This is a genomic window from Chloroflexota bacterium, from assembly GCA_016887485.1.
Taxonomy (GTDB): Bacteria; Chloroflexota; Anaerolineae; order Anaerolineales; family Anaerolineaceae; genus Brevifilum.
This window is the reverse complement of sequence record CP069394.1, coordinates 2,652,889-2,710,559: the sequence shown is the minus strand read 5'-3', so window position 1 is coordinate 2,710,559 and position 57,671 is coordinate 2,652,889. Positions and strand designations below refer to the sequence as shown.

General features: G+C 51.4%; 51 protein-coding genes and 1 tRNA gene (2 of these 52 only partly in view). 31 read left to right on the top strand and 21 right to left on the bottom strand.

The window, feature by feature from the left end:
- The 3 genes from JR338_12350 to JR338_12340 form a co-directional block, all read left to right on the top strand.
- Nucleotides 1–1,236, top strand: the 3' portion of a protein-coding gene (locus JR338_12350; GenBank protein QRN83173.1) for an immune inhibitor A. It extends 771 nt beyond the left edge of the window; only the last 1,236 of its 2,007 coding nucleotides appear in the window; the start codon falls outside the window, past its left edge; it ends in the stop codon at nt 1,234–1,236.
- Nucleotides 1,237–1,240: 4 nt separating this feature from the next.
- Complete coding sequence (locus JR338_12345; protein ID QRN83172.1) at nt 1,241–3,322, top strand: immune inhibitor A; 2,082 nt, start codon at nt 1,241–1,243, stop codon at nt 3,320–3,322.
- Between the two features lie 117 nt (nt 3,323–3,439).
- A complete protein-coding gene (locus tag JR338_12340; protein QRN83171.1) occupies nt 3,440–5,242 on the top strand; it encodes a beta-galactosidase in 1,803 nt (600 codons plus the stop codon).
- A gap of 71 nt (nt 5,243–5,313) precedes the next feature.
- Here the strand turns inward: JR338_12340 and JR338_12335 are convergent, their stop codons facing one another.
- Entirely contained in the window at nt 5,314–5,649 is a 336-nt protein-coding gene (locus JR338_12335) for an STAS domain-containing protein (GenBank protein ID QRN83170.1), read from the bottom strand.
- Nucleotides 5,650–5,825: 176 nt separating this feature from the next.
- Here JR338_12335 and miaB point away from each other — a divergent pair, with 176 nt between their 5' ends.
- A complete protein-coding gene (gene miaB, locus JR338_12330; protein ID QRN83169.1) occupies nt 5,826–7,148 on the top strand; it encodes a tRNA (N6-isopentenyl adenosine(37)-C2)-methylthiotransferase MiaB in 1,323 nt (440 codons plus the stop codon).
- A 186-nt stretch (nt 7,149–7,334) separates the two neighbouring features.
- Here miaB and JR338_12325 read toward each other — a convergent pair whose 3' ends face one another.
- From JR338_12325 to JR338_12295, 7 genes are all read right to left on the bottom strand, one after another.
- Nucleotides 7,335–8,615 (bottom strand): glycosyltransferase family 4 protein, encoded by a 1,281-nt coding sequence (locus tag JR338_12325; protein ID QRN84438.1) that lies wholly within the window; start codon nt 8,613–8,615, stop codon nt 7,335–7,337.
- 80 nt (nt 8,616–8,695) lie between these two features.
- Entirely contained in the window at nt 8,696–9,826 is a 1,131-nt protein-coding gene (locus JR338_12320; GenBank protein ID QRN83168.1) for a glycosyltransferase family 4 protein, read from the bottom strand.
- Between the two features lie 12 nt (nt 9,827–9,838).
- The gene (locus JR338_12315) at nt 9,839–11,551 is read right to left on the bottom strand and encodes a glycosyltransferase (protein QRN83167.1); all 1,713 of its coding nucleotides are present in this window, start codon (nt 11,549–11,551) and stop codon (nt 9,839–9,841) included.
- Nucleotides 11,552–11,983: 432 nt separating this feature from the next.
- Nucleotides 11,984–12,676 carry an endonuclease III gene (locus JR338_12310; protein ID QRN83166.1) on the bottom strand — a complete coding sequence of 231 codons (693 nt, stop codon included), beginning with the start codon at nt 12,674–12,676 and terminating at the stop codon, nt 11,984–11,986.
- Between the two features lie 5 nt (nt 12,677–12,681).
- Complete coding sequence (locus JR338_12305) at nt 12,682–13,737, bottom strand: asparaginase (protein QRN83165.1); 1,056 nt, start codon at nt 13,735–13,737, stop codon at nt 12,682–12,684.
- On the bottom strand, nt 13,737–14,600 hold the full coding sequence (locus JR338_12300) for a hypothetical protein (protein QRN83164.1): 864 nt from the start codon (nt 14,598–14,600) through the stop codon (nt 13,737–13,739). Before JR338_12300 ends, JR338_12305 begins: the two co-directional genes overlap by 1 nt.
- A gap of 76 nt (nt 14,601–14,676) precedes the next feature.
- Nucleotides 14,677–15,408, bottom strand: a complete 732-nt coding sequence (locus tag JR338_12295; GenBank protein QRN83163.1) for a M23 family metallopeptidase — start codon at nt 15,406–15,408, stop codon at nt 14,677–14,679.
- A 144-nt stretch (nt 15,409–15,552) separates the two neighbouring features.
- Between JR338_12295 and JR338_12290 the strand changes: the two genes are divergently transcribed.
- The 4 genes from JR338_12290 to JR338_12275 all read left to right on the top strand — a co-directional run bounded on the left by JR338_12290 (nt 15,553) and on the right by JR338_12275 (nt 18,796).
- Nucleotides 15,553–15,969, top strand: coding sequence for an Hsp20/alpha crystallin family protein (locus tag JR338_12290; GenBank protein QRN83162.1), 417 nt, complete (start codon nt 15,553–15,555; stop codon nt 15,967–15,969).
- Between the two features lie 171 nt (nt 15,970–16,140).
- Entirely contained in the window at nt 16,141–16,926 is a 786-nt protein-coding gene (locus JR338_12285) for a ParA family protein (protein ID QRN83161.1), read from the top strand.
- A 28-nt stretch (nt 16,927–16,954) separates the two neighbouring features.
- The gene (locus tag JR338_12280) at nt 16,955–18,316 is read left to right on the top strand and encodes a hypothetical protein (protein QRN83160.1); all 1,362 of its coding nucleotides are present in this window, start codon (nt 16,955–16,957) and stop codon (nt 18,314–18,316) included.
- Nucleotides 18,317–18,409: 93 nt separating this feature from the next.
- Nucleotides 18,410–18,796, top strand: coding sequence for a hypothetical protein (locus tag JR338_12275; protein QRN83159.1), 387 nt, complete (start codon nt 18,410–18,412; stop codon nt 18,794–18,796).
- A gap of 63 nt (nt 18,797–18,859) precedes the next feature.
- Here JR338_12275 and JR338_12270 read toward each other — a convergent pair.
- From JR338_12270 to rho, 3 genes are all read right to left on the bottom strand, one after another.
- Nucleotides 18,860–18,933 (bottom strand) — tRNA-Arg (locus JR338_12270).
- A 30-nt stretch (nt 18,934–18,963) separates the two neighbouring features.
- Nucleotides 18,964–20,058 (bottom strand): M23 family metallopeptidase, encoded by a 1,095-nt coding sequence (locus JR338_12265; GenBank protein ID QRN83158.1) that lies wholly within the window; start codon nt 20,056–20,058, stop codon nt 18,964–18,966.
- 23 nt (nt 20,059–20,081) lie between these two features.
- Nucleotides 20,082–21,356 (bottom strand): transcription termination factor Rho, encoded by a 1,275-nt coding sequence (gene rho / locus JR338_12260; GenBank protein ID QRN83157.1) that lies wholly within the window; start codon nt 21,354–21,356, stop codon nt 20,082–20,084.
- Between the two features lie 486 nt (nt 21,357–21,842).
- On the opposite strand from rho, the gene JR338_12255 reads away from it, so the two are divergent.
- From JR338_12255 to JR338_12240, 4 genes are all read left to right on the top strand, one after another.
- Nucleotides 21,843–24,110, top strand: a complete 2,268-nt coding sequence (locus tag JR338_12255; GenBank protein ID QRN83156.1) for a DNA translocase FtsK — start codon at nt 21,843–21,845, stop codon at nt 24,108–24,110.
- 161 nt (nt 24,111–24,271) lie between these two features.
- Nucleotides 24,272–25,657, top strand: coding sequence for a S1 RNA-binding domain-containing protein (locus JR338_12250; protein QRN83155.1), 1,386 nt, complete (start codon nt 24,272–24,274; stop codon nt 25,655–25,657).
- Between the two features lie 58 nt (nt 25,658–25,715).
- Nucleotides 25,716–26,816, top strand: coding sequence for a membrane dipeptidase (locus JR338_12245; protein QRN83154.1), 1,101 nt, complete (start codon nt 25,716–25,718; stop codon nt 26,814–26,816).
- Nucleotides 26,813–27,400, top strand: a complete 588-nt coding sequence (locus JR338_12240) for a hypothetical protein (protein ID QRN83153.1) — start codon at nt 26,813–26,815, stop codon at nt 27,398–27,400. Before JR338_12245 ends, JR338_12240 begins: the two co-directional genes overlap by 4 nt.
- 5 nt (nt 27,401–27,405) lie before the next feature.
- On the opposite strand, the gene JR338_12235 is transcribed toward JR338_12240, so the two are convergent.
- Nucleotides 27,406–28,743, bottom strand: a complete 1,338-nt coding sequence (locus tag JR338_12235; GenBank protein QRN83152.1) for an FAD-dependent oxidoreductase — start codon at nt 28,741–28,743, stop codon at nt 27,406–27,408.
- Nucleotides 28,744–28,882: 139 nt separating this feature from the next.
- Between JR338_12235 and JR338_12230 the strand changes: the two genes are divergently transcribed.
- The 4 genes from JR338_12230 to JR338_12215 are packed head-to-tail and all read left to right on the top strand — an operon-like array spanning nt 28,883 to nt 32,588.
- A complete protein-coding gene (locus JR338_12230; GenBank protein QRN83151.1) occupies nt 28,883–30,172 on the top strand; it encodes an insulinase family protein in 1,290 nt (429 codons plus the stop codon).
- Complete coding sequence (locus JR338_12225; protein ID QRN83150.1) at nt 30,169–31,458, top strand: insulinase family protein; 1,290 nt, start codon at nt 30,169–30,171, stop codon at nt 31,456–31,458. The genes JR338_12230 and JR338_12225 overlap by 4 nt, the downstream gene beginning before the upstream one ends.
- Before the next feature lie 2 nt (nt 31,459–31,460).
- A complete protein-coding gene (acpS, locus tag JR338_12220) occupies nt 31,461–31,835 on the top strand; it encodes a holo-ACP synthase (protein ID QRN83149.1) in 375 nt (124 codons plus the stop codon).
- Nucleotides 31,836–31,883: 48 nt separating this feature from the next.
- A complete protein-coding gene (locus tag JR338_12215) occupies nt 31,884–32,588 on the top strand; it encodes a metallophosphoesterase (protein QRN83148.1) in 705 nt (234 codons plus the stop codon).
- Between the two features lie 134 nt (nt 32,589–32,722).
- Here JR338_12215 and JR338_12210 read toward each other — a convergent pair whose 3' ends face one another.
- Together JR338_12210 and JR338_12205 are read right to left on the bottom strand one after the other, a co-directional pair.
- Nucleotides 32,723–32,950, bottom strand: a complete 228-nt coding sequence (locus JR338_12210; GenBank protein ID QRN83147.1) for a hypothetical protein — start codon at nt 32,948–32,950, stop codon at nt 32,723–32,725.
- 1 nt (nt 32,951) lies between these two features.
- Nucleotides 32,952–33,800: a hypothetical protein gene (locus JR338_12205; GenBank protein QRN83146.1), complete on the bottom strand. Its 849-nt coding sequence runs from the start codon at nt 33,798–33,800 to the stop codon at nt 32,952–32,954.
- 520 nt (nt 33,801–34,320) lie between these two features.
- Here JR338_12205 and glnA point away from each other — a divergent pair.
- A complete protein-coding gene (gene glnA / locus JR338_12200; GenBank protein ID QRN83145.1) occupies nt 34,321–35,661 on the top strand; it encodes a type I glutamate--ammonia ligase in 1,341 nt (446 codons plus the stop codon).
- A 30-nt stretch (nt 35,662–35,691) separates the two neighbouring features.
- Here the strand turns inward: glnA and JR338_12195 are convergent, their stop codons facing one another.
- Nucleotides 35,692–36,981, bottom strand: coding sequence for an alkaline phosphatase family protein (locus JR338_12195; GenBank protein QRN83144.1), 1,290 nt, complete (start codon nt 36,979–36,981; stop codon nt 35,692–35,694).
- Between the two features lie 78 nt (nt 36,982–37,059).
- Nucleotides 37,060–37,827 (bottom strand): nucleoside phosphorylase, encoded by a 768-nt coding sequence (locus JR338_12190; GenBank protein QRN83143.1) that lies wholly within the window; start codon nt 37,825–37,827, stop codon nt 37,060–37,062.
- Between the two features lie 163 nt (nt 37,828–37,990).
- Between JR338_12190 and JR338_12185 the strand changes: the two genes are divergently transcribed.
- The gene (locus JR338_12185) at nt 37,991–39,454 is read left to right on the top strand and encodes a hypothetical protein (GenBank protein QRN83142.1); all 1,464 of its coding nucleotides are present in this window, start codon (nt 37,991–37,993) and stop codon (nt 39,452–39,454) included.
- On the opposite strand, the gene JR338_12180 is transcribed toward JR338_12185, so the two are convergent.
- Nucleotides 39,439–40,302: a site-specific DNA-methyltransferase gene (locus tag JR338_12180; GenBank protein ID QRN83141.1), complete on the bottom strand. Its 864-nt coding sequence runs from the start codon at nt 40,300–40,302 to the stop codon at nt 39,439–39,441. The two genes, JR338_12185 and JR338_12180, sit on opposite strands and share 16 nt — an antisense overlap.
- A 134-nt stretch (nt 40,303–40,436) precedes the next feature.
- Here JR338_12180 and JR338_12175 point away from each other — a divergent pair, with 134 nt between their 5' ends.
- From JR338_12175 to JR338_12165, 3 genes are all read left to right on the top strand, one after another.
- Entirely contained in the window at nt 40,437–40,793 is a 357-nt protein-coding gene (locus JR338_12175; GenBank protein QRN83140.1) for a PadR family transcriptional regulator, read from the top strand.
- Complete coding sequence (locus tag JR338_12170) at nt 40,793–41,818, top strand: hypothetical protein (GenBank protein ID QRN83139.1); 1,026 nt, start codon at nt 40,793–40,795, stop codon at nt 41,816–41,818. Before JR338_12175 ends, JR338_12170 begins: the two co-directional genes overlap by 1 nt.
- 144 nt (nt 41,819–41,962) lie before the next feature.
- The gene (locus JR338_12165) at nt 41,963–42,805 is read left to right on the top strand and encodes a hypothetical protein (GenBank protein ID QRN83138.1); all 843 of its coding nucleotides are present in this window, start codon (nt 41,963–41,965) and stop codon (nt 42,803–42,805) included.
- Nucleotides 42,806–42,860: 55 nt separating this feature from the next.
- On the opposite strand, the gene JR338_12160 is transcribed toward JR338_12165, so the two are convergent.
- Complete coding sequence (locus JR338_12160) at nt 42,861–43,748, bottom strand: radical SAM protein (protein ID QRN83137.1); 888 nt, start codon at nt 43,746–43,748, stop codon at nt 42,861–42,863.
- 165 nt (nt 43,749–43,913) lie between these two features.
- On the opposite strand from JR338_12160, the gene JR338_12155 reads away from it, so the two are divergent.
- The 7 genes from JR338_12155 to JR338_12125 all read left to right on the top strand — a co-directional run bounded on the left by JR338_12155 (nt 43,914) and on the right by JR338_12125 (nt 50,173).
- Nucleotides 43,914–45,332 (top strand): trypsin-like serine protease, encoded by a 1,419-nt coding sequence (locus tag JR338_12155; GenBank protein QRN83136.1) that lies wholly within the window; start codon nt 43,914–43,916, stop codon nt 45,330–45,332.
- 41 nt (nt 45,333–45,373) lie between these two features.
- Nucleotides 45,374–45,583, top strand: a complete 210-nt coding sequence (locus JR338_12150) for a hypothetical protein (GenBank protein QRN83135.1) — start codon at nt 45,374–45,376, stop codon at nt 45,581–45,583.
- A gap of 81 nt (nt 45,584–45,664) precedes the next feature.
- Nucleotides 45,665–46,018 (top strand): hypothetical protein, encoded by a 354-nt coding sequence (locus JR338_12145; protein QRN83134.1) that lies wholly within the window; start codon nt 45,665–45,667, stop codon nt 46,016–46,018.
- A gap of 68 nt (nt 46,019–46,086) precedes the next feature.
- Nucleotides 46,087–46,710 carry an inorganic pyrophosphatase gene (locus tag JR338_12140; GenBank protein ID QRN83133.1) on the top strand — a complete coding sequence of 208 codons (624 nt, stop codon included), beginning with the start codon at nt 46,087–46,089 and terminating at the stop codon, nt 46,708–46,710.
- 68 nt (nt 46,711–46,778) lie between these two features.
- On the top strand, nt 46,779–47,531 hold the full coding sequence (gene trmD, locus JR338_12135; protein QRN83132.1) for a tRNA (guanosine(37)-N1)-methyltransferase TrmD: 753 nt from the start codon (nt 46,779–46,781) through the stop codon (nt 47,529–47,531).
- 11 nt (nt 47,532–47,542) lie between these two features.
- Nucleotides 47,543–48,844 carry an MFS transporter gene (locus JR338_12130; protein ID QRN83131.1) on the top strand — a complete coding sequence of 434 codons (1,302 nt, stop codon included), beginning with the start codon at nt 47,543–47,545 and terminating at the stop codon, nt 48,842–48,844.
- A 114-nt stretch (nt 48,845–48,958) separates the two neighbouring features.
- Nucleotides 48,959–50,173: a BMP family ABC transporter substrate-binding protein gene (locus JR338_12125; GenBank protein ID QRN83130.1), complete on the top strand. Its 1,215-nt coding sequence runs from the start codon at nt 48,959–48,961 to the stop codon at nt 50,171–50,173.
- Between the two features lie 334 nt (nt 50,174–50,507).
- Here JR338_12125 and JR338_12120 read toward each other — a convergent pair whose 3' ends face one another.
- The 3 genes from JR338_12120 to JR338_12110 are packed head-to-tail and all read right to left on the bottom strand — an operon-like array spanning nt 50,508 to nt 54,177.
- The gene (locus JR338_12120; GenBank protein QRN83129.1) at nt 50,508–51,425 is read right to left on the bottom strand and encodes an ABC transporter permease; all 918 of its coding nucleotides are present in this window, start codon (nt 51,423–51,425) and stop codon (nt 50,508–50,510) included.
- A complete protein-coding gene (locus JR338_12115) occupies nt 51,425–52,654 on the bottom strand; it encodes an ABC transporter permease (protein QRN83128.1) in 1,230 nt (409 codons plus the stop codon). The genes JR338_12120 and JR338_12115 overlap by 1 nt, the downstream gene beginning before the upstream one ends.
- Before the next feature lie 5 nt (nt 52,655–52,659).
- Nucleotides 52,660–54,177 (bottom strand): ABC transporter ATP-binding protein, encoded by a 1,518-nt coding sequence (locus tag JR338_12110; GenBank protein QRN84437.1) that lies wholly within the window; start codon nt 54,175–54,177, stop codon nt 52,660–52,662.
- Nucleotides 54,178–55,510: 1,333 nt separating this feature from the next.
- Here JR338_12110 and selD point away from each other — a divergent pair.
- From selD to JR338_12095, 3 genes are all read left to right on the top strand, one after another.
- Nucleotides 55,511–56,689, top strand: a complete 1,179-nt coding sequence (gene selD, locus JR338_12105; GenBank protein QRN84436.1) for a selenide, water dikinase SelD — start codon at nt 55,511–55,513, stop codon at nt 56,687–56,689.
- Nucleotides 56,690–56,763: 74 nt separating this feature from the next.
- Entirely contained in the window at nt 56,764–57,354 is a 591-nt protein-coding gene (locus tag JR338_12100) for a nitroreductase family deazaflavin-dependent oxidoreductase (GenBank protein ID QRN83127.1), read from the top strand.
- A gap of 184 nt (nt 57,355–57,538) precedes the next feature.
- Nucleotides 57,539–57,671, top strand: the beginning of a protein-coding gene (locus tag JR338_12095) for an ATP-binding cassette domain-containing protein (protein QRN83126.1). Its footprint extends 779 nt past the window's final position; the window shows 133 of its 912 coding nt (coding positions 1–133); it begins with the start codon at nt 57,539–57,541; its stop codon lies beyond the right edge, outside the window.

Below are 57,671 nucleotides of genomic sequence, written 5' to 3'. Positions count from 1 at the left end.
TACACCGACCGTAACGAAGCCACCTGGATGAATGAAGGCTTTTCGATGCTGGCGGAACTGCTCAATGGTTTCGATATTGGCGGCCATGATTACAGCTATCTCGTGGATACAGACCTGCAATTGACCGATTGGGGCGATTCAGTTGGAGACAACTCCCCCAATTACGGCGCCTCCTTCCTCTTCATGGCCTACTTCCTCGACCGATTCGGTGAGGAAGCCACCCAGGCCGTAGTTGCCGCCCCGGATAACTCGATGGAATCGATCACCCGGGTGTTGGATGAACTTGGAATTAGTGATCCCCTAACCGGCGAGCCGATTACCGCCGATGACGTCCTGGCGGATTGGGCCGTGGCAAATATCCTGCTGGACCCCACCGTGGGCGATGGTCGTTATGACTACTCCAATTACAACCCAATGAATGCCAGCATTACAGAAACCCACAGCAGCTATCCTGACAGCCCCATCCGGCGTTATGTACATCAATATGGAGTAGATAGCATTCTCTTCACCGATCTCACCGGTGAGGTAACCCTGACATTCACGGGTTCCACCACCGTGAGCCTCCTGCCTGAAAGCGCTTATTCCGGTTCATATGCTTTCTATTCCAATAAAGGCGATGAATCAGACATGACGCTCACCCAGACTTTCGACTTCACCAACGTGGACAGCCCGATTGAGATGACCTACCAGACCTGGTATGATCTCGAAACCGATTATGACTATCTCTACCTGGAAGCCTCCACAGATGGTGAGACCTGGCATATCCTGGACACACCCTCCTGCACCAATTACGACCCCTCCGGTAACAGTTATGGCTGCGGCTATAACGGGGAAACCGGCGGCTGGATCTATGAAGCCGTCGATCTCTCCCAATTTGCCGGACAGGAAGTGACCTTACGCTTTGAATACATCACCGATGCCGCAGTGAACGGCGAAGGGCTGCTGCTGGATGATGTCAGCATTCCCACCATAGGTTACACCACCGATTTCGAGAGTGATGACGGCGGCTGGGAAGCTCAGGGCTTTGCTCGAGTCAACAATCTGTTGCCGCAGACCTTCAAAGTCTCGGTGATCCAGATTGGCGATGAGACCACCGTAACCCACCTGGCCCTTTCCGATTTGAGGACTGCTTCGATTGACATCATCCTCAATGAAGGCGATCAGGTGATCGTCGTGGTGAGCGGCACAACACCCTTCACCAACCAGGAAGCCTCATATCAAATAGATTTGGAGTAAACGCATGGAAGAACAACCGAAACCCGCCCCCAAAAAGCGGATCAGCACCTTTTGGTTCGTCACAATCCTGCTTGTGGTCATCAGCCTTTGTTTATGGTTTGCGGCCAGCCTCGGGAATTTTTACACCGAAAATATTCTCCCTCCCGCGGAAACCTCTCAGGAAGTAACTGCCACTCAAGCTGAGGTCTCGCAATCGACTGAGGCAACCGAAACCACCGAAGTGACGGGAGCCCCAACGGCTGAACCGACCCCCACGGAGGCCCCGCAGCTAACCGGCGCGGACCTCACCCTGCAAATTCTGGAGGAAGAGCTCATTCCGGAAAACGATCCCAGTGATCTCGTTCAAAGACTGGGCGGCAAGTCTGATATCCCTGCCACCGACCCTGATCCGGATGCGCCCTACGAGGTCGGAGCAGCCAAAACTTTCTGGGTGACCAATGTAGTCACCAATACCAATTTCCAGGTGGATACGACCCTGGCTTATGCCGACGACATCCTTTATATCTGGATTGAAAACAGCGTGGAATATCACCAGACCAACGTAGACCGCCTTGGCAGTGAATTCAGCGAACAGATCTACCCCACCAACCGGGCTTTCTTTGGCAGCGAATGGACACCCGGCATTGATGATGACCCACATATTTACTTCCTCTTCACGGGCGGCGTGGGCGGCACCATTCTGGGCTACTTCTCCTCAGCGGATGAAATTCCCCGTGAAGCCCACCCCTATTCCAATGCCCACGAGATGTTCATTCTCAACGCCGACAATCTGAACCTCGCTGGCGATCAGATCCGCAGCACGCTGGCGCACGAATTCCAACATATGATCCATTGGAATGTGGATCGCAATGAGGATACCTGGCTGAATGAGGGATTCTCAATGCTGGCAGAACTCCTCAATGACTATCCGGTGGGCAACCACGATACAGCCTACATCCATGCGCCGGATATCCAAATCACCAGTTGGGGCGAACCCGGCGAATCGAATATTCCCCATTATGGGGCCGCTTTCCTCTTCACGGCCTACCTCCTTGACCGATTCGGTGAAGAGGTCACACAGGCCATTGTGGAAAATCCGCTCAATGGGATGGAGAGCATCGACCATGTCCTGCAGGAACTGGCTATCATCGACCCCCTGACCGGTGAAACGCCTACTGCCGAAGATATCTTCGCAGACTGGGTGGTCGCCAACCTGCTGGGGGACAAGAGCATTGCTCTGGGACGCTATGCCTATGGCGTGTACCCCAACGCCCCTCTGGCATCACCGAATCCAATCGTCACCGGCTGCCCCAGCGGCAAGCTAAATTACGACGTCCGGCAGTACGGTGTGGACTACATCGGCATCCAATGCAAAGGCGAATGGACCCTCAACTTCACCGGCAACGCAGAAGTCGGTATTTTACCGATTGATGCCTATTCCGGTGACTACTTCTTCTGGTCCAATATGGGCGACTCATCCGATATGTCCCTCCAGCGGTCATTTGACCTGACAAACGTGGAAGGCCCTGTTGAGATGACCTTCCAGGCCTGGTATGACCTGGAAGTCGATTATGACTACGTGTTCGTCTCAGCCACCACGGACGGCGAGAACTGGCAGATCCTGGATACATCCTCCTGCACCACCAGCAATCCCTCCGGCAATAGCTACGGCTGCGGCTTGAATGGTGCCAGCAATGGCTGGAGACTCCAGGCTGTTGACCTGAGCGCCTATGCTGGCCAGGAAGTCACCCTGCGATTCGACTACATCACAGATGCCGCCGTCAACGGGATTGGCCTGGCAATCGACAATATCCAAATCGCCGCCATTGACTACAGTTCCGATCTTGAGGCGGATGAAGGCGGCTGGCAAGCAGATGGTTTCGTGCGGATTGAGAACCTCCTGCCCCAGAGCTTCCGGGTGACTCTGGTCACCTATGGCGACGAAATCAATGTAATCCCACTCGAGCTGAACGCGGACAACATCCTCAGCACTGACCTCAATTTGACCGACGACATCTATCAAGCAGTGCTGGTCATCAGCGGCACCACCCCCGTCACCCGCCAAAGCGCCACCTACCAAGTGGAACTGGTCAATCAGGGCAAATAGACTTTATCAAATTAACATCCAGGCGCGTATCCTATGGTACGCGCCTTTTGATTTAAGTGCACCCAGTGGTAATTTCATGTACAATATCACAACGCAACAACCTCAAGGAGCCGCAAAATGCGCCAAGAAGCCAAACCAAACCCACATGCAACGTTGACCACCCCCTGGACGGATCAGGTAGACCCAAAACTGCCCTGGCCGGAATATCCCCGGCCCCAGATGGTTCGGGAACGCTGGCTGAACCTCAATGGCCCCTGGGAATTTGCTATCAACAAACTTGGTGATCCCCAACCGGAAGAATTTACAGGTGAAATCCTGGTGCCCTTCCCGCCGGAGAGCGCCCTCTCAGGGGTGCAGCACATCCTCCAGCCCGATGAGCAGATCTGGTATCGCCGAACCTTCACCGTTCCCGAAGACTGGGCCGGCAGCCGCGTCCTGCTGAACTTTGGTGCAGTTGATTGGGCTTGTCAGATTTGGGTCAATGCTGTAAGAATTGGCGAACATACCGGCGGCTACGACCCGTTTTCAATGTATATCACCAACGCCATCCAACAAGGCGAAAATGAATTGGTTGTAGCGGTTCAGGACCCCACCGATTCCCAACCCAATCAGCGCGGCAAGCAGGTGCTCAAACCGGGTTTCATCTGGTACACACCGATCTCTGGCATCTGGCAAACCGTGTGGCTGGAACCCATCGCTGAGAAATCCATCACTTCCATCAAATTCACCCCCGATCTCGACCAGGGCAAACTGAACATTTCGGCCTATGTCGCAAACTCAAGCGAGAATCTGACGCTCTCCGCCCAGGCCTTTGCTAATAAGAAATTGGTCGCCCAAGGCCAAGGCGATGTCACCAGCCCACTCACTCTCCAAATCGATAATCCCATTCTCTGGTCACCGGAGAATCCCTTCCTATATGACCTTGAAATTGAACTGCTTCGGGATGGCAAAGTCATTGACAAGGTGAGCAGTTACTTCGGTATGCGCAAGTTCAGCCTGGAAAAAGACAGCCAGGGCCATCTCCGCTTCTGCCTGAACAGTAAACCGACTTTCCTCTATGGCCCCCTCGACCAGGGCTATTGGCCGGATGGGCTCTACACGCCGCCCACGGACGAAGCCATGCAATGGGAGATCCGGTTCCTCAAGGATGCCGGGTTCAACATGCTGCGCAAACACATCAAGGTCGAGCCAGCCCGCTATTATGCCCACTGTGACCGGATCGGCATCATCGTCTGGCAGGATATGGTCAGCGGCGGGATCAGCCCCAAACCGATCTGGTTTGCTCTGCCTAAAGTGATGCCGAACCTCAAGGACAACCATGCTTACTGGCGATTAGGCAGAAACGATTGGTCCAAAAGGGAAGAGTTTCGCGCTGAATACCAGATGATGATAGACGCCCTATATAATGTCGTCTCAATCGCCATCTGGGGCCCCTTCAATGAGGGCTGGGGCCAATTTGATTCCGCTGAGATTGCAGAGTGGACTAAGGAATTTGACCCCACCCGTCTGGTGGATCATGCCAGCGGTTGGTTTAACCAAGGCGCAGGTGATTTCAAGAGTGAACACATTTATTTCAAACCCCTCCCCACCCCAAAGCCTGAACCCGGCCGTGGACTGGTGCTATCCGAATTCGGCGGCTATAGTCTGAACGTTTCCGACCATGTCTGGAACCCGGATAAGAATTTCGGATATAAGAAATTCTCTAGCAAGGAAACGCTGACCGAGGGCTATCTCAAATTACTCCAAGACGAACTGATCCCCTGGATCGAAGCGGGCTGCTCCGGTGCCGTCTACACCCAAACCACGGATGTGGAGACGGAGATCAATGGCTTCCTGACCTATGACCGCCAGGTGGAGAAGATGGACATCGCCGCGATTCGTAAAGCCCATCAAAAACTATACGAAAGTAGCCCAGAGTAAATATTGAGTGACATCAAAAAACTGCCCTCGTCTGAGGGCAGTTAATTTTAAGTCTAGGGGGAATGCGTTGCTTAGAAAGCGCCAACCGCGTCAATCAACTCGTTGAAGATCCTGAAATACGGCGCAATACCGACCAGGTCCATCGATTCTTTAATACGCTCATCCAGTTTCACCAGGACGAGTTCACCGCGGTTCATCTTCTTGACCTCTTTTTGGATCCGGATCAGCGCCCACCAACCGGCACTGGATACAAACGTCACATCCCGAATATCAAATATGATGTTGTATTGACCCTTTTCAATCAGCTGGTTCAAGGCTTCTTCAACTTCCGGGGCGGTATAGCTGTCGATCCGGCCGCTGGTATAGATCACCGTGCTGCGTTTGTACTCAGTTATTTCAAAATCCATTGTGCTCTCTCCGTAAATGACGACGATAATTCTATATCTTGACTATTATAACTTAAAACAACCCGAAAACGACATACTAGGGAATTGAATCACATGATCCTCCGGAATTCATCCACCCATTCATCCATGATGATTCACCCGGTTTGAACTTGTCCCATCGAGTATAATAACCAACTATGAAATATCACATTTGGACCGAAGGATGCCAGATGAACGTGGCGGATTCACGCCGGCTGGCATCTTCTCTTGAAAAAATGGGCTTTGAGCCCAGCACCAAGCCTGATGACGCCGACGTGATCGTGCTCAATACCTGTGTGGTCCGTCAAAGTGCGGAAGACAAGGCCATTGGGCGCCTCAGTTCGCTGCGTCCTCTCAAGGATAAGAACCCTGACCTGGTGATCAACCTAATGGGCTGCCTGGTTGGCGTCCGAGGGAATGACAAAATTCATAAGAAATTCCCCTGGGTGGATGTTGTTTCCCCACCCTCCGACCCCGAGCCACTGCTCCAACTGCTCTCCGAACGGTTGGGCAAGTCCACCGCTGCGGCACGGACCGAAAAACAAAATGCCCTTCTGGATGGCGACCTGATTCTGCCCCAACACGAACAGGGCAAGCTGATTTCCGCCTATATCCCGATTGTCTACGGCTGTTCACATGCCTGCGCCTACTGCATCATCCCCTCCAAGCGCGGCCGGGAACACTCCCGCCCCTATGCCGAGATCGTTGAAGAGGCGCACAGCCTCGTCCGACAGGGTGTCAAGGAAATCACCCTCCTCGGTCAGATTGTGGACCGCTACGGGCTGGACCTACCCGAAAAGCCCACCCTTGCGATGCTGCTGCGGGACCTAAACGACATTGACGGGCTCAAACGGGTCCGCTTCCTGACCTCCCATCCCAATTGGATGACGGACGACCTATTGGATGCTGTGGCGGAGCTGCCCAAAGTCTGCCCTCATATCGAAGTGCCGATCCAGGCCGGTGATGATGACATCCTGAAGGCCATGCGGCGTGGTTACACCAACCAGGCTTATCGTGAGTTGGTTGGTCGGATCCGCGACAGGATTTCCGGCGTTTCCATTGCCACCGACATCATCGTGGGCTTCCCCGGCGAAACGGACGAACAATTCCAGGAGACCTATAAAGTACTGGATGACCTGCGGATGGACGTGGCCCACCTGGCACGCTATTCCCCTCGGGAAGGCACAACCTCCGCCCGAAGGATGGAAGATAACGTCACGGCTGAGGAAAAGATGCGCCGCTTCCGCCTGCTGGAAGACTTGCAGGAAGAAATCTCCACCGAAATCAACGCCCGTTACCTCGGTGAGACCGTCCCGGTGCTCTTTGAGGAAAAATCAAGGGGACGCTGGCGGGGGCGCACACCGACCAACAAACTGGTTTTTGTGGAAAGCGATCAAGACCTGCTGGGCAAAGAGCCGCAGGTTCGCATCACCTGGACCGGTCCCTGGTCGATGATCGGGGAACTGGCGCAAGGAAATTAAGTCATTCTAGGATTATATGGGGTTAAATCAAAACCAATTATTGATAAGAACCATCTTCTACAAAAAGATGGGCTTAGTTGCAAATTCTGTATTCATTTGTGGATAGGCTGAAGGAATAATACAAAGTATTTGAATCATCATTATTTCTCACCTATCAAGGAAATTTACCTTGAATGATTAACCAATTTACATCCCATTGGAACCAAAAGCGTTCGTAAGAAGCATCAATAATTTATTTCGTAAAACCTTATATGAAAAATAACGCAAAGCCAGAGAATAATTAAGTTCACTAAGTTCTTTGCGAAGCGAAGCATCATCAAGAATTCGCAAAGTATCTTGAACCGTCTTTTCAGTAATATACTCATCAAACTGAATGACCTTAAAGCCTTTAGGCTTAATATCTGTAGCAAAAATTGCATAGTTGTTTACAATGATGGGCTTCTTATAATAAAGAGCTTCTAAAAACGCATTACCAAACCCCTCAATCAATGACGGGTACGTTACCAGATCGGCATGGGGATAAGCATCAGATAGACTGTAAATCTTTCTTCCATCTTGTGTCAATCCGCGGTGTTCATCAAACAGTTCTGATGAGAAAACCGTCCGTACGCCCATCCTTTTTGCAAAATCCGCTACCCTATCTTCATAATCATGCCCATCATCTCCAGAAGCATGGGAAATGACCAGACAAGCTTTTCTATTCAACCGGTTAACAAGTTCTATGGCATGTTCAATGCCTTTGCGTTGAACAACTCGTGTGGGTTGTAGAATAAAAAGTTCATCATTTTCAATACCCAATGCTTCTCGAATATCTGCCGAATATTCATCGGATTCGATTGGTGGATTCTCGTAATCCATAACATTAGGCACATTAGTTGACCCAACGCCCACTCTACGAGCCAATTGATGACCGGCTGAGGAATTTATCACTACATGTTGAACAGCTTTTAAATTTGGTGGAAGGGCCATTGTTATGTAGTCCCAAATTGAATTGACAAGAAGGGGCTTTCTCTCCCAGGTGAAATCATGGTGGTGCGCTATTGTAGGAATGCCCGTCTCTGCAATTAATTCCGTCAACGCCACGGATAAGGCGATATTCTGCGGGAAGGACAATATATTTTGAGGAATAATAAGATCAATTTTGAATTCGTCTATAAATGAATATAGTTGTTTCTTAAAATATTCCCTCTTTTCATGAATCCATTGAGTTTCTAGTTTGGTTCTTGTGGTTGAATTAAAGAATTTATAATAATATTCTCGAATTTCGGGATGTAGAAAATGGGCTTCTTCGACAACCATGGATCGCTCTGGAGGTCTATCAGACAAACCTGAAAAATAAAAACATTTATGCCCCATGTCTTCCAAGACATCGGCCCACTTTGCAGTCTCTAAAGAAACGCCATCAGTTCCTTGAAAACGAAATGAGATAAAGCCGATATTGAGAGTTCTATGCAGAGGATTATCCATATTTTGCATTGTTAATAATATCTCTTTCTTAATAAAGAAATCAAAATATCATTATATCAAGACATTAAGTACCGCTGCAGTTATCGGCTTGGTTCAGTCAGTTCATGGAAATGATCTGCATACTTATCAAATTGAATTGTTTTATTAAATTTTTCCTCAATTAATTTTCGAGTGTTTACTTTCATTTTCTTATAAAGCTCTTGATTTGACCAAATCTCACTGACCGCAGAAACGAGTTGGTCCTGATCCCCTGGCTCAACCAAAAGTCCTGTCACGCCATTTATTACTAATTCAGGCACACCTCCCAAGTTCGAAGAGACAACTGGCACGTTCATTGCCATTGATTCTAATAATACATTTGGGAGCCCTTCTTTGTATAAACTAGGTAACACCGTCAAATCAATTCGTTCAAAGATATATTTTGGTTCATCGGTGAAAGGGAAGAAGGAAATATGATCTTCTATTTCCATTCTCTTTGATAATTCCTTCATTGAAGACTCGTCCGGGCCATCACCTACGACGATCAGATGGATATTTGGGAAACGGGTAACCACAAGTTTCTTTATTGCCTCAAACAAAACTTTATGTCCCTTGCGGGGTTCTATTGATCCAATTATCCCTAGAATTGGGGATGCCTCTTCGGGTACTAGATATCTTTTTTTTGCCTCTTTTTTAGCACTCAAACTGGATCGGTACCTGACAAGGTCTGTGCCCTGATAAAGAAGTTTCACCTTATCTTCAGGTATCTTATAATTAGAAATGAGATACTGGCGGGTGAAATCAGCAATCGCAATAACAGATGAGTTGATTCCTTCATCAGGCAGATAAAATTCTCGCAAATACGAAGGTACAATAGTCCCCGTCTTGGGAATCAAGTGCGTTCTTAAACGCCCTTCTTTTATGCACTGCCCTGCAAATACAGAACAATGAAAACCATCACGCGGCGGGTGCACCGTACAAACTCCAACATCACAATCGCTTAGGGCTTCAGTCCAAACCTCTTGGAACTGTTTACCTTGATTGACAATGCCATGCCAATCATACTCGAAGATCCGAGCATTAGTTTGACGGTTATTTTCCACCATCCAACTATTTTCGGGGGCAATTAGCGTTACATCAAGCCCTCGTTCGATAAACGCCTGAATTGCTTCTGTAACCCAGATCTGAGTGCCACCATGTAAATGTGTATCCTCAATAAATCCAATACGCATTTTGAACCCTTCTTATATTTTTGATAGTTGCTCCAGCAAAGACTCAAATTTACTTCTTAGCGCGCTGCGGCTGTATCGTTTTTGAACTGCAATTCTATTATGATCAACCGATTGAAGCTTATCTCTCGGAGATAATAATATCCTGGATACATTCTCTAAAAAACCTCGACCAAAGTTTCCTTCCGGGAAATGAGTATATTGAATTTGCAATTCAGCAGGAAGCCCTTTCCCAATTACATTTTGGAATACTTCCTTCGGATAATATTTGCTGCAAATAATCGGAACTTCGATTGCACTGGCTTCAATAATTGGCAATCCTCGACCTTCTGTCTCACTTGGAAACACAACTGCATTTGCCATCCGGTAAATAGAATCAATCGTTAACGGCTCAAAATTCTTCTTAAGGAATGTCGGATGATGTTCCTGACCCACTGAAAAAGCAATAAAAACCCTTTGGGCCGTCTCATCAGGCAGCTTAGCACTCAACCTCTTATAAGCCAAAAGGATTTTTTCTAAATCCTTTTGATGCTCAATTGGAACAGGCCCGGTTATATGCAACACAATTTGTCTGTTTGCATTTTCCGCAAAATCCCTTCCAAACGAACTTCGCCTTATCAAAGCATCGAGTAGGTCTATATCACGTTCAATCCTCTTCCGGGCAATAATCCTTGTCGGCTGAAGTAATATTGTCAAATCGTCTGATTCGGGATCAACCACAAGCCCCGAACGAGAACCAACAATAACAGGTGTCTGATCTCTCATCCAATCCCCAATAGTATGCAGATGCTGCTCAATTGAAACTGACTCTAATTGAGTTTTTCCATTCGATAATATATGAGCCATCCTTAACCTGGCATATCTTACGTCTTCCACACTATATTTCTTAAAAAATTGATCATCAACGGCTGTGGAAATTTCTTGCACTTTTTCTTTTGGTAAACCAGTTCTCTTTATCAATCTCCGTGTCTGGCGCGGGTTGATGTTTACTTGAAGCCAACGCTGACCGTTCCAAGGATAAAGAGATTCGAATAATTTAAAGAAGGCCTTATGGGTGCTATTTCGAAAGAAGTGATCGCGAGGCCCGATCTTTTCCCCAGATTTGCGATCTTCCGCAGATTTTCCTGATTCCCAATAAAAATCATGGTTGGAATTTAGAACATAAATCCCTAAAAGTTCAGAAACAAGAACCACCCCAAGAGTCAAAGCCATATTGCCGGGATTTGATGCGATATTGACTGGAAATAGGAGTGAAATATCCTCTTCTATTAAATAATTCCCAAGTTTTTTAGCAATAGAAACACCTTGCTGGAAAATTTCCTGAGCCAAAACTTTTGATTCATGGCTATTCGATTTGATCTCTGTCTTGAATAAAGCGCGAAACCATTTCCCACCGTCCCATTTATCCCAACCATTGATGCCCTTGATCTGGAATCTTGACCAGTCATGATTAAGAATAGACGAAGCCTCAGCTTGAAAATCACCAGCAATCATATGCAGATGAGGCTTTGAAAATGGTGCGTAAATTTCATCTAATATTTTCGCATATTTAGAGATTTCAATTGAAACCCCATCTATACCAAAATCAAAAGTAATAAAAGCGGTCCCTCTAGCAAATTGAGCCAGGTAATTTTGATTATCCACCTTTTGAGGGGTAAGTTTAGTGTTCTTGATTATATTTAAAATTTTGGAAATATCGGACCAGCTGGAGGGGTTAAATTCATTCAAAACTTGGTTCAAACGGTTGTTTAGACTAACTGAATTCGTTGATTTCATAGTCTAAAAGCAAAAAGCCTCCATGCGAAAATCTTCGTAAAAAGTGGCACTTGATGGATCAATTGAATACCTGCAATGAAGAGGGAATTATTTATTATTTAATCAATTATTGGGTTAGTTATGAATAAACATCATTGATGACCTAATTCAATAACATATTATATATCATACCCTATCCTCACACACCTCGCCACTAGATAAACTCAATAAACATGATTTATATAAAAACTTATTGAGTTAGACAAGATTTCGTTAGCTATAATGAGAGAATTTTATAAGACCAGGTTCTTCTTTATATTAAACAAGAACTTTATTTTCGAATATCAAAATAAATATTTTTTAATTATTTATAAACAATATGCAAATTCCCCTCCGTTGTTAGGTTCATTCACCAGAGGACAGGTTTTTGTTTTCAAAAGGACAAAGGCTTTCCACCGGGCAACGGTCACATTCCCACTTACGCGCCCCGCAGACTTCCCGTCCCAACCGGATGATATTCAGATGCAAGTCATAGAAAAATTCCGGCGGCGTGCGTTCTTCCAGATAGACATGGGTCTGCTTCCGGTTCAGCTTCATCGGTCGCAGCCCCAGCCGACCCGTCACCCGGTAAATATGCGTATCTACCGGAAAAGCCGGAATTCCCATGGAAAAGAGCAGCACTATCGCGGCCGTCTTCGGGCCCACCCCTTTGATATTCATCAGCCATGCCCGTGCTTCCTCGACCGGCAAATCCCGCAGGAATGCCAGGTCCAGGTTGCCGCCGGTGTGTTCACTGATCTCCATCAAGGCCTGTTGGATGCGGGGGCCCTTCTGGTTGGCCAGCCCGGCAATCCGCACCGCCTCAATCACTTCCACGGGGTTTGCGACCATCACCGCTTCCCAGGAAGGGAAACTGGCCTTCAGGGTATCGAAGGCCTTATCCCGATTGATGTCATTGGTGTTTTGTGAGAGGATCGTGGAAACCAGCTCATCCACCGGCGGGTAAGGTGTCCGCCAGACAGGCATGCCAAAGGTTTCCAGCAGCGCCTCCCGAATCTCAGTGATCTTTCTGGTAAATTCCTGGTCGGCAACGGTCATATTTGTCAATTCTCTAAACCGGTTGAAAGTGTAAAAGCCGGTCGAATTTCACCCACCACAAACCCCCGCCAGTTCTTCACCGGCAGGTTGCCATAACCAGAGAGCGCATCCATTTCATTTTGACCCAGCACGCCCAAAGCCTGCAAAATCGTCACGCTGACACTGGCACGCGCCCGGCCGTCATTATCGCCATCGGAAATCTTGATTGCGATCCCCAGGCCTGGTGACTTCTCACCCAACACGCCCGGCATCACGCCAATGATCTGGTAGCCTTCCGCCCCACCCTTGCAAAAGACCTTTCCTTTGGCTGCGGACATCAAGTCCGTATCGAACTTCCCCGGCCCGGCCACCATCACGGGATAGCTCATCATGGCATGGGTGATCTTTCGGCAGGATTCCGCCCTTTTCGCTTCCAGCTGCACTGGGTCGGCCATTTTGGCCACGCCCCGCGCCATATTGATTAGTGGGATTCCGTAAACTGGCGCGGAACAGCCATCCCGCCCCAGAGGCATCTCATCCGGGTTCATATCCACCATTTCGGCCAGGGTCTCACGAATCGTCACCTGCACAGGATGATCCGGATTGAGGTAATCCTCCTTAGCCAGGCCGCGCAAGGTGGCATGCGCCAACATGCCGGTATGCTTCCCGGAGCAGTTATGGCGGAAGGGCGTAGGCTCTTCCCCGGCCGCTTTCATCGCGTCCCGCGTGGCCGCATCCGAAGGCCAATGCACCCCACAAGCCAGATCGGCTTCCGAGATGCCAATCTTGGCATGCATCCCCTCGAGCACCGATTTATGCAAATCTGTGCCGGAATGGGAGGCACACATGATCGATATTTCCTGATCTGTCAGCCTGAATTTCTCAGCCCCATCCCTTTCAATGAAGGGCAGCGCCTGGAAAGGCTTCATCGAACTGCGCGGATAAGTCATCAAATCCGGATTGCCCTCTGAGGCGAGGACCTTCCCGGATGAGTCCACCACAATAAAAGCCCCGAAGTGGATCGATTCAACGATCTCACCCCGGGTTAATTCCACCAGGGGAACACAATCTTTGGCCAGCATTAATTCTCTCCTTTTTGTTCATCTTCAATGTGAAGGTAATGCCTCTTATAATATTGCTCCAGGCCCCAGGCCAGGCGGTTGTGGTACCGCTGGGTGAGACCCTTGTTGAAGTTCAATCCCCTCAATAGGCCCGGTACTTCTTTGAGCAGGTCTTCGGTATCGCCAGGGTGAGCAGCGAAGGCTTCCATCTTATTCCGGATTTTCTCAAGGAAATTGCGCATTTTCTCAATAGACCGTGAGCGGACAACCGCACTGCGGCTGGTGACTATTTTATAACCTTTGTAGTCATCTGACATCAGCATTTCCAAATCCGCAATCCAGGCTTCCAAATCAGCATAGCCCAAAAAAGGCGGTTGGTTGGTAACGACGGCATCACCGATGAATACCACCGAATCACCCACCACCCTTAGCCATGTGCCCCCCACATGTGAGCCCAAATGATGTTCCAGGACAACCGGGAAGTCATCCCAATAGATTTCCAGAGAATCCGAATAGGAAAATTCCGGAATGGCCCAGCGCAAATTGGCGGGCAGGCTGAATGGCTCCCAATCTGAGCCGGAATCCATTTCCTGGCTGCGAAAAGCGGCTGGGCGGCTGCGCAGGATCGGGACACAGTTTTCCTGTCCAATCACCTCGGTTTCCAGTGCGCGGACTCCCAGGGTTCGGTCGATATGAGAATCCAGCATCACCAACAGGCGCTTTGAGCCGGTCTTCAGATGGGCCAGGTCCTGCTGCCAGGCGCTCTGGTCTTCTGCCCGAAAAGGTGCATCAACCATCATCAACCCATCCTTCAATTGGATGGCGCCCAGCACGACACCGGGATATTCGGTTTCAAGATAGGTATGGTTGGAAATCGCGTCCATCAAAACCTCCATTCTCGCACCCATTCATCCGCCCAAACTTGGTTAATTATACAATTAATCCACCAGACATGCGGCCTCAGGGGGCCTGACAAGTCGGGATATCGCCTGAATTGTCCTCCTGGTTCAAAGTCAGGTTGAAATAAGGTGAGGGATCCAGCGTATTCTTGATCTCAAGCTCATTGAGAAACTGCCCCTCGCCATCATCCAGGACAATTGAGAAATGCAGGTGTACCCCTGTGGGATTGCCCGCTGTGCCAGAGTAATTACCCTGAAAACCCAGGAAGGTCCCAGCCGGCACAAATATCTCTTCGGTTCCCACCGGGAAAGCGGCATCAATCAGTGAATTTCCATCCACATCCGCCAGGTGAGTGTAATACGTCCAAATCTGACGGTCAGGCTGGAGCGGATCCTCAGGAATTCGGATAATCAGCGAGGATTTCCAGTCCGGCATCCGAGTCAAATAGCCGTCATAAGCCACATAAACAGGCGTCAGGCCGGCATCCGTGCCTGCGAAGATATCAATCCCCGTGTGATGATGCCCAATCCGGAACGAATCCCCCCAGATAAAACCGACCATCCCGGATGTCGGCATCACAAAGGGCGCATCACCACATCTGGAGAGCGCCTCAAACTGCGGTTTGCTGGACTCATCCGGATTCAGGATGAATTCCACCACTTTACGAGTCCGGGAACTGGGCGAAAGGTAATAGTGATAGAGCAGGAAGAAACTGGCTACTGCTAGAATTATCAAGAAGCTGCTAATCAGAAGCCCTTTAAGCTTAACCTTATCATTCTTATCAAATCTCATGCTCCGGTTATTGTAACAAAAACGGCCAAAACAACCAAATGGAGAAGGAATCTAATGTTTCTCAAATTTTCCGCTTATAGAGCATTAACACAAACGCATTAATATCAAGATGATTGGAAAACCAGAAACCTAATGGAGGACAAAATGACCTTATATGTTACACCTGCTCGCCGTGCCCATCGACGTCATATGTTGGATGAAATCATGCGGGATTGGGATGAAAATTACACTTCTAAACTGACCTTCCCCATTGATGTAGTCGCCGATAACGACGCCTTCACCATCAAAGCCCTTCTACCGGGTGTGAGTGCGGATGACCTTGATATTCAAATTGTCAATGAGATTGTCACACTCTCCGGCGAACTCAAGACCGACCGTGGTGAAGGCACTAACTACCTCTTGGCCGAAATCCCTGGCGGAAAATTCCATCGGGTAATCACTTTGCCCATGCCGTTGAATGCCGCCAACGTGGAAGCCAGCCTCGAAAATGGCGTCCTGACTCTCGTCATCCCCAAGGCTGAAGAAGCCAAACCACGGACGATCAAAGTCAAAGCTAAATAAACATCCCTGCAAGAAAAGCCGTCTCATTAATCAGGCGGCTTTTTCATTTAAACAACACAGGGTGAACCATTATCAAATTCAAAGAAAGATGGTCACATTGAAGTGGGGAATGGATTCCTGTATAATCTTAATATTCAAGCCTCTTATGGGAGTAACCGGATGGTCCCGGGTATGGATGGAAAACCAACCCAATCGCCTTATATCATCGCTCTCTGCCAACAGAAAGGCGGCGTTGGCAAAACCACTACGGCCGCCTGTTTGGGTGCCGGGCTGGCCCAATCTGGCAAGAATGTCCTCCTGTTGGACTTAGCGCCTTCCGGCAACCTGACAGCATCCTTTGGGATCAATCTGAACCGGGTCAAACGGTCCACAACAGACCTCTTCCAGGGCACCTACCCACCCACCAGCCTGATCAAACCCACAATGATCAAGGGCCTAAATCTGATTCCCGCCCAGACTTCGCTGACTGCATTATCCAAAGACCTCCAACAAAAGCAAAACAGTGAACAACGCCTGCAAGACATCCTGGCGGGTGACGGCATTCCCGATTATGACATCATCATCCTCGATTGCCCACCTGGATTGACTCTGCTCTCGGTGAACGCCCTGGCGTGCGCCAATCTGGCAATCCTGCCGGTGATTTGTGAATATTTCTCCCTGCAGACGCTAGAAAGCATGCACCGGATGATCAAAAATGCGCAGGAGAAGTTCAATGCAAAACTGACATACCGCCTGTTGATCTCCAGGCTGGATCAAAGAGCCAAGCTCCACAAAAGAGTTCACGCCCAAATTGAAGAACATAACCGATCCCTGCTCCTCAAGACCGTCATCGGCAGTGACATCAAACTGCCCGAAAGTCAGTTGGCGGGGATCCCAATTTCGCTCTATGCGCCCAATTCACGGGCCACCCGTCAATTCCAATCTCTAACTCAGGAAATCCTGAATATAATAAATTAAAAGCAGCATCTAACAAAAGGATGAAGAAATGAAAAAACTCACGGTTATATCAATCCTTGCAATGATTGCCCTCGTGCTGGTCATTAACGGACCAGCGCAGGCGTTGACGATCCCCACCACTTCCATCCAGGGCGTCACAGCAAATGATAAGGTCACCATCGTGACTTATAACTTCCCGGCTAACCTGGATTTTGAAGTCCGCATGGGCTTGTTTGGCACCAAAGGCGTGGATGGCATCCTGATCGGGACAGTTAATTCCGGCGAAGGCGGCAGCCTCAAACTGACCTTCCCAATTCCACCGGCGCTCTATCCTGAATCACTGATCGCCATCCGGCTGGAATCCGCCTGGGGTGGCTATTATGCCTATGATTGGTTCTATAACACCGACTACGGTAACCATACCGGCGGGGTTGAACTGGAAGATGTCGCCCTTGGCGCGGCAATCGCGGCCACTTCAGTGATCTCCGGTGAGACGGTTTCCGTCAAGGCGACCAACCTGCCCGCCAACGAAGATTTCACCGTTCTAATGGGCGTTTACGGCACCCAGGGCGTCGGCGGCATTGAGGTTGGCACAGTGAACGCCGGATCAACTGGTAACGTTACCGAGTCCTTTGAGATTCCGCCCAGCCTGGCAGATGATGAGAAAATCGCTATCCGGTACGAATCTGATGACAGCAGCCTGGTTCTCTATACCTGGTTCCAGAACTTCGTTGGGGCCAGCGGCGGCATGGGCGGTGTGACCACCACCTATTACACCGGTATCCCAACCATTTCCATTTTGGATGTCACCGAGGATGAAGACGTCACCATCCAAACCTATAACTACCCCGCCAACAAGGAATTCATGGTCCTGATGGGCAAGATCGGCACCCGTGGCGTGGGCGGCATCCTGGTGACCACGATCAATTCGGGTGCAGGCGGCAGCTTCGAGAAGACCTTCGACATTCCCGAAGAACTCTATGGTGACTATCAAATCGCCATTCGGCTGCAAACAGCAGATAACTACTTCTATTCCTATGACTGGTTCTATAACAGCCCGGACGCAGCACCTTCTCCCTCCACTGGCACCACTCCAACAACCGGTCTCCCCGCCTACACCGGCATTCCCACCATCTCGATCACTGCCGTTGTTGAAGGGAGCAAGGTAACCATCCTCACCAATAACTTCCCACCCGGTTTTGATTGGACGGTCATGATGGGCAAGATGTGGACCCAGGGTGTGAACGGCATTGAAGTTACCACCTTCACCTCCGCCGAAGGAGGAGCTTTCTCTAAGACCTTCAACATCCCCGCAGAGCTTGCCGGGGAGAGCATGATCTCGATCCGGTTGGAATCAATAATAGGCGGATTCTATTCCTACGACTGGTTCTATAACACCACCACGCCCTAGAAAATAAAGGAAAAAACACTCGTCAAATGCCATTCTAAAACATCTAGCCTGACACCATTTAATGTGGTAATATGCTCATCGAGGATGAGAAGAATGGATAATAAAATTACAATCATTGAAGGCCCTACGCCAAATTTTGACTCCGTCGAAACCGACATTATTATGGGCATGAACGGCTGGACGGCTGGCCTGAGCGAAGGTCCATACCTGTATGACACCGCCCGAACCACCCTGCGCACCTTTAATGGAGACGCCCTGTTGGAACGCTGTCACAAGGCCTGGGCCAATAAAACCACAATGTTCCTTGAATACCGTGATCCCATCGGTTTGACTCGTGAAGTCCCGATTGTGGCCGCCCAGTCAGTTGACTCCGCTGATGGTGACCTGTTAGTGCTCTGGGTCCGCCGTGATCCTGAGGATGACGAAGATGACACAGAGGATTTCGACCTGGATTTTGATGATAACGACCTGGATTGGTAACCAGGAACCCAAAATTAGATAACAAAAGCGCCCGAAATTCGGGCGCTTTTTGATTTTAAGTGATGCTCCAGGAGGGACTCGAACCCCCAACCTAGGCGTTAGGAGTGCCTTGCTCTATCCATTTGAGCCACTGGAGCATTCTGGAATGCGATTATATCATAATTCGATCAGGGCAAAACGGTCCACGGATTGAGGAAACCGCCCAGATAGCGAACTTCAAAGTGCAAGTGAGGGCCGGTGGAGTTACCGGTGGAACCGGCATTCCCGATCATCTGACCCTGATAGACACCTGAGCCACAGGACACATTGACGACGCTCAAGTGGGCATAGAGTGTGGAATATCCGTTCAGGTGATCAATCATGACCACATATCCATACCCATTGCTGTTCCAGCCAGCGTAGGTCACAATGCCGGAGTCACCCGCATAAATCGGCATCCCCGTCCCAGCGGCAATATCAATCGCCAGGTGGCCGGACCAATAGTCATTCCCGGAAAGGTAATGATTGGCGGCGGGCCAGATGAAGAAACCGGTGCCGTAATAATAGTAGCTGTTATCCGTGAGCGAACAGTTGGATGGGAGGTTGGAAAGCACCCCATCACCGCCAACGGAATAGGTCGGCACGACCCACTGTTGGAACTCGCGCTGACCGCCCGGGATCATAACCACATCGCCGGCATCAATTTGAGGGTCGGTCAGGTCCAGGCCATTGCCGGACCAGTTGAGAATATCATTAACCTCCGCCTCAAACTCAGCAGCCACCGTTTCAACCGTGTCCCCTTCCTGCCATTCATAGAGAATCCCGTCCGTCGGGGGAATGGTTAAAATTTGTCCCACTCGAATGGAGTGCGGATCGTCTTTCAGGACATCATAGTTGGACCAAAGCAGCGATTCCGGTGAAATATTATATTTTGAGGCAATGCTGAAGATGGCATCGCCCAATTCCACCGTATAGGACACCGGCTGGCTTCGAGGCCGAGTGGGGGCAATGGTTTGGGTTTCGGGATGGCGCAGGAGATAGGTATCTGATTCTTCCACTGCGAAATACGGCATATTGGCCAAGGCTTCTGATGAGACATCCGCAACAGGACCAATATCCACAGCGGTGGTTTGCTGCTCGTCCAACTGACGGGCGAGAATCGGCTGCCAATATAGAACGGATACCAGAACAGCGACAAGAACAATTGTCGCTGCCCAGGAAAGCCAAAATTGAGCGTCCCGAGATTTATTTTCGGGTTGTTTTTCTTGTGATGAATTTTCCAAAGTTTTCACCTCGAAATTTCGTTTTAGACTTCTCCGTTCAAAGTCTCTAGAAATTCAAGGTTGGTTTTTGCCCGTGCGACTTGCTGGACAACCGCTTCGGTTGCAACGGCGATATCCATACCGGCGCCCTGAGGCGGTGCACTGATCATTTGCAAATACATCCGGCGCATCAGCCAGGCACGTTTCAGAATATCAGGGCCAAGGAGCAGGTCTTCACGGCGGGTAGACGAACGTTCAATGTCAATAGCCGGGAAAGTTCGACGCTCTTGCAAGCGGCGGGAGAGGTGCAATTCCATGTTACCGGTGCCCTTGAATTCTTCGTAGACGACATCGTCCAGGCGGGAACCGGTATCGATCAGCGACGTTGCGATGATCGAAAGGGAGCCACCCTCTTCCAAATTCCGAGCTGCACCAAAGAAGCGTTTCGGCGGGTAAAGGGCTGAGGGGTCCAAGCCACCGGAGAGCGTACGTCCGGATGGATTGACCACGAGGTTATAAGCCCGAGCCAACCTTGTTAATGAGTCCATCAAGATTACCACATCGAGGCCTGATTCGACAAGCCGCTTCGCTCGGTCTAAAGCGATCTCTGCCATGCGCACATGAGCGGTGACCGGTTCATCAAAGGTGGAGGCAACCACTTCAGCATCCACAGACCGGTCCATATCTGTCACCTCTTCCGGCCGTTCGCCAATCAGGGACATGATCTGCCAGACATCAGGATGATTGGCGGAAATGGCATTTGCGATCTCTTTGAGGATCGTGGTCTTGCCGGCCTTTGGGGGAGAAACGATCATCCCGCGCTGGCCGCGGCCGATCGGTGCAATCAAATTAATGATCCGGGTTGAAAGGACCTGGGGGTCGTATTCAAGATTAAAACGTTGGTCTGGGAAAATGGGAGTGAGTTTTTCAAAACGGGGTCGTTTACGAGCTTCATCCGGGCTGAGGCCGTTGATGTATTCCACTTTCAATAGGCCATAATGACGCTCGGATTCCCGCGGAGGGCGCACATGCCCGATGACCATATCACCGGAGCGCAGCTCATATCGGCGCAGTTGGGCCTGGGAAACATAGACGTCTTCCGACCCCACCCGGTAGTCCTGGCGCAGGAAGCCGATGCCCTCATTCATGATCTCAAGGACACCACCGCGAATTTCAAGGCCTTCCGATTCGCCGATTGCCCTGGCGAGTTCCAGGATCAGGGATTCCTTCTTGCTGCGCATCGGTCGGGGGAGCCCCATGTCCTTCGCAATTGATCGTAATTCAGTTAACGTTTTCTTTTCTAAACCTAAAATATCCATAACCTTATTATTCTCTTCTTCTTAAATATCTCCAAAATGCGTAACGGATTAAATTGACCTCTTGCGGTCAAATGAATGAAACTCATAAAATAATTACCAAGTGCGAATGGACGCGGAAGTCCATACACGTTAATAAAGGACCATTCCGCGTGCTGCCCAAAGTACGCTATTGTCTTTTTGGCAAAACTCGCCATTATTTGAAAAGGACATTAGGGAAACAAACTCTCACACCGACCGAAACGTAGGATAAGGTGAATTCGCGGTCGATTTAACAAAATCTGGGTAGCGAACGTATTATAACAGACTTTAAAACCCTCGGCAAGATAGCCGTGATGGTCAAATTTCACATTTTTCCTCGCTGTATATCACCCCCAAACTCGCCCCTTTTTTACTGACATGACAAGCCCTAATCGACTGAAAGTGGAGAGGCGGCTATGCTATAATCCATTTCAGAAGGATTCAGCTACCAACCTTCAGGAGCAACCTATGGCGCGCCGAACTTCAAAGAAATCAAAATCAACTAAACGCACAAAAGCCACCTCAAGACAGGTCAAACGAGAACCGATTCTCGCGGGGATTTCTCCCCAGCGGCGGATTGACATTTTCGGTATCATCCTGCTGGTGATTGGTCTATTGACCATCGTCAGCCTGATCACCAGCACCGCCGGTAGTGTGACTGGCTGGTGGGTCACCAACCTAAGCATTGCGATGGGCTGGGATGTCTATTTGCTGCCTCTCGTTCTGATCCTGATCGGCGGCTGGATGCTGCTGCGAAATATGGACAAACTCCCCCAACTCTCCGCAGAACGCGTCGTTGGGTTCATTCTGGTTTTTATCAACCTCGCGGCCTGGTTCCACCTGTTCATTGACGGCGACTTCGCTAAAGCCGCTGAAGGTACTGGCGGGGGTTACCTCGGCGCTTTCTTCAAGATCACATTTGTCCGCACTTTGGGCAAACCTGGGGCGGTGATCGCTCTGATCGCCTGGCTGCTCATCAGCCTGATCCTGATGCTGGACCTTTCCATGGCAAGTGTGTTGAAGGTCATCGGCGACTTCATTGCTAAGCTCTATCAGAAGTTGTCAACTTATATCAAGCAGCAGCTGGAGAAGAAACGAGCCAGCTCAGCTGAACCTGTCACCCCAGCCCCCACCCAACCGGCCCGACAGGCGCCGCCTGCCACCGCTGCGCATGCAGTGGATGACGCTCCCCAACAAACCAAAAGCGAAGGGGAACCAACCAGCCCTTACATTAATAACGCCACCTTGCCGACCCAGCCCGTCTGGGTGCTGCCGGACATCAATGAGATCCTCGAACCCAGTGCGCCAGTGGAAGATGACAGCGAGAATGACCGCCAAAGAGCCCGCGTGATCGAAGAAACCCTGCGCTCCTTCGGGGCACCAGCGCACGTTGTGGATATCCAGCGCGGGCCCACCATCACCATGTTTGGTGTTGAGCCCGATTTTGTCGAGAACCGCAACGGCCGCACCCGTGTGCGTGTCTCCAAGATCACCGCACTGGCGGATGACCTGGCGCTGGCCTTGGCCGCCGCCCGAATCCGCATTCAGGCCCCGGTGCCCAAGAAAGGCTACATCGGGATTGAAGTGCCCAACCGGCAAGTTGCTCTGGTCTCCCTGAAAGACATCGTTCAAAGCAGCGCCTATCAAAACCTGAAATCACCCCTGAAGATCGCCCTGGGCAAGGACGTTTCCGGCAACCCGGTTGCAGCAGACCTCACCGCGATGCCCCACCTGCTGATCGCTGGCACCACCGGTGCCGGTAAATCCGTCTGCATCAACGACATTCTGGCCTGTTTCCTGCTCAACATGACCCCCGATCAACTCCGCCTGATACTGGTGGACCCTAAACGGGTTGAACTGACCGGCTATAATGGTATCCCCCACCTGCTCTCACCTGTGATCGTGGACGCGGAGCATGTGGTCGGCGCATTGCAGTGGATGATGCGTGAGATGGATAATCGCTATCGAAAATTCTCAGAAACCCACACACGCAACATTGCGGATTTCAACGCGATGTGCGAGGCGAACGGTGAGAAAAAATTACCCTATCTGCTGATCGTGATTGACGAGTTGGCAGACCTGATGATGCTGGCACCCGATGAAACGGAACGCGCCATCACCCGTCTGGCCCAGCTGGCCCGCGCCACCGGCATCCACTTGATCATTGCCACCCAGCGCCCTTCGACCGACATCCTCACCGGTCTGATCAAAGCCAACTTCCCCGCCCGGATCGCCTTTGCAGTTGCATCCTCAGTGGACAGCCGCGTGATCCTCGACCAGCCCGGCGCTGATCGGCTGCTGGGACGGGGAGATATGCTCTTCCAGGCACCGGACGCCCCCGCTCCGGTCCGCATCCAAAGCTCCTTTATTTCGGACAAGGAGATCAGTCGCCTGGCATCCTACTGGCGGGGTTTTTCCGTCAGCCAGAACGCTCCGGAACGTCCCGATCAGTCCGCCGCCTTTCAGGCCAGTCACCCAGGTGTGGCACTCAAACAGACACCCCTCTGGGAGGAAATGGAAGAGGAAAATGACCTCGATCCCAAATTCCATGAAGCTGTGGATATCGTCCGGGAAGAAGGCCAGGCCTCCATCTCCATGCTCCAACGGAAAATGCGAATTGGCTACACCCGGTCTGCCCGGATGATCGACAAAATGGAAGAAAAGGGCATCATTGGCCCGCCAGATCCGCGGACTCAAATCCGTGAAATCCTTCCGGAGAGCGACGATCAGGGTTAAGTGCTGAATAATTGCGTTTGACAAGCCCCCAGCTTACGGTAAAATAGATCAAACTGGTTATCAGGATTATTTATGGCAATCCTGAGATTATTTAGTATTGCCAACTTGATATTTACCCCTTATAATCAGTTTGAAAATTCAACTGTGGAGTTATGTTATTTATGAACCAAGATGATGTTATGAAAACCCAGGGGGAAGAAGAGAGCCAGGAACAGCCAACCAATAAAATGGAAGCCTTACTGGAAGCGGAAGGTCTCACAATCGACTTTCCCAAACGTGGCGAAATCCGTAAAGGAACCATCGCCAGTATTAACAACGGACAGATCCTCGTCAGTGTTGGTGCAAAATCAGAAGGAATCATTGCTGGTAAAGAATTCGATTCAATTGATGAAGACACTCGCAAAGCCTTGGAAGAAGGCGAAGAGATCACCGTCTATGTTGTTACACCAGAAGATTCAAATGGCAACCTGATCCTTTCTTATAACCGAGCCCTGGAAGAAGAGAACTGGCAAAAAGCCGAAGAGCTCATGGAATCGGAAGATTCTTTCGTTTCCAAAATCGAAGGGTACAACAAGGGCGGTCTTTTGGTCCCCTTGGGCACCATTCGCGGCTTTGTTCCCGCTTCTCAAATTGGCCTGGGGCGCCGACTGACCATCACCGGGAATTCTCCCGAAGAACGCTATGCCGAAATGGTTGGTGAAACCATTGACGTTTGCGTGATCGAAGTCGACCGTGACCGCCGCCGCCTGATCCTTTCCGAACGGGCAGCCAGCAGCGAAACCCGCGAATCCATCAAGGAACGCGTGATCGATGAGCTGGAAGAAGGCGAAATCCGCACAGGCCGTGTGACCAGCCTCGCAGATTTTGGCGCATTCGTCAATATCAATGGTGCCGATGGTCTGGTTCACCTTTCTGAGCTTTCATGGGATCATATCAATCATCCCAGTGAGGTTCTGGAGGTTGGGCAGGAAGTCAAAGTGAAAGTGATCAGCATTGATTCTGATCGCAAACGCATTGGCCTCTCCATCCGCCGTCTCAAGGACGATCCATGGGAAGACCAGGTCTCCATTTTAACGGAAGGCCAACTGGTCGAAGGTCGAATCACCCGCCTGACCAACTTTGGTGCCTTTGCCCGCCTGCTGCTCGATGATGTGGAAGGCGATCTGGAAGGTCTGATCCACATTTCTGAGATCAGTGAACACCGGATTGAGCATCCCAAAGAGTTGCTGCACGAAGGTGATGTTGTCACCCTTCGAATCATCAAGATCGAAGAAGACACCCACCGCATCGGCCTGAGCATGCGCCGCGTGGACTCCCCCGCCTACACCGATCTGGATTGGAAGACCCTGACTGAAGAATTTGACGTCGATGGGATGACCGATGCAGCCCCGGCTGAGGATTCCGTGGAAGAAGCTGAAGTCGAAGAAGAAGTGGTCGCTGAAGAAGCTGCCGCCGAAGACGATGTGGCTGAAGCCGCTGTCGAAGAAGCCAAAGAGACTGAAGAAGCCGTCGAAGAAGCTGCTGAAGCTGAAAAAGACGAAGAGTAGAATCTAGATATCAAAGGCGCACCGGGTTTCCGGTGCGCCATGCATTTAAAAAATTCCCATGACACTGATCATTGACTCACATGAAGACCTGGCTTGGAACATGGTCAACTTAGCGCGGGATTACACCAAATCCGCCCTTGAAACCCGTTCCAGTGAACGCAACACCCCCATCCCCGCCTACAATGGGAACACCTTATTAGGTCGCCCTGAATACGTCCAGAGCAAAGTGGCTCTTGTTTTCGGGACGCTCTATGTCAGCCCTCGCCGCTTGGAAAAAGGCAGCTACCCGGTTGAGACCTATGAAACCCCGCAGCAGGCACATCAAGCTTATCGCAAACAGTTGGATGCCTATTTCCGCCTGGCGGATGAACAGCCCAACGATTTCACCCTGATTTTCTCCCAATCTGATCTGCAAGCTCACTGGAAAACCTGGCAGGCTTTTGATATTGATGACACGCTGCCCGCGCCGCCCACCGGAATCGTCGTTCTGATGGAAGGTGCGGAGTGCGTGGTGGAACCCGCTCAAGTGGCGGATTGGTTCGAGTGGGGTGTGCGTCTGATCGGCCCCGCCTGGGCTGGGAATCGCTATTGCGGCGGCACCCGTGAGCCCGGCCCGCTGACCAAGCTGGGCTATGAATTGCTCGACCGGATGGCGGACCAGGGCTTCATTTTAGATATCAGCCACATGGACCATGAATCAGCCAGACAATCCCTGGATTGCTATCCAGGGCAGGTCATTGCCTCTCATGCCAACGCCGAAGCGCTGATCCGGGACCTCCCCATCAACCGGCACCTGAAAGACGCCACCATCCATCAATTGATTGAACGAAATGGCGTGATGGGCATCGTCCCCCTGAATGGCTTTTTGGATTGGGGCTGGCAGGATCGCGGCGGCCGAGCGAGCATGTCGCTGGAACTTGTCGCTGACCAAATTGATTATGTCTGCCAATTAGCTGGTGATTCCCGGCATGTCGCCCTCGGGACCGATTTTGACGGCGGTTTTGGCGTGGAAAAAGTGCCAATGGAACTGAACACCATTGCCGACCTGACTCAGTTGGACCCACTTTTAAAGAAAAGAGGTTACAATCAAGAAGACATCGCCCGGATATTCCACGGTAACTGGTACAGAATATTGCAGGAAAATTTGCCCTCATCATGACCGATAAACCCTCCCAAGAACCTAAACAAGATCAAAATAACGAACAGGCTTCTCTCCCCCTAAACGGTGCAGACCTGAACGGCCAGGCAACCTATTCCAGAGGACGTTTGCGGATTGGCCTGGCGATGACCGTCTTCGGCTACCTGCTGTTCCTTTTAGGCGCTCGGCCAAGCCTTTTCAACTTAGACCGTAGTCGGGTGATCGGCTTCGTTCAAATTTCAGTTTTCCTGATAGGCCTGGGAATCATCGTTTTGGGCAGCTACATCACCTTGAACACCTTCTGGTCCGGTTCCAAGAAGACCATCATCGCCGATATTGGCAGCCGCGTAATGAGCACCGGCTATGTTATCTGTGTTTTCACTGCTATGGCGGATATCTTCGGTCTGGGCAGCCATCGCCTGCCTGATGTGTTCTTTGGCCCCCTGCAAGCCCGCGGCGTCGCCATTGGCATGGCCACCATCGGCATCGGCTTGTTGATGCTGATTCGCTTCCGGCACCCTGATGAAAAACAATCAGAGCCAACCTCCAAGAAGAAAGCCGGCTCTGCCAAGAAACCCTCAAAAAATCAGCCTGAAAGGTTTTAGGCTGATTAAGTCTGATCAATTGCTCTCAGCATCTCCTCGCGAGTGCCGAATTTGAAAGCTGGCAGACCACTCTCGTCTGCCTTTTTTTGTTCCACAGCCTCCAGCTTTTTCAGATCATCCAAATCCACCAGACGGTCATTCACCGGCGGCAGCGCTTCCAGCGCCTGTTCAGCTGTTAGTGTGCTAGGCGGCAGCGTGTCGAGATAGGCCAGGACGGCTTTTGCGCCTCTTTCAGCGTCCTTGCGAGCCAGGCCCACAATTCCCTCACCGGGTACCCTTGCCCAGCCGCTGACGAAAATATCATCGCATTCAATGCAAAGGTCCGGGTTATAAACCTCATAGGAAATGCCGTCCACCGGGTAGCGCGGGTCAGGTGTCGTGACGAAATGTCCATGTGCCACCGGCAGACCGAAGCGGTCGCTCACCCGTGAACCAATCGAGAAAATCACCGTATCCAGTAGAACGGTTTCCAGTTGGCCGGTGCCGACCGATTTCACCCGGTCCCCTTCTCGCACCAATTGATTGATTTCAAAGACCACGCCCTTCACCCGACCTTGTTCATCCCCCACGATCCGCCGGGGAGAGCGGAGGAATTTCAATCCGAAATCAATCCCCGAATCACACTCCTCAGCTTTCTCACGGGCCTGGGCCAAAAGGTCATAGAACTCTTCCGCATCCCCACCAACCTTGTTGGTATGGGGGATGGCTTCATCCACTGCAGCCCGAATTTCAGGCAAGTCCAAACAACTGGCAACCGGTTCCAACGTTTGTTTATCGAACTTGACTTCGGTAGGCCCTCGCCGTGCAAAAGCCGTCACGTTTCTGGGCTCTTTCCGCTGCTTGAGGTAGTGAACGATATCGAGCATCACATTCCCCATGCCGATGATCCCAACCTGCTTGCCTAAACTGGGCTGCCAGTCCGCCATCTCCGGGTGTTGGGTGTAATGAAAAACGATGTCATTCGCCTGGTAAACGCCTTCCAGGTCTTCACCCGGCAAGCCCAGCCAATTATTCTTCTGCGCCCCAATAGTGACCATAAAAGCCTGGAATCCGGCCCTGCGGAGCTGATCCAGTTTGAGATCGCCCTGCTGACCAATGGAGATATTTCCCAGATAGTGAACATTAGGATGGTTCAGAATACGGTTGAATTGGTTCATCAACCCCAGGCGCATCTTATATTTATCCGGAAAAATCCCATATTCCGCCAGTCCACCCGGCTTGATATCACGGTTAAACAGCACCACCTGGGCTCCTGCTTTTGCCAACGCTTGCGCGGCATACAGGCCGGCCGGTCCCGCACCGATCACCGCCACCAAATGGGGATTTTGTTCAATCTTTGTCAAAGCTCACCTCGTAAGAAAACAAGCCATTCCGACTTGAATTATGGCATATAATAATGTGGACATAAAACCTCTGCATTATACTGGATAGGTCTACTATCAGAAGCGATTCCAGCATAATCAGCATTCATTTGAGAGCCTTATGACCAATCAAACCCATTTTTACACCCTCCCCAACGGCCTGACCGTCCATTTAAAAGAAATTCATACCGCACCCATCATCAGCAGCTGGATTTGGTATAAAGTCGGCTCTCGCAACGAGCATCCGGGGATCACCGGTGTGTCTCATTGGGTCGAACACATGCAGTTCAAGGGGACTGACAGGTTCCCTGCGGGTTATCTGGACCGGGAAATCTCCAGAGTGGGCGGCATCTGGAATGCCATGACCTATCTCGATTGGACCACCTATTTCCAAACCCTTCCCGCCAGCATGGCAGAACTCAGTCTCTCACTGGAAGCTGACCGGATGGTCAACAGCCGCTTCCTGACCGAAGAAGTGAACATGGAACGAACCGTGATCATCTCTGAGCGTGAGGGCAATGAAAATCAACCCCATTTCCTGCTCAACGAGGCCATCCAGGAAGCCGCCTTTGACCAGCACCCCTATCGCTATGAAGTGATCGGGCTGAAGGATGATCTCGAATCCATCACCCGTGACCAGCTTTATGGTCATTATCAACGCTTTTACGATCCCGCCAACGCCGTTCTGGCACTGGCCGGTGATTTTGATATCGATCAGATGGTTCAACAAGTTGCGGCGAGTTTTGGTGAAATCCCCAGCAAAGGGTCAATCGAACAAGCTATTCCCGTGGAGCCGCCACTGGGCGTTGAACGGCGCGTGACAGTGGATGGCCCCGGCCAGACCGCTTATGTGCAAATAGCCTACCGTGCGCCCTCTGCCAGTGACCTGGATTTCTTCGGTCTCACAGTGCTGGACAGCCTGCTTACCGGCCCCAGCAGCCTCAATATGTTCGGCTCCGGTGGCACTACCAATAAGACCAGCCGTCTCTATCGGGCCCTGGTGGAAGGTGAGATCGCCGTCTCTTGCTTCGGCACCCTTCAAGCCACGCATGATCCCTATCTTTACTCAATCAACCTGACCGTGCATCCCGCCCATACCCCGGAAGAAGTCCTCCAGGCTGTGGATGATGAATTGAAACGAGTGATGGATTCACCAGTCATGCAGGAGGAAATTGCCCGGGCGATCAAACAAGCCAAAGCACTGTTTGCCTACAGCAGTGAAAACATCTCCAACCAGGCCTTCTGGCTGGGCTACACCGATATGTTCGCCAATTACGATTGGTTCGAAAATTACGTCAACCACCTCGCCAAAGTCACGCCCAAGGACGTCCTGCGCATTGCCCGGGAAGCCCTCAATCCTGATAACCGGGTAGTTGGCTTTTACCTGCCGGAAGAAAGTCTCAGCCAATGACAAACAAAGCCCCCTTTACCCCTCAGACAACCGCCATGCCCAGCCCGGATGACATTACTCGGGAAGTCCTTCCCAACGGGATCACAATTCTGGCACGGTCCAACTTCAACAGCCCCACCCTTTCCATCCGAGGGTACCTGCCCAGCGGCAGCATTTTTGACCCGGATGAAAAACTTGGCCTGAGCTATCTGACGGCAAACAGCCTGATGTCCGGCACAGCGCATTATGATTTCCAGGCTCTCTATAACGAAATCGAGTCGGTTGGTGCGAAAATCGGCTTTTCCTCCGGCACCCTGACCTCAGCCTTCAGTACCCACTCCCTCAGCGAGGACCTGGACCTGATCATGGGGCTGGTGGCTGAATGCCTCCGACACCCCACCTTCCCGGATCGGGAATTTAACCGCCTAAAAATGCAAATGCTCACCGGTTTGGCGATCCGCGCTCAGGATACCGCCGCCATGGCATCCATGCTCTTTGATGAGGCCGTTTTTGCCGGTCACCCCTATGAACGCCCGGATGATGGCTATATTGAGACCGTGCAAGCCATCGAGAAGGAAGATCTGGTTCGGTTCTATCAACGCACCTTTGGCCCCCAGGGGCTGACCATTGCCATTGTCGGCGCAGTGGAACCTCAAACAGCCGTGGATGCCATCAAAGCCGCCCTGGGAGATTGGTCGAACCTCGAGCAGGAACACTTGCCAGAGCTGCCTCCCCTGGCGCCCATCACCCAACCCGCCCGCAAGAGCCTGACTATCAACGGCAAATCCCAGGCGGATATCGTCATCGGCTGCCAGGCCCCAGAACGCCTCTCACCCGATTATGTCCCGCTGCGGATCGGCAATAACATCCTCGGCGAATTCGGCATGATGGGACGGCTGGGCAAGAGCGTTCGGGAAGATTCCGGCCTGGCCTATTACGTTTATTCCAATCTGAGTTCCAGCCTGGGTCCCGGCGCCTGGGAGATGATTGCAGGCGTGAACCCCCGCAGCGTTGAACAAGCCATTGAATTGATGTCTGCAGAAGCCCGGCGTTTTGTCAATGAGCCAGTGACCGCTGAAGAACTGGACGATTCAAAGTCTCTCTTCCTGGGGCGCTTACCCTTGCTGCTCGAATCCAATAATGGGGTGGCGATCTCATTATTAAATATGGAGCGTTTTGATCTTGGGCTGGATTATTTCATCCAGTATCCCAATAGGATCAAAGCCGTAACCGCCGAACAAATCCTTGAAGCCAGCCGAAGATACCTCAACCCCGACAATCTCATTGTCACAGTGGCAGGACCGTAACCATGACACTCTGCAGTGGTATTGACACGATCGAAATTGCCCGACTGGAACAAATCCGTCCGGCCATTCGAGCGCGCTTCATCCAACGGGTATTCACAGAAAAGGAGATCGACCAGGCTCAAGACCGTAATGATGCTCTGAGCGGCATCTTTGCCGCCAAGGAAGCGGTCTCCAAAGCGCTCGGAACCGGGATCGGAATCGTTCACTGGCGGGACATTGAAATCATCCACCTCCCGTCTGGCCAGCCCACGGTACAACTCCACGGTAAAGCCGTCACTATCGCTGAATTATTGGGAATTAAGGAATGGTCAGTGAGCATCAGCCATGATCGCACAAAAGCGATTGCGATGGCCGTTGGGATGGGGAATCGATCCTGACATTCTGCCTAACTAACATATTTGATTATTTTGTTTTACAATTAGATTATGAAATTGTTAACGGTCAGCGACAAAGAGGTTCCCCTCATTTATAGTCCCCAAATCAAAGAGCGATTCAAGGACGTTGTCCTGGCCCTCAGCAGTGGGGATCTTTCTTATTATTACCTCGAGTACATCATCAGCACACTGGATATCCCCTTGTACTATGTTCGCGGCAACCATGCCAAAATTGTGGAATATGGAATTGGCGGCACACGAACCGAACCCTGGGGCGCTGTTGACCTGCACCGCAAAGTGGTCCAGGACCCTAAAACCGGTCTCCTACTGGCCGGGATCGAAGGGTCGCTGGTTTATAACCGGGGCAAATACCAATACACTCAGGCAGAAATGTGGTCGATGGTGATGCAACTGGTCCCAGCGCTGATGTGGAACAAAGTGCGCTACGGCCGTTATCTGGATGTATTCGTCACCCATGCCCCGCCCTGGGGGATCCATGATGATGACGACCGCGCCCATCAAGGGGTCAAAGCCTTCAACTGGCTGATCGAAACTTTCGAGCCTGCATTCCATATTCATGGCCACATTCACATTTACCGGCCCGGGATCGCCACTGAGACCAAAATCGGTAAAACCCTGGTGCTCAACACCTACGGCTACAGAAGGCTCTCATTGCCCGACCTCCCCCTGGAACATAATCCTTCTATACAACCCCTTCCCACCCAAACGGAAGATGCAGCATCCCCCAACTCATAGAGCGGGGGATGTTTTTTTATCAGCCATGCTGCCGGATGGCGGTTGTTTCCTACGCAGGAATCCAGTAACGACAATTCACAGCAGCATGGCTGTTTGAATAGGTGCCCACCGAACGAGTCAGGGGTTGATTTAATTTACGGTTGGACACCTATCCAATAATGATGGGGCAAAACCGTGCTGTTCGAGCGGATCGCCACAGCACCTGCCTGCGCTTTCACCTTTTCAGTCAACATACTCGGATGCACAAAGCAGAGATTGGGGTCTTCTCCATATTTAACCCGGTAATACTCTGCTGCGTGAGTCACTTTACCCGCCAGGTCAACTTCGGGGTCGTTATCAAACCAGAGCAGACCGATATCCATCCTAGCCCTCCAGCATGTTCACTTTGCCCAAAAGGGGCAAGGTATAGCGAATCCAACCTGTTCCGGTCCAGGCCTTGAACTCACCGGGGGCCAGGTCTGCCAAAGATGTTCCGGCCTGCTGGGAAAGGATTTCAGCGGCGTTCTCATCCCCCACCTGCCCAACGATTCGGGTGCGAAAGGTGTCAATCCAATAACGCAGGTCACTGGCATCCTCGGCGTTGACCGTTGCCACCAACCAGACTCCGGATTGGGACCCATATTCCAGCAGCCAGCGCAGGTTCACCTGGGCCTCCCAACTCATGTCGTGCAAGGCTGGTAGGTCATCCAATGCCAGCAGCACGTCCGGTCCGCGCCGCTGCCCAACCCGGCGGGATTCGGCCAATTCGGTCAGGTTTTTAATCAATTGCTCCGCCTGGGGATCATACCAGGCCGCCATCCCCAACAGATACTTGCCAGATATTGTTTGATCGGCAAACCGGGACCATTCCGCCGAATTGAGGGTCAGAACTGCAACCTGCAGATCCCGCGGGGAGTGGGACTGGATCGCTGAATCTACCAATACCTGCAAATGATGGGTTTTGCCAAAGCCCCGTTCACAGCCGATCAGAATTGCACCCAGTTCAGGATCGCCCAATGACATCAGGAAGGGCAGCCCATCCTGACAGCGCCCCAGAAGGACGACATGTTGAGGAACTGGCTCCAGGCTCTCCATCAGGGCATTCACGGTTGCCAGGCCGGCCTGCTGCCCGCGGGTTTTCATCCTTTTGCCGGAAATTGAACGGGAGCGCAGCCCGGGTATAGTCTTCAATTGAGGTCCAAATGTATTGGAAATGATTTGGGGAAGTGCCATTTCATGCTCTCTTTCCAAGAATCGAACGTGTGTTCTATATTATACAGAACTTCTGTTCTATGTCAAGAGACTGATTTCTTTTACCAGTTCTTAACCAAAAATCCATGACTCCAAAGCTAAAAAATGTTATAAATAATCCAATTAACCATTCCCAATCATGGGTTTGGTAAAGCATAGCTGTTGCATCGCAACTACAATTTAATAAAAAAGAAACAAGCGGCTGAGTCTCACCCATTGAAGGGTCGAGATGACGAGGTGGAGGTTCCTTCTTGCGAAGGAAGGGCTAACCCGGTTATACCCGGGGAAAATCGATAGATCAGCGGATGCCTCCTGGGCCTGAACACGGGTCTAAGTTTCCTTTCCCATAATGGATGTCCAAAACTGCCTGGCGACAAGCAGGCCAAAGCAACCATAGTGAGCAAACCTGGAATATTGATTCCCGGCGGTAAGTTCGAGTACCTTATCTTAAATTGTGCACTCCGTTGGAAAATTCTGATTCGTGTTTATATTGGAGGAAAATATGGATAAAAAAGATGTGCTTGAAAGAATGAAACAAGACGGCGTGAAGTTCGTCTCCTTCCAATTCACTGATGTGAATGGCGTGGTCAAGAGCGTGGATGTACCGGAATATCACGTACCCTCGGTATTGGAAAATGGGATCTTCTTTGATGGTTCATCCGTTGAAGGCTTTGCCCGTATCCAAGAAAGCGATATGCAGCTGGTCATCGATCCTGACACCTACGCCATTCTGCCCTGGTCGCCGGATGAATTCAAACGGGCTCGTGTCCTATGTGACATCTATCGTCCCAATGGCGAACCCTTTGAGGGTGATCCCCGCGGTGTGCTCAAACGCCGTCTCGCGAGCATGAAAGAAGATCGCAAATGGCTGCTCAACATCGGCCCTGAACCAGAGTTCTTCCTCTTCCTACGCAATGGCAACGAGAATATTAACCCCGTTCCCCACGACATCGGCGGCTACTTTGATTTCTCCGCCAATGACGAGGCTGTCCGAGTGCGCACCGAGTTGATGGAGGCCCTCAGCCAGATGGGCCTTGAAATTGAAATGGGCCACCATGAAGTCGCCATTGGACAGCACGAAATCGACTTCCACTTTGCCGAAGCGCTGAAGACAGCTGATAACGTCCTGACCTTAAAGTACGCCGTGAAAGCAATTGCAGCCCAACACGGCCTGATCGCATCCTTCATGCCCAAACCCGTTTTTGGGATCAACGGCTCTGGGATGCACTGTCATCAGTCGATCTTTGATCTAGATGGCAACAACCTCTTCTACGATGAGGATGACCCCATCAAGTTATCCCCCCTGGCCTACCAATATACAGCCGGCGTTTTGAATCACGCGCGTGCACTCACGGCAGTCGTGGCCCCCACGGTCAACTCCTACAAGCGTCTGGTTCCCGGTTACGAAGCCCCCGTCTATATCGGCTGGGCCCAGGTGAACCGCTCTGCGCTGATCCGCATCCCTCAGCCTATGGCTGACAATCCCAAGACTGTTCGGCTCGAGCTACGCTTCCCGGATCCATCCACCAACCCCTACCTGGCTTTCAATGCCATGCTGGCAGCCGGTTTGGACGGCATCGAGAAGGGCATGAGCTGCCCCAAGCCTCTTAACCAGACGAATGTCTATGAATTGACTGCAGAAGAACGGATTGACCTCGGTATCGAAATGCTGCCCGGGTCACTCTTCGAGGCTCTGATTGCCTTTGAAGCAGACCAAACCCTGCAGTCCGCTCTGGGCGGTATTCTGACAGAGGCATTCCTTAAATCTCGGATGGCAGAGTGGGAAGATTTCCGCACGCATGTCACCGACTGGGAATTGAATCGTTACCTGACAAGCGCCTGAGATACCTCAGGTTTCAACAAACGCCTGCACTCACCTGCCTAAGGGCACGGCCAGGAACGGTACCAGCATTTCTTCCCTGCTGAGACCACCATGCCGGCCTAGCATGTGATTGGGTGTCGGCGCCCACCAGAAATAGGCTCCCCCCCGGGCCACGGCGATCAAATCGCCCACCCGGTCGGGGGCCTGTTCTTTTATCTCCCCATTACCAAACAGCCCGGCCTGCAAAGCCTTCTGCGAATCCAATAACAGGAATTCGCCCGGCCAGGTCTGCTCAATATAGGCCCGGACGGCATCGGCTTTACCGGGTTTAGTGTAGAAGAATGTGAGCCGGTGTTCACAGGTTGGCGACATTATCAGGTGAGATTTCAACTCTGGATGGTTTGAAAGGTCATACTTCGGGTCGATCAGGGTCAGCTTGGAACCATGGTCGGCAGCTAAAATTAAAATTGTTTCCTCAGCGACCTCCGGTGACAACCGGTCCAAAAAGCCCTTGCGGAACAGATCGGAAAACGCGGCGAACTGTAAGGCCACCCGCTCGTCACTAGCGCTGAAGCGGTGCATTAAAGTATCCACATCGCTGTAATAAACGTAGGTATAGTCCCGCTCACCTGCCCGCCCATTCAGGAAATCGGCCAGGCTGATGCTCAGATCGGCTTCATCCACATAAGGTTTGAGATCCACATCTTCCATCTGCATCACCGAAAGGCCGGAATGCGCAATGGAATAGTGGATAAAGGCGGTGGGCTGAATGCCATTTTCCAACAAATGCGTCCCCAGAAGCGGTCGATTGAGGAATTCGTGGGGATTGAAGCCCGCCCGTGCCAGGCCGCCCACATCCCCGCGTGCCATCGCGGCTGAGTGGAGGATATTATTCATGATTACGCCCAGTTCCTTGGCCCACATCTCGTAACCGATAATGCCGTGGCAGGCCGGGGCTACCCCCGTCCAGAGTGTCGTCAATGCAGAGGCCGTGGTGCTGGGGCAAACACTGGTGATTGGTGCGAAAACACCCTTTTCTTTCAACTCATTCCAAACCAGGCTAGGTACAGACTCCATCAGATTCGAGAGCAGGTTATATCCCAGGGCATCCACCAGGAGGAAAACCACCTTTTTATAAGGCCCACCCAACGATTCCAGCATAGATTCTTCCAAGGCCGGCCGCCCGAAGTGTGGCGCGCCCAAGAGTTGGGTCATGGTGCCGGGAAGGTTCGCCAATGACAATCCTTCGTAAAACGGCAAAGTCAGGTCACCATCTAGCGGCAGCTCGAGGTTACGATGTTCATCAATGCGGTTTAAAGTCCTGGTGATCAGGTCGCTCATTTGCTCTCCTTTGGTCATCACACAATCATACTATATTCAATCGAGCAGTTTAACCATCTGCCTGGGTTCAATTTTCACTCAAAGTTCCATGACGGTTTCCGCCGCCAGCCAGAACAGGTTCCGGCGGATTTCATCCCGAGAGGACCACTTCCGTCCATCCCAATCTTCCTGCAACACAGCATCCCCGCCATAAAGGATCTGTCCCAAAACCACGCCGCGAAACTCCGCCACCGCGAAAAAGGCTGCGGCTTCCATTTCCACTGCCAGGCACCCTTCCGCCAGATATTCTGCAGCCTTGGAGCGGGTTTCCCGGTAGATGGCATCCGTTGTCCAGGCTTTGGTCCGCAGATATTCCAGCCCTCGCCGCTTCAGGACCTTTTCAATTGCGGCCAGCGCGGCTGGGTTCATTTTCACTTCCCGAGCTGGGGGCAAATAATGATAGGAAACGCCCTCATCCCGCAGCGCCGCCTCTGGGATCAACAGATGCCCAACGGCCACGGACCTATCCAGCACACCGCAGCCCCCACAGACCATAAATTTCTTACAGCCCCGAGCAATCATCTCTTCTAATAGACCGATCGCCAGTGGTGCGCCGATCCCGGGGTGGAAGAAGGCCAAGCGCTGGCCTTCATATTCAATTTCATAAAGTGGATGCTGCCCAATCTGTGAAAGGGAATGAGCAATCACCTTAGCGCCATGATTTTTCACCAGTGATTCAATCACCTCGGCGAAAAAACAAATCACACAATGTTCAGGCACGTCCACAGGCTCAACCACTTTGGAAGGCTCCAGGATAGCCTCTCGGGTGGCATCAAACTCAAGGATCGGTAAGGTGTGTTTTTCCATTTCTTGTTCCTCCACTCGCCATTTACCCTTATATTCACAGGCAACAGCTTTCTTAATCAATATTTTCCTAGTATAAATGATATTAACCGTCTAATGGAACCATTATCCATTTCTGGTGTAAAATCAGACAGAAAGTTGATTGCCCTTGAACGAGCAGGAGATTATGACCGAAACCAATCCCCAATCTAAGCCCAATCCCGGCGAACCGGAACTGCCCAACTATCGTTACGGCGGTGAAATTGATATAGAAGAAGGCGGTTTCATTTTCCGACCCATTGAAGGGTTTGAACTGGAAATCGACCGAACCGTCTATATGTATTCTGAAGACGGCAACATCGAGATCAGCCTGGTTGGCGGCGAATTGAAGGAAGGCACTTCCATTGCAGAAATGAACGACTTTCTCGCTTCCGAGTTCATGGAAAGTTTCGATGAATTCCGGGTGGATGATGCCGGCACGGATCGGATTCAGGAGATCACCGGTTTTTTAAATGACCTCCACTTCAAAAACGCTGAAGAGGAAGGTCTCGGGGTTGCCCTAACTTGCTCCCCCCACATCAATCAATACTTCTTCATCCTGGTGATTTCTTCCGCTGAACATTGGGAAAGCCAGGGGAAGGCTGCCTTTGACGCCCTCAAATCGGAAATTCGTTTCTATCCCCGGTTCCGCCCTGAAAAGGGAGAAAGCCAACTCAATGAATTCCCGGATCTAACCACAGAAACCTTCCAGGATTTCCGCGTGACCGATGATTTCACCCTGCACGTCGAAAAAGGCGATGTTTCCCTGTTGCTGGCAGCCCGTTCCCAGGACCCCTTCAGCCAGGTGCGCCTGAAAGAGGTCTATGCCCCCGGCGGTCAGACCCTCTATCAATATGATTCGCAGACTGGCCAATTGGAAAGTAATTTCTGCTCGAAGCCGATTGTGGGCGAACATGGCGAGCTCTGCTTCTTCTACCCCAGGGTCAATAACCAGGCACTCCAGCCCGGCGATTACCGCTTCAGCTTTGAAACCGCCGCAGACACAGACCTGGAAGAGATCCATGTCGTCATCCGCTCCGGCAGGGCTTTGGATGCCCAGGCTATTGACCTGAATTTCTGGGTGGCAGTTGCCGATGAACGCTTTAACGATCCTGTTAAAACCGATGCCTTCTTTACCGCCATTAGCGAAGGGCTCAACCATTTCATCACCCCGCTCAGCCTCAAATGCGGCAAGATCAATGTGATCCAGGCCGCGCCGGATGAGTTGGCAACCTTCAGTACCATCCACGTGGAAAAAGACTTGGCTGATTGCAGTTATATGATCGCTGATTCGATCAGCAACCCACGCGCCCTCAATGTGGGTATTCTCCAAAGTATTCAGCAAGGCGTAGGCGACGAAACCACCGAGCTAGAAGCGATCAGCTCAGGAATCCCCGGCATGATCATGGCCCCAGCCTCGCCCCATGCCTGCGTGCTGCTTTCCTGGTCCGCCCTAAGCGGCGACCTAAAACGGCTGGTGCAGGCACTGATTGAGCAACTGGTCAACTTCAGTGGGATTGATAACCCATTGGAAAAAGGCCAAGCGCTTACCCTCAATCGAGAGATCGCCTGGCGGCTGCGTCGTCATCCCCTCTTTTATGACGCTGAGTGAGGCAGATCCCCCACCCACTCAATTGAATTAACCTCCGAAAAACGCTTTTGCATCACGACAATTGACTGGGGATTGTTATCCACCAGAATAAAATGCCGTCCCAATTCAAGACATACTTCCCCTACCGTCCCACTGCCGGCGAAAAAATCCATCACCAGGTCACCGGGGCTGGAAGAAGCCGCCACAATCCGTTTAATCACACCCACGGGCTTTTGGGTCGGATAGCCGGTCTTCTCTTTGCTGTTGGTCCCGACAATCGTATGCCACCAGGTGTCTGTGGGGAATTTTCCCCGGTCGGCTTTTTCCTTGCCCACCAATCCCGGCGCCATGTAGGGAATCCGGTCCACCTCATCCCGATTGAACGTGTAATGCCTGGGGTCTTTGACATAATAAAGGATGTTATCGTGCTTTGCAGGCCAGCGGGTTTTGGAACGGCCGCCAAAGTCATAGGCCCAAATAATCTCATTCAGGAAAGAATCCCGCCCGAATATATCATCCAGGAGGATCTTGCAGTAATGCACTTCGCGGTAATCAATATGGAAATATAAGCTGCCGGTGGGTTTCAAAATTCGATAGGCTTCCAGCAGGCGCGGCTCCAGAAATCCCAGATAGTCATCGAAATAATCCCTATACCCACGTTCGCCAATGACCTCGGTCTGGTAACGGTTGCCGCCAAAACCTACCCGGTCCCCGTTTTCATCTTTCTCCACCTTGATCTGTTTGCGGGATTGTTCTTTGCCCGTGTTAAATGGCGGGTCAATGTAAATCAGGTCCACCGATTCACTGGGCAGGTCTTTGAGTACGGGTAAATTATCGCCAAATATGATCTTATTTTCCATAGCCTCCATTTTAACATCATCCTGGCTTTTTCCATCCCTAAATATTAAAATTGAACAACCTTAAAGATTCTTGACATACTGTGTATTGCACACTATACTATATTACAAGATATAGGATATAACATTACGAAAGGTTAAACAGTATGACGGGTGACACAATATCAGAACAGACCCAAAATCTTGTTCAGGAGCTTCGCCGGGGCGTGATCGTCCTCGCAGTGCTCAGCCAGCTTCACACGGAGCAATATGGTTACTCCCTGATGAAGTGCCTGGAAGACCAGGGTATGCTGGTTGACCAGGGAACCCTCTATCCTCTCCTCCGCCGGATGGAAGAACAAGGACTGCTGGAAAGCAACTGGCGGACCGACACATCCCGACCTCGGCGCTACTACGTCCTGAGCAGCTTCGGCAGCCAGGTGCTGAGTGAGATGAAGATAGAGTGGGGTCGGATAAAAACGACCGTAGATAATTTGCTTGAAAATGAAAAGGAGAACGAATAATGAAACTGTTGGAATTGTATTTAGATAAAATCCGTCAAAACCTGCCCCAGCGGAACCGCGAAGATATCCTCAAAGAAATCCGCTCCACGCTGATGGACATGATCGAAGATCGCAACGCAAACCCGGGCGCAGCGGCCGATGACGAAACCGTCAAAGAGGTCCTGCGGGAATTCGGTTCACCCCGCAAGGTTGCCATCCAATATGGCACTCGCAATTACCTGATTGGCCCCCAGCTGTTCCCAGCCTATCTCCAGGTACTGCGTATCGTCCTGATCGTTGTTGGCGCTTTCAATGTGATCGGTCTGATCGTGGCAATCGTCAACCAGACCGGCTTCGACAGCGGCATGCTGGAAGCTATTCTGGAGGTCGTTGGCTCACTGATGAGCAGCCTCTTCATGGCTTTTGGTATCGTAACCCTCTCCTTCGCAGGCATCGAACGCACCACGCCGGATGAGATGAAGGTCAAAATTAACCAGAAGTGGGACCCTGAAGATCTCCTGCAGGAAGAAGACCATGACCGGGTAAAGGTTGTGGAAATGGCCATCGAGATCACCTTCTCAATGATCTTCCTGGTGCTAATCAACTTCTTCCTTGACAAAATTGGAATTTATTTCTTCGATAGCCGAGGCTGGGTTTCCTCACCCATATTGAATGAGAATTTCCTCCGCTACATCCCCGCCATCACAATCTATGTCATTCTCGACATCGCTTTGGATCTTTACCTGCTCAACAAGGGCGTCTGGGATAAGATGGCCACCGGCGCCAAGGTCCTGATCAACTTCCTCAAGATGGCTGTGAACTTCGCTATCCTGACCGGCCCCGCCATCCTCACTTTGCAGGCAGCCGATTGGCAGCGCATCAGCATAGATTCAACACTGACCGTGGACACCATCAATCACTATATGAACCTCGGGGTGCGGGTCCTCCTCGGGCTGGCGATCTTTGGCCTGGTCGTGGAAACGATCAAACGGATCTACGTTGGTTTCATCAAAGGACACAAAGCTCATATTGAAATTGATGCCTGATAGGGCATATGAAAACATCCAATTCTCCCAGGGCGGCCAAATGGCCGCCCTTCCTTGTTTAAATGGATAATTCCATGTAAGGCTAAACTCCTGTATAATTATTCCTAATTAGATAGTAATTAGAATAATTTAAGGAGAAATAACATGAAAAAGAAAGTGATTCCCATCATTCTGGTGATTAGCGCGCTTTTCTTGTTTAGTTGCAGCCCGAATGACATAACCTCTGAAACCGAACATAACACCACAGTGATGGAATCATCGGAAGCCGTTATGGAAGCCAACCCTTCCACAGAAGAACCCATGCCAACCGAGGATGACAGCGCCGTGATGGACGCAACCTCCAACTGCTACCATCCCTTCTTCCCGATCTCCGAAGGGGCCAACTGGACCTACCAACTCTCCACCGGAGAGAGCTATACCATGACCGTGACCGATGTCACGGAAGAAAACTTTACCCTGTCCCAGGATTTCGCTGAAAGTGACCTGGTGCTTTCAGTGGATTGGTTCTGCTCGGATGACGGCCTCCTGGTCGGCGATTTCGCCCAGGTGGATTTCCTTAACCAATCCAGCGGTGAGGATGGCGTTGAAATGACCTTTAATACCTTCTCCTGGGAGGGCGAAACCCTACCGGCCGAAGATCTCTTTGAGGTCGGTTATGAATGGACAGCCACCTACCAACTCCAGAGCGATATCAACATGGAAGGCATCGTCACCACCGCTCAAGCCACCGTGACCATCAATTACATAATCGCAGCCATAGAAGAAGTCACCGCCCCAGCCGGCACCTTCCCCGAGGCCTACCGGGTGGATAGCGTCGGCGATATCTCGATGACCATGGATCTTAACGGTTCAACATTCCCCATGACCAGCGTCAATTTCGGCTCCAGCTCCTGGTACGTTAAAGGCGTGGGCCTGATCAAAACGGCTGATGATTTCACGGGTTATGAGAGCGGAATGAAATTGATCGACAGCAATTTACTCAACTAAAACAAACCGGATATAACATACGGGCCATCATATGGTGGCCCGTTATTGGTTTCAATCAGAATAATGGCGGCTGTTCAGCCGCCGGCTTTGGAGGATAGGGGGATAGCCTGGTCGCAATCTTGTGACGGGCACAAAGATCAGTGAACAAACGCTCCAGCTGCCGAACGTTCCGGGCTGGGCAGAAATAACTGGTGCCGAAAGCCCGTTCATATTGCTGCCGCACCCCCGGGAACTGTTCATCCAGTTTACGGTAGAAATGCTCCCGCTGGCCCTCCCGCACCGTGACGCCAAAAGAGGGAATGATATATGCCGCCCCATGTGCTGCGGCCGCCAGCACGATCGACTCGATATTTTCCAGCGAATCCTCAATGAAGGGCAGGATAGGCATCATCACTACACCGGTCTCAATCCCCGCTTCCGCCAGACGCGCCATCGCTGCCAGCCTGCGACTGGGTGAAGGCGCACCGGGTTCCAACCTGGCCGCCAGGGCATCCTTGGTTGTGGTAACCGTGAAACTCACCCTGGCTTTCACCTGGTTGATCCGCTTCAAGGTCGCCAGGTCCTTGAGAACCCTATCTGATTTCGTGATGATATGCACCGGGAACCGGTATTTCGCCACAATTTCCAGGGCCTTTCCAGTCAGCCCATACTGATCTTCGGCATAGGTATAGGGATCGTTCATCGAGCCAAAGCCGATCACGCCCACCTTGCGTTTACGTGGCAGCGCATCTTCCAGCAGCTCGAGGGCGTTAATCTTGACCAACACCTCATCATTGAAGTTCTCAATTTGATAGCAAGCGCTGCGTGTATCACAATAAATGCACTGGTGCTCACAGCCCCGGTAAAGATTCATATTATAGGACAGGCCAAACCAATCATCCTCCCCGTGCACTGGATTGAGGATGCCCTTAACCGTCACTTCCCGATAATTCAACCGTTCCATCCTTCCATTTTAGCGGAATTTTACTAGATGCAAAGAGCCTTTCTCTGTGATCCAGTTTTTTGTGATTAAACTGTAATAAGGCTGGCTTGATTTATAGATTAAGATACGTTAAGATGAATTTGATATTCCGTTGTCCATTGAACCCTAGTCCGGGAAAACAAACTTATGCAGCAGGTTGCAGCAGGAGCTCAAAAAAAGCGAAAGTCAGTATCTGGTCGCTCATGGGCGGTCCGGATTCTGACCTGTCTCCTACTCATCACCCTCCTCCTTCCCACACACCCCGTCAAAGCTCAACAATCCGCCCCCTCTTCCCCCCAGGAATCTGAGGGGACGCTGGTTTTTAAGAACTTTGAGGACCCCGTCCCAGTAACCCACCCCCATCCGGCTCCCTGTTCGGGTGCGGATTGTGACTTCGGTGCAACGGCTTACTACAAACCCTTCACACCTTTCATCACCAGCGCATCCGATCCCTCCCCAGTAGAAAACCCTTCGCTCTGGCCCTATGCCGCCACGGTGAAGATCATCTCGCACTGGCCCTCGGGTCTGACCTCCACCTGTTCCGGCACGCTGGTGGACGCTAAATATGTGCTCACTGCCGCCCACTGTATATTCACCTTCATTCTGGAGAACTGCAGTCCGGGCGACTCCTCCTGCTGGGTGGATGATCTCGAGGCTCTTCCTGCCTATCAAGACGGCGAGGCCCCAGCAGGCAGAAGCGGTTACGAAACCATCCTGACCTGGACCGATTGGACTGATAATCAACTGGCTGAATATGACCTGGCAGCGATCAAACTGCGCTATCCTCTCGGCGCACAAGTCGGCTGGCTGGGCGCTGGATTTTTCGCTGATGATACTTTCTTCACCAACAGCACCTTCACCATCGCCGGCTATCCAGAATCAGCGCCCTATCACGGCGCAGACATGGCCATCTGGTCCGGGCAGGTCTCGGTTGTTGCTGCTTCCGACGACTTATTACAGTTGAACGGTAATTTTGACGCCGGTTGGGACGGAGCCACCCTGAACGCGGAAAATGGTGTTGCCTATGGTGTCATTTCCTCGGTGGCTGGCGGCACAGACATCATGCTTACACGAATCACTTATGAGAAATTTGATGCGATCCGCACCTTCATCCAGGATGGGCAGCCCAAAGAAGATGGCGGCAATCTAACCACCTTCTTTGTACGGGCTGGGCCTGAGTGGAACTTCCCCGGCCAGGCGCTGACCGATTTAGAGTTCATCCTCTGGAATTACTCCAATTCCGCCCTGCCCTATGCAACGTATCTGGTGGATATCTACCTTTCCATGGACAACATCATCACAACAAGCGACACTTACCTAGGCACAGCCAGCTATGAAGGGACTTTTGAAGCCAATCGGGGTGTCCGGGTGATATTGGACCAGCCACTCACCCTCCCCGAAGTGCTGCATGGTTCTGAGACCTGCGGTGGGACATTCTTCATTGGCACCATCGTTGATTTCAGCGATGCCAACCCAGACGATAATGGCGCTAATTACTTCCAACCTGAACCCATCTGGGTTTTCGATTCGGATAATTCCAATTACCTATTCCCCATTTGGTATTAAAATCAACCTGATACTCCGCTTCATCCAACCTGGATAGCTCCATGCCGCCTGAATATAATACCCCCGAAGATGAACCCTTTGTGTCAATAGAGGATGACGACGACGAATTCCTTGAGGAGCAGCCAGCGCCCAGAAAAGCTGTTTCCTGCTGGATGGCCGTCATCCTGATCATCGTTGCAGCCTGTCTGCTCATGCGGGTCTTCTGCTTCAATTTATTGGTATTCGATTTCCGTCCAATCCCCCTTCATTAAAAACCACCAACCCATTTACCCCCAGCCATCACTTTGTGTACAATAGAAGAAGCGATCCACTAATCAATAGGAGAAATAAAAATGGGACACATTCCTGACGACAAAGACTATGATGAATTCATGGGTGCTTCAGCCGAAGATTGGAGCAAACCGGAAGAACCTGCCCCGATGCCGGAGCCCAAAGCCGAAACAACCAATCGCTGGGGCGCTGTTCAACCGGACCCTGCCACAGCAGACGCCCCTAACCGCTGGGGCTCAGAAGGTAGCAGTGAGCCCACCTTCACTAGCGTCGATAAACCGGCCAAACAGGGTAATTCAAAGTGGTGGATAATCCTGATCGTGGTGCTGGTAGTACTTTGCCTTTGCGCCTGCGTGGTCATTTTCGGGCTGCCGCTCTTGGGGCTCGATCTTCTAGGCTTAAATATTATCCAGTAATAGTCAAAAGGAAAGCGCTTCCATCGCACCTGAACTCCAGACCCCCACGACCTAAGTAAGGAAGAATTATGGAAAAACAAAGCCATTTTCCCAAGCCGTTTTACCGTTGGCGTCCCCATCCCTGGCACGGGTTGGAAACCGGCCCTGAGCCGCCAAAAAACGTCTATGCCTTTATCGAAATCACGCCTTTCGACTCAATCAAGTATGAAGTCGATAAGGAGACCGGCTATATCTTTGTGGACAGGCCCCAACGCACCTCCTCACTACCGCCCGCGCTGTATGGCTTTATCCCCCGCACTTATTGCGGTGAACATGTCCGCGAGCTATCAGAAGGCGCCCTCCGCGGCGATGGTGACCCGCTGGATATCTGTGTGATCAGTGAACGGCCGATCAACCGGGGTGAGATTTTCCTCAAAGCGGTCGTGGTTGGTGTGATCCAGCTCCTCGATCATAAAGAGGCGGATGATAAGATCATCGCCGTCCTGAGCAACGATAATATCTATGGCCAGATCCAGGATATCAGCGAACTGCCTGAAATCATCGTGGAAAGGCTGACCCATTATTTCCATACCTATAAGATGCTGCCCGGGCAAGAACAGCTAATCAAAATCCTCAACGTGGGCGGTCACGAGAAAGCCCAAAAGATCGTTGAGGCTGCCATGCTGGATTATCAGGAAGAATTCGGCAATTAATTCCCATTCTGGTAATATTCCCCCGAAAAACGCTTGTCAGGAATCTGGCTTCAAGCTAGAATCTTGACATGCGTTTTGATATATTTTCGCTCTTTCCTGAAGTATTCCCCCCCTATCTTAATACAAGCATCCTCAAGCGCGCCCAGGAAGCTGGTATGTTACAGGTTCAAACCCATAACATCCGCGATTGGGCCACTGACAGGCACCACACCGCTGATGACACACCTTATGGCGGCGGCGGCGGGATGGTGATGAAACCGGAGCCAATTTTCGCTGCAGTCGAATCTGTTCTCGGTTCCCCACCGGAGTGTCCCGTGATCCTCATGTCTCCCCAGGGGCGGCCCTTCACCCAAAAGATCGCCTTTGAGCTGGCAGAGCAAGAGCACCTGGCTTTTCTCTGCGGCCGCTATGAAAGCCTGGATGAACGGATCCGGGAACATCTCGTGACGGACTCAATCTCCATCGGCGATTATGTCCTGACCGGCGGCGAGCTGCCCGCGCTGGTGCTGATTGATGCCATCACCCGGCTGCTTCCCGGCGTCCTCGGTGACCCGGAAGCCCCCACGGATGATTCACATGCCACCGGGCTCCTGGAATATCCCCACTACACCCGCCCACCCGAATTTCGCGGCTGGGGCATCCCGGATGTGCTGCTTTCAGGCAACCACGCTGAAGTTGACCGCTGGCGTCGTCAGGAATCACTGCGCCGAACCCTGCAACACCGCCCAGACCTCCTTTTGCATGCGGACCTAAGCAAAAAGGATCGGGCTTTCCTCAAAGAGCTGGGCTATGACCCAACTGACCTCAACCCTCATCAATAATTGGAGATTCAATGGAAACGAAACGAACGAACTACCTCAAAACATTTTTATTAGGCTTCGGTTTTTTCGGCGTAAGCGTCATTTGGTCCGTTTATAACGCTTTCGTCCCCCTCATCCTGGATGAGCGCTTTGGGCTTGAAGCCGGCTTTATTGCCTTTATTATGGTTCTGGATAATATTGCAGCCCTCATCATCCAACCCCCATTGGGCGTCTTTTCCGACCGCTTACGCTCACCAATCGGGCGGCGCTTGCCCTTTATCGTCGTTGGCGCACCTTTTGCGGCTGCGATGTTCGGCATCATTCCTTCCGCCCATGCCCTGCCTCTGTTCATCTTCAGCTGCGTGACCCTGCTGCTGGCGATGGCTTTCTGGCGCACACCCGTTGTGGCACTGATGCCTGATATCACCCCCTCGGGCAGCCGCTCCCAAGCAAATGGGATCATCAACCTGATGGGCGGTTTAGGCACAGTCCTGGCCACGTTAATCGGTGGGCCTCTCTATGACATCAATCCCGGTTATCCCTTCTATCTTGGTGGAGCGTTGGTGGTTGTCGCTGCCCTGCTGGTCCTGATCTTCATCAAGGAACCGAAAGAATACATAGCCTCAAAACTGCATCTGGCCTCCAAGGGCCAGGATACCGGTATGGATGAAAAAGTCACGAAGAATATCGCCAATGTCTTTACTCAAAAAGACAAAAGCCCGATGTTCATCCTGCTGGCCATCCTCTTCTGGTTCATCGCCTACAACGCTCTTGAAACCTTCTTCACACTCTATGGCGTAAAACACCTCGGCCTGGCCAGCGGTGATAGTGCCTTCCAAATCTCCTATATCGGCCTGGTCTTCATGATCATGGCTGTCCCAGCCGGGATTTTGGCCAGTAAACTCAAACGCAAGAGTGTGATCATGGCGGGTATTGTCACCATGATCGCCTGCGTAGTCCTGATGTACATTTTCCCCGCAGAGATCCTGACCATCCAGTTCGCCTCTCTGATGGGTTCCGGCTTCTATGTCCTCTCGATTCTGCTTATGGTGGCAGGCATCGGCTGGGCAATGATCAATGTCAACTCGCTGCCGATGGTCGTGGATATGACGGATGACGATCATATCGGCACCTATACCGGCCTTTACTATTTCTTCTCCCAGGTTGCAGCCACGGTTGGCCCAGTCATCTTTGGCTGGACGATCCAGCTATCCGGAAACAACTACCGCCTGATGATGGCCATTGCCCCTCTCTTCCTTGTTCTTGCTTTCCTGATGATGATGGGCGTCCATAAAGGAGAGGCCAAAACAGAGGTCGTTCAACAAGAAGAATAATTGTTAAAGGCGAATTTAACGCTTGTCCTTGCACCTATTCGCCATTATACTTACTCTATATGGCTTAAATCCAAGCCATAAATAATCACCTACTCTATAGGAGGAGAATTTTTCATGTCGAAAAAACTATTAGTTGTTTTGACAATCCTGGTTGTCGGCAGCATGTTCTTTGCCGCCTGCACCCCCGAAGTTGAAGAGACTGCTGCGCCCGTTGAAGAGACAGAAGCTGTAGTCGACGCTACTGATGCTCCGGTTGTGGAAGAAACCGAAGTAACCGCCGAACCCATCATCAAGAAGGTTGCCCTCGTGACAGACGTTGGAACCATCGATGACGAGTCCTTTAACCAGGCCACCTGGCAGGGTGTTGAGGCTTGGTGCACTGAAAACGGTATCGAATATACCTACTATCAGCCCACTGAGGACAGCACTGATGCCCGCGTGATCTCCATCACCCAGGCTGTTGCTGAAGGCGCTAACGTCATCGTTATGCCCGGTTACCTCTTCGGCACAACACTGCTCGAGGTTATGGATCTGTATCCCGATGTCTACTTCGTCGCGATCGACGTAGCCTCCGGCGACCTGACCTACGACTATGTGACCTATTACGAACCCGCCGCGAACACCACCTGTATCGCCTTTGCTGAGGAACAGGCTGGCTATCTGGCTGGTTACGGTGCTGTCAAAGATGGCTACACCAAACTTGGTTTCCTGGGCGGCATGGCCGTTCCCGCTGTCGTACGCTTCGGCTATGGCTTCATCCAGGGTGCTGACGATGCTGCTGCCGAAATGGGCGTTGACATTGAGATCAACTACACCTATGGTGGCCAGTTCTTCGGCGATGCAAACATCACCGCCAAGATGGACGGCTGGTATTCCGCTGGGACCGAGATTGTATTCGCCTGCGGTGGCGGTATCTACACATCAGCCATCGAAGCTGCTCTCAACTATGACGGTATGGTTATCGGCGTTGACGTCGACCAGAACTTTATCGGCGTAGCGGGCGTTGAAGCTGGTACCTATGCCTACAACCCATTCGTCACCTCCGCCATGAAGGGTCTCCAGAACGTAACCGAGACCGCCCTGGCCGAACTGCAGGCCGGTAACTGGGCCAGCTACAGCGGCCAGTTCCTGAAGTTCTCCCTGACCGAAGGCGACTATGTTGGTATTCCTACTGCTGATGGTTCCTGGAACTTCAGCACCTTCACCGTCGAAGAATACGAAACTGTCAAAGCTGCCATCATGGATGGCACCATCGAAATCGACAACAGCTCCGATGCCTCCGTTCTGCCTGAGGTTTCCGAGTTCACCACCGTGAACGTTATCGAGTAATATATCTAGACGTAAAACAAACATCCGGCTGTAATCCAGCCGGATGTTTTTATTTAACTAGTTCCAAGGTAAATGAAATCCGACCTCTTGAAAATAGAGGGACCATAAGTTCTGGTGAAACCTCTCGATCAATGTTGTATCAGAAGGCCAACAAAATAGACTATAGGGGAAAATAAGTCAGGCTAATATCCAGGCGGAAAACAAAAAGCGCTAATCTCACCTCATCCAAAAGGCAGAATTTGGCCCTTGATATTTAAACGGGGCAAATACCCACGCAACAAAAAAGGACGGAAGTGTTGTCCACACTTCCGTCCTCTTGCTTTTTCTACAACCTTTATCTACCGGTTTTGTCGTAGGGGATACCCTCCGCCTTAGGCGCACGGGACTTCTTCGAGGTAAATGCCAGAATGATCATTGAGGCGATAAAGGGCATCATGTTATAGATTTCCTTCGGCCACTCCAGTGCGGCGAGGATAGTCGAGTCCGCAATGTTTGCCATTGATTTGAAGATCGCGAAGAACAGGGCGGCAAAGAAAATTCTGCCTGGCTTCCACTGGCCAAAGATCATCACTGCCAGCGCAAGGAAGCCCATACCTGCTACACCGACCTCAAAGTTCCAGGTTTGAACAGCTGGGACAATATAGGCAAAACCACCAATGCCGCCGAGGAAACCGGAGATGAGTACGCCCCACCAGCGCATTTCGTAAACGTTGATGCCGACTGAATCCGCCGCTTGAGGATGCTCGCCGCAGGCGCGCAGCCGCAGGCCAAAGCGGGTCTTATACATCACAATGATTGAGATGATGAGAAGGGCGAGGCCAATGAAGAGGAAAACATTGACCGTCAGGTCCCCGATATCGAAGAGGAAAGGTTCGTTGTTGTAAGTAAGTTTTGCAGATTGAGTACCGAAGTTGAACCTGCGGACGACAACCACAGCGAGGGCGGTAGCAAGAAGGTTCAGCGCCGTACCGCCAATCGTTTGGTCCGCCTTCAGGTTTACCGAAGCGAAAGCCAGAAGTGAGGTGTAGAGAATGCCTGCAATTCCTGCCGCCAGAACGGATACCAGGACGACCGTAAAAGCCGGGGTTCCCGCAGGAAGAACGACCAGCGCAAGAACGCCAACGAGGCCGCCAATGGTCATAGTACCTTCGAGCGCGATGTTGATCACACCGCTGTGTTCAGTGAAAGCGCCACCGAGGGCCACGAGCATAAGAACCATAGAGTAAAGGAGAGTGTATTTCGTGAGCAGCATTAGTCGTCAATCTCCTTTCCGTCAACTTCTTCCTCAGGGAGGAAGCTGTCTATTTGCTGTGGTTCTTTCACTGTAACGTCAACTAAATCAACGGCAAGCTTTTGAGAACCACGCTTCTTCATAAGCATCTGCTTGAAGAGCAGTGAGAACGCGCAGAGATAAATGATGATCCCCGAGATAATGTCCGCAATTTCAGGTGGAAAGTACTGGGAATTCATCAGGCTTCCGCCTGTCGTGATGTGCGAAATGAACAGTGCGGAGAAGATCGTACCGATCGGATTGGAGGAGGCCAGCAGGGCGACGGCAATACCGTTGAAGCCAATTGCCGGCAACGCTGTGGAATCCAATGGTCTCCATTCGGCAATACCTGAGAGATAGAAAAGCCCAGCACCAAAACCTGCAAGCGCACCCGCAATGACCATTGAGAGAACGATGTTCTTTTTCTCACTGATCCCGGCATATCTGGCTGCACTCTTGTTGAAACCGCAGGCTTTTAATTCATAGCCGAAGGTCGTTTTATCAATGACGATGTAGATAACTATTGCGATTACGATTGCGAGGAATATCGCAATGGTCGTTGACCTGTTTTTGAAGTATGCCGCTAATCCCATATTGGGAATAACCGAAGCGGGGAACAAGGAACGCAGGTCCCATACTTTGGTCTTGGTGGAGTCATACATCACACCAGTACCGCCGCCATACATGATAGTGTTGACGGCATAGAGGCCAATCCAGTTGAACATGATGGATGTGATGACCTCATGGATGTTGAGATAGGCCTTGAAAATGCCTGGGATGGCGCCCCAGAGCGCACCAAAGAGAGTCGCCCCGAGCAGACAAGCCCACCAGGGCAGGCCGAGGACAATAGCGCAGAACAGAGCCCCAAAAGCGCCCAGAGTGTATTGCCCTGCTGCACCGATATTGAAAAGGCCGGTCTTGAAAGCAAAACCAACGGAAAGGCCGGTCAGGATGAGCGGAGCAGTGGCGGCTATCTCCTGGCCAATGCTAATCGGTGGGAGGTAAAAGCCACCCATCAAAATCTGTTTGAAGCCATATTTCCAGGCATTGGTGATGACTGAGATGAAGCCTTCACCGCCGCTGTTGATAAGGCTTAATACAATGAGGAATAAGAAGCCAAAAAGGAGGCCGATTATGATTGATATAAAGGAAGCGCCAATCGACGCTAGCCTGTCTCCTCCCAACCATGGGGAGCCATTCTTCCTTTTCACTTTAGCTAAGCTCCCTTCTTCTCGATGTTGCGCTTTGCGCCGGCCATATAGAGACCGAGTTCATCGACAGTAGTATTCTTGGGATCAAATTCGCCTACGATCTCGCCCTCGTACATAACGAGGATGCGGTCGGAAACGTTCATAACTTCGTCCAGTTCCAGAGAAACGAGCAAAACTGCTTTTCCTGCGTCGCGCTGGGCCACGAGCTGCTTGTGGATGTATTCGATCGCCCCCACGTCAAGGCCGCGGGTAGGCTGCACGGCAACCAGAAGCTCGGGATTCTTGTCTATTTCCCGGGCCACGATTGCCTTTTGTTGGTTGCCCCCAGACATTGAACGGACAAGGGTTGTGCTGCCCTGACCAGAGCGGACATCGTACTGCTCAATAAGTCTGTCCGAATAGGCCCGGACGGCGTCAAATTTGATAAAGCCGTTCTTTTGGAATTCCGGTTCCCAAAAACGCTCAAGTACCATGTTCTCTTCTAAGGTGTAATCGAGGATCAGGCCATATTTATGCCTGTCCGCTGGGATATGGCTCATGCCATCCACCGAACGTTCGCGAATGGAGGCCTTTGAAATATCCTGCCCGCGGAGGGTGATCGTCCCATCCGACTGCTTTTCAAGGCCTGTCAGGGCATAGACCAACTCGTCCTGGCCGTTGCCTTCAATACCCGCAAGGCAGACGATCTCACCCTGGCGTACATTGAAAGAAACGTTTTTAACAGCATTATTCTTATGGAGACGAGAGGGGACGGTGAGATCTTTAACATCGAGGATAATTTCACCCGGCTCGATATCCGCTTTATCCACCACAAAGCTTACAGGGCGGCCAACCATCATCGAGGAGAGTTCTTCAACCGTGGTGTCCGCTGTATTGACTGTGCCAATACACTTACCACGCCTGAGTACCGTCACACGGTCGGAAACATCCATGATTTCCTGCAGCTTATGGGTGATGAAGAGAATGCTCTTTCCCTCACGGGTGAAGTTCCGCATAATCTCCATAAGTTCTTTAATTTCCTGGGGCGTCAGCACAGCGGTGGGTTCGTCAAAGATAAGGATCTCGTTATCGCGATAAAGCATTTTCAAGATTTCAACACGCTGTTGCATCCCGACGGAGATATCCTCGATGAGCGCATCCGGTTCAACATGGAGGCCATATTTTTCAGAAAGCTCAACGACCTTCTTCCGGCCTTCGTTTTCCTGAAGCAAACCGGCCTTGGTCGGCTCAACCCCGAGGATAATGTTGTCCAACACTGAGAAACATTCAACCAGCATGAAATGCTGGTGGACCATGCCAATGTGGAGATCGTTAGCGTCATTTGGATTCGCGATATTAACAACTTCGCCGTTCTTCTTGATGATTCCCTCTTCCGCCTGATAAAGGCCGAAGAGTACGCTCATTAAAGTGCTTTTACCAGCGCCGTTTTCGCCAAGTAAGGCATGGATTTCCCCTTTTTTAAGCTGGAGCGTTATGTTATCGTTGGCTCTGATACCTGGGAAATCCTTGGTGATATTCAGCATTTCGATAATATATTCCACTTCCGCCAAATTCATCACTCCTTTTTCGCTCGCTAACGGGCGTCTAGTTGATAAACAATTATAAACGATAAACCTAATAAAATAAACGAAATCAGAATGGGGGTGATGGGCACAGAGCCTCGCAGACCTAAGGGGTCGATAAAATGGGTAAAAACGCTTGATTATTAATTTTCACCGTCATTTACTCAACTGAAACCCGGTTTTTTGACTTCTGGGGTGAGTATAATTAAACCTAAGTCAATCAATATCACGGAGTTGTGCCTCAATGAACGCTTCGCATCCCATTTACCTGGACTATAACTCTACAACGCCCATCCTGAAGGAAGTTGCGGATGAGATGGCGCCATACCTATACGAATTTTTCGGCAACCCCTCCAGCACACATCCCTTCGGGGTCGAAACCAAACTGGCGGTTGAAAAAGCCCGTCGCCAGGTGGCCGCTGCGATCAACTGCCAGGCCACGGAGCTGATCTTCACCAGCGGCGGGACGGAAAGTAACAACTACGCCATCCGCGGCTACGCCCTGGCCAACCGTGATAAGGGCCGTCACATCATCACCAGCGCCATTGAACACCCAGCCGTGACCGAGGTCTGCAATTACCTGCAAACCCAGGGGTTCACCGTCACCACCCTGCCAGTTGATCAATTTGGCCGAGTAAGCGTGGAAGACCTGCAGCAAGCCCTGACCCCCGGGACGATCCTGGTGAGCATTATGCACGCCAACAACGAAGTCGGCACGATCCAACCCATCCGAGAACTCGCTAAAGCCGCCCACAAAGCCGGGGCTGTCTTCCATACCGACGCAGCCCAGACGATGGGCAAGCTGCCGGTGGATGTTCAGGAGCTGGGCGTGGACCTGCTCTCGATTGCCGGGCACAAATTATACGCCCCCAAAGGCATCGGCGCTCTGTTCGTCCGTACCGGGCTGAAAATGGACAAGCTGATGTACGGCGCTAATCACGAATCAGACCGGCGGCCCGGCACTGAAAACGTGCTGGAGATCGTCGGTTTGGGCAAAGCGGCTGAGATCGCTGCGCAGGATCTTGAGGCCAATATGGCTCATTTCAAAGCCATGCGGGATAAATTGCATGAAGGCCTAAAGGCAGCCTTGCCGGAAGGCAGCTTCCTGCTCAACGGGCACCCGGACTTACGCCTGCCCAATACTCTCAGCCTGGCTTTCCACCTGATTGAGGCCAACACCCTCCTCGCAGAAGTGAGCGACCGGGTGGCTGCCTCAGCTGGTGCGGCCTGCCACAGTGACGAGATTAACCTCTCCAACACTCTGATCGCCATGAAAGTGCCGATCGACTATGCGATGGGCACCGTCCGCTTCTCCGTGGGACGCCATACCAAAGCGGATGAAATTGACCGGGCAGTGAAGATCATAGTGAAATCACTCAAACCCCTCCTGCCGGACAGTGTCAGTGACCAGACAATCCTCTCTGATGATCTGACAGATATCAAGCTGACCCATTTCACCGCCAGTCTGGGATGCGCCTGCAAGCTCCGGCCCCAGGCGCTTGAGAAGGTCCTGGCGAACCTGCCTCCCAGCATTGACCCGAATGCCCTGGTGGATGCCGCCACCAATGACGACGCGGCAGTCTATAAGGTTCGGGATGACCTGGCCGTGGTACAGACAGTAGACTTCTTCACACCGATCATTGACGACCCCTATGCCTTTGGGGCCATCTCAGCGGCCAATTCCCTTTCAGATATTTATGCGATGGGTGCAACCCCGATCTTTGGCTTGAATATCGTGGGCTTCCCCTCCAGCCGGCTTCCGCTCAAAGTTTTGGAAGAGATCCTGCGCGGTGCCCATGATAAGGCTTCCGAAGCCGGGATTACAATCCTCGGTGGGCACACAGTGGACGACCTCGAACCGAAATACGGCATGGCTGTGACCGGGCTGGTTGCGCCCGATAAAGTGATCCGCAACAGCACCGGAAAACCCGGTGACGCCCTGATCCTCACCAAGCCGCTGGGCCTTGGCATACTGACCACCGCCCTCAAGCAGGGATTGGTAAACCGCAGCATTCAAACCAAACTAATTGAGATCATGGCAGGGCTGAATAAGACAGCCGCGGAATGTATGGCTGCCTTCCCGGTCAACGCCTGCACGGACGTAACCGGTTTTGGCCTGCTGGGGCATCTCCATGAGATGACCGAAGGCGCCGGCGTGGATGCCGAAATCAACCTCAGCGCCGTTCCGATCCTGCCCGAAGCCCGTCAGATGGCTGAGATGGAGGTCATCCCCGGCGGCACCCTCAACAACCTGGCTTTTGTTGGTCCCCATGTAAATTTTGACCCAAGCCTCTCCCGCATTGACCAGATCCTTTTGGCCGATGCCCAAACCTCAGGCGGCCTGTTGATCAGCCTGCCCGCCAGTGAAGCCGATGGCCTCCTGGCTGCCCTGGCAGATAAGAATATCCAGGCAGCCCTGATCGGCCACATGACTCAGTTAGGTAAAGGTCAGATTAACGTTATAAAAGGCTAGTTTGTTTGTGATATAATGGAATTTACGGAACTATATTAAATATACAGGTTGTAATTGAGGCCCAGGAGGTCTTGATGCTTGTCGAATCAAAGGTTGAACCGCCCCATCCGATTCCCTATCCAAGTAATGCCATTATCCGCAAACTTTATCGCACACCAATCCTGCTATATCGCCTTGGGTTGGGGAAACTTTTTGGCAAATATATCATGATCATCTCCACATTCGGCCGGAAGTCTGGCAAAGTCCGCCGGACGCCGATCGAATATTTCCGCCAGGGCGACTTTATCTATGCCATTAGCGGTTTTGAACGCGACCCGGATTGGTACCAAAACCTGAAAGCCCACCCTTATGTCACCCTGCAGACCGCACAGGGCGCCCATGCCATGTTCGCCCGGCGTCCCGAGACGGCCGAGGAATGGCAAGGCGCAATGGACTATCTCAAGGAAAGCCCGGTGCCCGCTTTGGTGATCCCAGAGATCGTTGAGCAGCTCGATGATCCCAAAATCCAGGCCCAAATCCGTGAGTGGCCGGTGGTCATCTTCGAACCGACTGAAGAACCCTGCCCCGAACCCTTGGCCGTTGATCTCTACTGGGCCTGGCCTCTGATCCTGTTGGCGCTGGCCTTCGAGATCACCTTCTGGTGGCTCTTATCCCGTAAAAAATAACCTATCCCGATAATCACTCCAAATGACCGCCAACCGGGCCTTAGGATAGAGGGGTTGACGGCGAAAATTCATGCCTCAAATTAATCAAAGCGAGAAAACCATAGAAAATATTAGCTTTCAGGAAACAAGCTCGAATAAAATAAAAACAGCACGTCTTATTAATTAATAAATGAGAGGAAAAAACATGGCAATTATATCGGTCAATACCATTTCCAAGAAATTTGGAGATACTCAGGCTGTTAAAGACCTGAGTTTTGACGTTCAACCTGGTGAGATCTTCGGCCTTTTAGGGCCCAACGGCGCAGGGAAGACAACCA

Bases quoted from the DNA above. Each gene is read 5' to 3' on its own strand.
- JR338_12185 (QRN83142.1), top strand. From the start codon at position 37,991: ATGACCGAAACCAATCCCCAATCTAAGCCCAATCCCGGCGAACCGGAA.
- JR338_12310 (QRN83166.1), bottom strand. From the start codon at position 12,676: ATGACCGTTGCCGACCAGGAATTTACCAGAAAGATCACTGAGATTCGG.
- JR338_12245 (QRN83154.1), top strand. From the start codon at position 25,716: ATGACACTGATCATTGACTCACATGAAGACCTGGCTTGGAACATGGTC.
- glnA (QRN83145.1), top strand. From the start codon at position 34,321: ATGGATAAAAAAGATGTGCTTGAAAGAATGAAACAAGACGGCGTGAAG.
- JR338_12210 (QRN83147.1), bottom strand. From the start codon at position 32,950: ATGGATATCGGTCTGCTCTGGTTTGATAACGACCCCGAAGTTGACCTG.
- JR338_12140 (QRN83133.1), top strand. From the start codon at position 46,087: ATGGAAAAACAAAGCCATTTTCCCAAGCCGTTTTACCGTTGGCGTCCC.
- JR338_12320 (QRN83168.1), bottom strand. From the start codon at position 9,826: ATGCGTATTGGATTTATTGAGGATACACATTTACATGGTGGCACTCAG.
- JR338_12120 (QRN83129.1), bottom strand. From the start codon at position 51,425: ATGCTGCTCACGAAATACACTCTCCTTTACTCTATGGTTCTTATGCTC.
- JR338_12300 (QRN83164.1), bottom strand. From the start codon at position 14,600: ATGGACGCGATTTCCAACCATACCTATCTTGAAACCGAATATCCCGGT.
- JR338_12325 (QRN84438.1), bottom strand. From the start codon at position 8,615: ATGGATAATCCTCTGCATAGAACTCTCAATATCGGCTTTATCTCATTT.
- JR338_12295 (QRN83163.1), bottom strand. From the start codon at position 15,408: ATGAGATTTGATAAGAATGATAAGGTTAAGCTTAAAGGGCTTCTGATT.
- trmD (QRN83132.1), top strand. From the start codon at position 46,779: ATGCGTTTTGATATATTTTCGCTCTTTCCTGAAGTATTCCCCCCCTAT.
- JR338_12340 (QRN83171.1), top strand. From the start codon at position 3,440: ATGCGCCAAGAAGCCAAACCAAACCCACATGCAACGTTGACCACCCCC.
- JR338_12345 (QRN83172.1), top strand. From the start codon at position 1,241: ATGGAAGAACAACCGAAACCCGCCCCCAAAAAGCGGATCAGCACCTTT.
- JR338_12225 (QRN83150.1), top strand. From the start codon at position 30,169: ATGACAAACAAAGCCCCCTTTACCCCTCAGACAACCGCCATGCCCAGC.
- JR338_12255 (QRN83156.1), top strand. From the start codon at position 21,843: ATGGCGCGCCGAACTTCAAAGAAATCAAAATCAACTAAACGCACAAAA.
- JR338_12160 (QRN83137.1), bottom strand. From the start codon at position 43,748: ATGGAACGGTTGAATTATCGGGAAGTGACGGTTAAGGGCATCCTCAAT.
- JR338_12280 (QRN83160.1), top strand. From the start codon at position 16,955: ATGAAAAAACTCACGGTTATATCAATCCTTGCAATGATTGCCCTCGTG.
- JR338_12155 (QRN83136.1), top strand. From the start codon at position 43,914: ATGCAGCAGGTTGCAGCAGGAGCTCAAAAAAAGCGAAAGTCAGTATCT.
- JR338_12195 (QRN83144.1), bottom strand. From the start codon at position 36,981: ATGAGCGACCTGATCACCAGGACTTTAAACCGCATTGATGAACATCGT.
- JR338_12165 (QRN83138.1), top strand. From the start codon at position 41,963: ATGAAAAAGAAAGTGATTCCCATCATTCTGGTGATTAGCGCGCTTTTC.
- JR338_12230 (QRN83151.1), top strand. From the start codon at position 28,883: ATGACCAATCAAACCCATTTTTACACCCTCCCCAACGGCCTGACCGTC.
- JR338_12285 (QRN83161.1), top strand. From the start codon at position 16,141: ATGGATGGAAAACCAACCCAATCGCCTTATATCATCGCTCTCTGCCAA.
- JR338_12275 (QRN83159.1), top strand. From the start codon at position 18,410: ATGGATAATAAAATTACAATCATTGAAGGCCCTACGCCAAATTTTGAC.
- JR338_12240 (QRN83153.1), top strand. From the start codon at position 26,813: ATGACCGATAAACCCTCCCAAGAACCTAAACAAGATCAAAATAACGAA.
- JR338_12130 (QRN83131.1), top strand. From the start codon at position 47,543: ATGGAAACGAAACGAACGAACTACCTCAAAACATTTTTATTAGGCTTC.
- rho (QRN83157.1), bottom strand. From the start codon at position 21,356: ATGGATATTTTAGGTTTAGAAAAGAAAACGTTAACTGAATTACGATCA.
- JR338_12215 (QRN83148.1), top strand. From the start codon at position 31,884: ATGAAATTGTTAACGGTCAGCGACAAAGAGGTTCCCCTCATTTATAGT.
- acpS (QRN83149.1), top strand. From the start codon at position 31,461: ATGACACTCTGCAGTGGTATTGACACGATCGAAATTGCCCGACTGGAA.
- JR338_12250 (QRN83155.1), top strand. From the start codon at position 24,272: ATGAACCAAGATGATGTTATGAAAACCCAGGGGGAAGAAGAGAGCCAG.
- JR338_12205 (QRN83146.1), bottom strand. From the start codon at position 33,800: ATGGCACTTCCCCAAATCATTTCCAATACATTTGGACCTCAATTGAAG.
- JR338_12100 (QRN83127.1), top strand. From the start codon at position 56,764: ATGCTTGTCGAATCAAAGGTTGAACCGCCCCATCCGATTCCCTATCCA.
- JR338_12305 (QRN83165.1), bottom strand. From the start codon at position 13,737: ATGCTGGCCAAAGATTGTGTTCCCCTGGTGGAATTAACCCGGGGTGAG.
- miaB (QRN83169.1), top strand. From the start codon at position 5,826: ATGAAATATCACATTTGGACCGAAGGATGCCAGATGAACGTGGCGGAT.
- JR338_12170 (QRN83139.1), top strand. From the start codon at position 40,793: ATGAAACTGTTGGAATTGTATTTAGATAAAATCCGTCAAAACCTGCCC.
- JR338_12180 (QRN83141.1), bottom strand. From the start codon at position 40,302: ATGGAGGCTATGGAAAATAAGATCATATTTGGCGATAATTTACCCGTA.
- JR338_12125 (QRN83130.1), top strand. From the start codon at position 48,959: ATGTCGAAAAAACTATTAGTTGTTTTGACAATCCTGGTTGTCGGCAGC.
- JR338_12150 (QRN83135.1), top strand. From the start codon at position 45,374: ATGCCGCCTGAATATAATACCCCCGAAGATGAACCCTTTGTGTCAATA.
- JR338_12290 (QRN83162.1), top strand. From the start codon at position 15,553: ATGACCTTATATGTTACACCTGCTCGCCGTGCCCATCGACGTCATATG.
- JR338_12145 (QRN83134.1), top strand. From the start codon at position 45,665: ATGGGACACATTCCTGACGACAAAGACTATGATGAATTCATGGGTGCT.
- JR338_12335 (QRN83170.1), bottom strand. From the start codon at position 5,649: ATGGATTTTGAAATAACTGAGTACAAACGCAGCACGGTGATCTATACC.
- JR338_12175 (QRN83140.1), top strand. From the start codon at position 40,437: ATGACGGGTGACACAATATCAGAACAGACCCAAAATCTTGTTCAGGAG.
- JR338_12190 (QRN83143.1), bottom strand. From the start codon at position 37,827: ATGGAAAAACACACCTTACCGATCCTTGAGTTTGATGCCACCCGAGAG.
- JR338_12110 (QRN84437.1), bottom strand. From the start codon at position 54,177: ATGCTGAATATCACCAAGGATTTCCCAGGTATCAGAGCCAACGATAAC.
- selD (QRN84436.1), top strand. From the start codon at position 55,511: ATGGGCACCGTCCGCTTCTCCGTGGGACGCCATACCAAAGCGGATGAA.